This is a genomic window from Bradyrhizobium sp. AUGA SZCCT0431 (genome assembly GCF_018131065.1).
GTDB lineage: Bacteria > Pseudomonadota > Alphaproteobacteria > Rhizobiales > Xanthobacteraceae > Bradyrhizobium.
Window position 1 is genome coordinate 1 of the sequence record NZ_JAFCLR010000054.1, and the last position, 51,702, is coordinate 51,702.

General features: G+C 62.4%; 48 protein-coding genes, 2 tRNA genes and 2 pseudogenes. 27 read left to right on the top strand and 25 right to left on the bottom strand.

Annotation, left to right across the window (positions count from 1 at the left end):
* Window positions 1-773: 773 nt before the first annotated feature.
* The 4 genes from thrC to JQ567_RS34000 all read left to right on the top strand — a co-directional run bounded on the left by thrC (window position 774) and on the right by JQ567_RS34000 (window position 5,087).
* A complete protein-coding gene (thrC, locus tag JQ567_RS33985; protein ID WP_212442864.1) occupies window positions 774-2,192 on the top strand; it encodes a threonine synthase in 1,419 nt (472 codons plus the stop codon).
* Window positions 2,189-3,478, top strand: a complete 1,290-nt coding sequence (locus JQ567_RS33990) for a pitrilysin family protein (protein ID WP_212442865.1) — start codon at window positions 2,189-2,191, stop codon at window positions 3,476-3,478. The genes thrC and JQ567_RS33990 overlap by 4 nt, the downstream gene beginning before the upstream one ends.
* 124 nt (window positions 3,479-3,602) lie before the next feature.
* On the top strand, window positions 3,603-4,190 hold the full coding sequence (locus JQ567_RS33995) for a GNAT family N-acetyltransferase (protein WP_212386404.1): 588 nt from the start codon (window positions 3,603-3,605) through the stop codon (window positions 4,188-4,190).
* Window positions 4,191-4,436: 246 nt separating this feature from the next.
* A complete protein-coding gene (locus JQ567_RS34000; protein ID WP_212442866.1) occupies window positions 4,437-5,087 on the top strand; it encodes a hypothetical protein in 651 nt (216 codons plus the stop codon).
* Between the two features lie 52 nt (window positions 5,088-5,139).
* Here the strand turns inward: JQ567_RS34000 and JQ567_RS34005 are convergent, their stop codons facing one another.
* From JQ567_RS34005 to JQ567_RS34025, 5 genes are all read right to left on the bottom strand, one after another.
* Window positions 5,140-5,625: an ATP F0F1 synthase subunit B gene (locus JQ567_RS34005; RefSeq protein ID WP_212442867.1), complete on the bottom strand. Its 486-nt coding sequence runs from the start codon at window positions 5,623-5,625 to the stop codon at window positions 5,140-5,142.
* A gap of 3 nt (window positions 5,626-5,628) precedes the next feature.
* Entirely contained in the window at window positions 5,629-6,201 is a 573-nt protein-coding gene (locus tag JQ567_RS34010) for a F0F1 ATP synthase subunit B' (protein WP_212442868.1), read from the bottom strand.
* A gap of 57 nt (window positions 6,202-6,258) precedes the next feature.
* Window positions 6,259-6,489 carry a F0F1 ATP synthase subunit C gene (locus tag JQ567_RS34015; RefSeq protein ID WP_192735362.1) on the bottom strand — a complete coding sequence of 77 codons (231 nt, stop codon included), beginning with the start codon at window positions 6,487-6,489 and terminating at the stop codon, window positions 6,259-6,261.
* Between the two features lie 57 nt (window positions 6,490-6,546).
* On the bottom strand, window positions 6,547-7,296 hold the full coding sequence (locus JQ567_RS34020; RefSeq protein ID WP_192735361.1) for a F0F1 ATP synthase subunit A: 750 nt from the start codon (window positions 7,294-7,296) through the stop codon (window positions 6,547-6,549).
* A gap of 73 nt (window positions 7,297-7,369) precedes the next feature.
* Window positions 7,370-7,741, bottom strand: a complete 372-nt coding sequence (locus tag JQ567_RS34025; protein ID WP_212442869.1) for an AtpZ/AtpI family protein — start codon at window positions 7,739-7,741, stop codon at window positions 7,370-7,372.
* Window positions 7,742-8,080: 339 nt separating this feature from the next.
* Here JQ567_RS34025 and JQ567_RS34030 point away from each other — a divergent pair, with 339 nt between their 5' ends.
* The 3 genes from JQ567_RS34030 (at window position 8,081) to JQ567_RS34040 (ending at window position 9,962) form a co-directional block, all read left to right on the top strand.
* Window positions 8,081-8,716, top strand: coding sequence for a 2-hydroxychromene-2-carboxylate isomerase (locus tag JQ567_RS34030; RefSeq protein WP_212442870.1), 636 nt, complete (start codon window positions 8,081-8,083; stop codon window positions 8,714-8,716).
* A gap of 62 nt (window positions 8,717-8,778) precedes the next feature.
* Complete coding sequence (locus JQ567_RS34035; protein WP_212442871.1) at window positions 8,779-9,327, top strand: hypothetical protein; 549 nt, start codon at window positions 8,779-8,781, stop codon at window positions 9,325-9,327.
* Window positions 9,328-9,491: 164 nt separating this feature from the next.
* On the top strand, window positions 9,492-9,962 hold the full coding sequence (locus tag JQ567_RS34040) for a secondary thiamine-phosphate synthase enzyme YjbQ (RefSeq protein ID WP_212442872.1): 471 nt from the start codon (window positions 9,492-9,494) through the stop codon (window positions 9,960-9,962).
* 232 nt (window positions 9,963-10,194) lie between these two features.
* Here the strand turns inward: JQ567_RS34040 and JQ567_RS34045 are convergent, their stop codons facing one another.
* On the bottom strand, window positions 10,195-11,838 hold the full coding sequence (locus JQ567_RS34045) for an MFS transporter (protein ID WP_212442873.1): 1,644 nt from the start codon (window positions 11,836-11,838) through the stop codon (window positions 10,195-10,197).
* Between the two features lie 419 nt (window positions 11,839-12,257).
* Here JQ567_RS34045 and JQ567_RS39135 point away from each other — a divergent pair.
* Window positions 12,258-12,413 (top strand): annotated as a pseudogene (locus JQ567_RS39135) (MAPEG family protein); the annotation flags it as partial.
* A 138-nt stretch (window positions 12,414-12,551) separates the two neighbouring features.
* Here JQ567_RS39135 and nhaD read toward each other — a convergent pair.
* The 6 genes from nhaD to JQ567_RS34080 form a co-directional block, all read right to left on the bottom strand.
* Entirely contained in the window at window positions 12,552-13,832 is a 1,281-nt protein-coding gene (nhaD, locus tag JQ567_RS34055; RefSeq protein ID WP_212442874.1) for a sodium:proton antiporter NhaD, read from the bottom strand.
* Window positions 13,833-13,954: 122 nt separating this feature from the next.
* Window positions 13,955-14,323: a hypothetical protein gene (locus tag JQ567_RS34060; RefSeq protein WP_211997866.1), complete on the bottom strand. Its 369-nt coding sequence runs from the start codon at window positions 14,321-14,323 to the stop codon at window positions 13,955-13,957.
* Window positions 14,324-14,407: 84 nt separating this feature from the next.
* Window positions 14,408-14,731 (bottom strand): hypothetical protein, encoded by a 324-nt coding sequence (locus JQ567_RS34065; protein ID WP_212442875.1) that lies wholly within the window; start codon window positions 14,729-14,731, stop codon window positions 14,408-14,410.
* Window positions 14,728-15,174, bottom strand: coding sequence for a hypothetical protein (locus JQ567_RS34070; RefSeq protein WP_212442876.1), 447 nt, complete (start codon window positions 15,172-15,174; stop codon window positions 14,728-14,730). The genes JQ567_RS34065 and JQ567_RS34070 overlap by 4 nt, the downstream gene beginning before the upstream one ends.
* 50 nt (window positions 15,175-15,224) lie before the next feature.
* Window positions 15,225-17,204: a sodium:solute symporter family protein gene (locus JQ567_RS34075; RefSeq protein ID WP_212442877.1), complete on the bottom strand. Its 1,980-nt coding sequence runs from the start codon at window positions 17,202-17,204 to the stop codon at window positions 15,225-15,227.
* A gap of 13 nt (window positions 17,205-17,217) precedes the next feature.
* Window positions 17,218-17,496: a DUF4212 domain-containing protein gene (locus JQ567_RS34080; protein WP_212442878.1), complete on the bottom strand. Its 279-nt coding sequence runs from the start codon at window positions 17,494-17,496 to the stop codon at window positions 17,218-17,220.
* A gap of 294 nt (window positions 17,497-17,790) precedes the next feature.
* On the opposite strand from JQ567_RS34080, the gene JQ567_RS34085 reads away from it, so the two are divergent.
* From JQ567_RS34085 to JQ567_RS34095, 3 genes are all read left to right on the top strand, one after another.
* Window positions 17,791-18,399: a hypothetical protein gene (locus JQ567_RS34085; RefSeq protein ID WP_212442879.1), complete on the top strand. Its 609-nt coding sequence runs from the start codon at window positions 17,791-17,793 to the stop codon at window positions 18,397-18,399.
* Between the two features lie 203 nt (window positions 18,400-18,602).
* Window positions 18,603-19,277 carry a response regulator transcription factor gene (locus JQ567_RS34090; protein ID WP_212442880.1) on the top strand — a complete coding sequence of 225 codons (675 nt, stop codon included), beginning with the start codon at window positions 18,603-18,605 and terminating at the stop codon, window positions 19,275-19,277.
* Window positions 19,278-19,293: 16 nt separating this feature from the next.
* A complete protein-coding gene (locus JQ567_RS34095; protein WP_212442881.1) occupies window positions 19,294-19,968 on the top strand; it encodes an HAD family phosphatase in 675 nt (224 codons plus the stop codon).
* Between the two features lie 349 nt (window positions 19,969-20,317).
* Here JQ567_RS34095 and JQ567_RS34100 read toward each other — a convergent pair whose 3' ends face one another.
* From JQ567_RS34100 to JQ567_RS34140, 9 genes are all read right to left on the bottom strand, one after another.
* Window positions 20,318-23,827 carry a PAS domain-containing hybrid sensor histidine kinase/response regulator gene (locus JQ567_RS34100; RefSeq protein WP_212442882.1) on the bottom strand — a complete coding sequence of 1,170 codons (3,510 nt, stop codon included), beginning with the start codon at window positions 23,825-23,827 and terminating at the stop codon, window positions 20,318-20,320.
* 148 nt (window positions 23,828-23,975) lie between these two features.
* Window positions 23,976-25,205, bottom strand: a complete 1,230-nt coding sequence (gene hemA, locus JQ567_RS34105) for a 5-aminolevulinate synthase (protein WP_212442883.1) — start codon at window positions 25,203-25,205, stop codon at window positions 23,976-23,978.
* A gap of 221 nt (window positions 25,206-25,426) precedes the next feature.
* Complete coding sequence (locus JQ567_RS34110) at window positions 25,427-25,627, bottom strand: hypothetical protein (RefSeq protein WP_212442884.1); 201 nt, start codon at window positions 25,625-25,627, stop codon at window positions 25,427-25,429.
* A 26-nt stretch (window positions 25,628-25,653) separates the two neighbouring features.
* Entirely contained in the window at window positions 25,654-25,938 is a 285-nt protein-coding gene (locus JQ567_RS34115) for a hypothetical protein (RefSeq protein ID WP_212442885.1), read from the bottom strand.
* 70 nt (window positions 25,939-26,008) lie between these two features.
* Window positions 26,009-26,257 carry a hypothetical protein gene (locus JQ567_RS34120; protein WP_212442886.1) on the bottom strand — a complete coding sequence of 83 codons (249 nt, stop codon included), beginning with the start codon at window positions 26,255-26,257 and terminating at the stop codon, window positions 26,009-26,011.
* 129 nt (window positions 26,258-26,386) lie between these two features.
* Window positions 26,387-27,448, bottom strand: coding sequence for an MBL fold metallo-hydrolase (locus JQ567_RS34125; RefSeq protein ID WP_212442887.1), 1,062 nt, complete (start codon window positions 27,446-27,448; stop codon window positions 26,387-26,389).
* Between the two features lie 178 nt (window positions 27,449-27,626).
* Window positions 27,627-29,771 carry a methyl-accepting chemotaxis protein gene (locus JQ567_RS34130; protein ID WP_212442888.1) on the bottom strand — a complete coding sequence of 715 codons (2,145 nt, stop codon included), beginning with the start codon at window positions 29,769-29,771 and terminating at the stop codon, window positions 27,627-27,629.
* Window positions 29,772-29,996: 225 nt separating this feature from the next.
* Window positions 29,997-30,713, bottom strand: coding sequence for an outer membrane protein (locus JQ567_RS34135; protein ID WP_212442889.1), 717 nt, complete (start codon window positions 30,711-30,713; stop codon window positions 29,997-29,999).
* Window positions 30,714-30,955: 242 nt separating this feature from the next.
* The gene (locus JQ567_RS34140; RefSeq protein WP_212214606.1) at window positions 30,956-31,276 is read right to left on the bottom strand and encodes a hypothetical protein; all 321 of its coding nucleotides are present in this window, start codon (window positions 31,274-31,276) and stop codon (window positions 30,956-30,958) included.
* 102 nt (window positions 31,277-31,378) lie between these two features.
* Here JQ567_RS34140 and JQ567_RS34145 point away from each other — a divergent pair, with 102 nt between their 5' ends.
* On the top strand, window positions 31,379-31,615 hold the full coding sequence (locus JQ567_RS34145; RefSeq protein WP_212442890.1) for a hypothetical protein: 237 nt from the start codon (window positions 31,379-31,381) through the stop codon (window positions 31,613-31,615).
* 107 nt (window positions 31,616-31,722) lie between these two features.
* Here JQ567_RS34145 and JQ567_RS34150 read toward each other — a convergent pair whose 3' ends face one another.
* The 3 genes from JQ567_RS34150 to JQ567_RS34160 form a co-directional block, all read right to left on the bottom strand.
* Window positions 31,723-33,192 (bottom strand): GH1 family beta-glucosidase, encoded by a 1,470-nt coding sequence (locus JQ567_RS34150; RefSeq protein WP_212442891.1) that lies wholly within the window; start codon window positions 33,190-33,192, stop codon window positions 31,723-31,725.
* A gap of 57 nt (window positions 33,193-33,249) precedes the next feature.
* A complete protein-coding gene (locus JQ567_RS34155; protein ID WP_409363651.1) occupies window positions 33,250-34,221 on the bottom strand; it encodes a family 16 glycosylhydrolase in 972 nt (323 codons plus the stop codon).
* An 80-nt stretch (window positions 34,222-34,301) separates the two neighbouring features.
* Complete coding sequence (locus tag JQ567_RS34160; RefSeq protein ID WP_249165910.1) at window positions 34,302-34,655, bottom strand: hypothetical protein; 354 nt, start codon at window positions 34,653-34,655, stop codon at window positions 34,302-34,304.
* Window positions 34,656-35,304: 649 nt separating this feature from the next.
* Between JQ567_RS34160 and JQ567_RS34165 the strand changes: the two genes are divergently transcribed.
* Window positions 35,305-36,069, top strand: a complete 765-nt coding sequence (locus tag JQ567_RS34165; protein ID WP_212442892.1) for a Crp/Fnr family transcriptional regulator — start codon at window positions 35,305-35,307, stop codon at window positions 36,067-36,069.
* 242 nt (window positions 36,070-36,311) lie between these two features.
* Here the strand turns inward: JQ567_RS34165 and JQ567_RS34170 are convergent.
* A tRNA-Thr gene (locus JQ567_RS34170) sits at window positions 36,312-36,386 on the bottom strand.
* Between the two features lie 268 nt (window positions 36,387-36,654).
* On the opposite strand from JQ567_RS34170, the gene JQ567_RS34175 reads away from it, so the two are divergent.
* From JQ567_RS34175 to JQ567_RS38465, 14 genes and pseudogenes are all read left to right on the top strand, one after another.
* Window positions 36,655-36,906: a hypothetical protein gene (locus JQ567_RS34175; RefSeq protein ID WP_312017511.1), complete on the top strand. Its 252-nt coding sequence runs from the start codon at window positions 36,655-36,657 to the stop codon at window positions 36,904-36,906.
* 76 nt (window positions 36,907-36,982) lie between these two features.
* Entirely contained in the window at window positions 36,983-38,716 is a 1,734-nt protein-coding gene (locus tag JQ567_RS34180) for an FAD-dependent oxidoreductase (RefSeq protein ID WP_212442893.1), read from the top strand.
* Window positions 38,717-39,002: 286 nt separating this feature from the next.
* Window positions 39,003-39,509, top strand: coding sequence for a hypothetical protein (locus JQ567_RS34185; protein WP_212442894.1), 507 nt, complete (start codon window positions 39,003-39,005; stop codon window positions 39,507-39,509).
* 127 nt (window positions 39,510-39,636) lie between these two features.
* Entirely contained in the window at window positions 39,637-40,461 is an 825-nt protein-coding gene (locus tag JQ567_RS34190) for an alpha/beta fold hydrolase (protein ID WP_212442895.1), read from the top strand.
* Window positions 40,462-40,478: 17 nt separating this feature from the next.
* Window positions 40,479-41,137 (top strand): annotated as a pseudogene (locus JQ567_RS34195) (epimerase).
* A 176-nt stretch (window positions 41,138-41,313) separates the two neighbouring features.
* Window positions 41,314-42,603 carry a UDP-N-acetylglucosamine 1-carboxyvinyltransferase gene (gene murA / locus JQ567_RS34200; RefSeq protein ID WP_212412025.1) on the top strand — a complete coding sequence of 430 codons (1,290 nt, stop codon included), beginning with the start codon at window positions 41,314-41,316 and terminating at the stop codon, window positions 42,601-42,603.
* Window positions 42,604-42,698: 95 nt separating this feature from the next.
* Window positions 42,699-43,154, top strand: coding sequence for a DUF2948 family protein (locus JQ567_RS34205; RefSeq protein ID WP_212442896.1), 456 nt, complete (start codon window positions 42,699-42,701; stop codon window positions 43,152-43,154).
* A gap of 230 nt (window positions 43,155-43,384) precedes the next feature.
* On the top strand, window positions 43,385-44,680 hold the full coding sequence (gene hisD / locus JQ567_RS34210) for a histidinol dehydrogenase (protein ID WP_212442897.1): 1,296 nt from the start codon (window positions 43,385-43,387) through the stop codon (window positions 44,678-44,680).
* A complete protein-coding gene (locus JQ567_RS34215) occupies window positions 44,677-45,180 on the top strand; it encodes a UPF0262 family protein (protein WP_212442898.1) in 504 nt (167 codons plus the stop codon). The genes hisD and JQ567_RS34215 overlap by 4 nt, the downstream gene beginning before the upstream one ends.
* Window positions 45,181-45,306: 126 nt before the next feature.
* Window positions 45,307-45,774 (top strand): low molecular weight phosphatase family protein, encoded by a 468-nt coding sequence (locus JQ567_RS34220; RefSeq protein WP_212442899.1) that lies wholly within the window; start codon window positions 45,307-45,309, stop codon window positions 45,772-45,774.
* Window positions 45,775-46,045: 271 nt separating this feature from the next.
* Window positions 46,046-46,669, top strand: a complete 624-nt coding sequence (locus JQ567_RS34225; RefSeq protein WP_192735329.1) for a Maf-like protein — start codon at window positions 46,046-46,048, stop codon at window positions 46,667-46,669.
* Window positions 46,659-46,895, top strand: a complete 237-nt coding sequence (yacG, locus tag JQ567_RS34230) for a DNA gyrase inhibitor YacG (RefSeq protein WP_212442900.1) — start codon at window positions 46,659-46,661, stop codon at window positions 46,893-46,895. Before JQ567_RS34225 ends, yacG begins: the two co-directional genes overlap by 11 nt.
* Before the next feature lie 332 nt (window positions 46,896-47,227).
* Window positions 47,228-47,303, top strand: a tRNA-Phe gene (locus JQ567_RS34235).
* A gap of 421 nt (window positions 47,304-47,724) precedes the next feature.
* A complete protein-coding gene (locus JQ567_RS38465) occupies window positions 47,725-50,376 on the top strand; it encodes an EAL domain-containing protein (RefSeq protein WP_212442901.1) in 2,652 nt (883 codons plus the stop codon).
* Window positions 50,377-51,702: the final 1,326 nt, after the last annotated feature.

A 51,702-nucleotide genomic window follows, 5' to 3' on the forward strand; every position in this document is an offset into this window, starting at 1 on the left:
ATTGCGCAGGGAAGGCCGGGTGTTCTCCGCTGGACCTGTATGCTCGTGTGCATTTTGTTTTGTGCAAACCGCACGCGGGACCGCGGGTGCAGCGCGCACCCGGTCTTCCCTGCGCCCTCTCATTTCGGGGGCAAGGAATTTCCAGGTAAAGCTCGGGCGCAATGCGTCGCGAGAATGCGAACACACACCTCCAGAGGCGTTAGTGACAGAACCGAGAAACCGCGGCGTACTGGGTCCCCCGCTTTCGCGGAGGACGACAGTTGTGGACGTCATTGCGAGGAGCGAAGCGACGACCTGTCCGCCGTAGCTCGAAGAGCGAAGGCGGAAGCAATCCATTCTTTCTTTGTGCGGCGAGATGGATTGCTTCGCGGAGCCTGTCATCGGGCGCGCGTTCGCGCGACCCGGTGGCTCGCAATGACGACGGAATGGGCGTGCCACAACCCGGCTGTCATCGCCCGGCTTGGCCGGGCGACCCAGTATTCCAGAGGCGCCAGTGATTGAATCGAGAAGCCGCGGCGTACTGGGTCACCCGCCGGAGCCTGTCATCGGGCTCGCCGAAGGCGAGACCCCCGGTGGCGGGTGACGACAGCGACGGGTGAGGCGACGCCAGCCAAATCGCGCCAACGCCCTTACCCCGCACTCACCTTTTCGCCATTGCGGCATTTCACAAGGAGCGAAAACGCTTTAAGGTGCCGCGCGCTTTGTCGTTGGCGAAGGGTAATAATTCACAGATATCAAAGGGTTAGCGGAAGCTGGCGCCTTTGGAGGGCGGTTTGACGCGGTATATTTCGACGCGGGGGGAAGCTCCCACCTTGGGTTTTTGCGATGTGATGCTGACCGGGCTTGCCCGCGACGGCGGACTCTATGTGCCTGAAACCTGGCCGCAGCTTTCGCCCGAGACCATCGCCGGATTTTTCGGACGACCCTATTGGGAAGTCGCGGTCGAGGTGATCAGGCCGTTCGCCGGCGGCGAGATCTCCGACGCCGATCTCGGCCGCATGGCCAATGAAGCCTACGCCACCTTCCGCCATCCCGCGGTGGTGCCGTTGCGGCAGACCGGCGCGAGCCAGTTCGTCCTCGAACTTTTCCATGGTCCGACGCTGGCGTTCAAGGACGTCGCGATGCAGTTGATCTCGCGGCTGATGGATCACGTGCTGGCCAAGCGCGCGCAACGCACCACCATCGTCGTGGCGACCTCAGGCGATACCGGTGGTGCCGCGGTCGACGCCTTTGCCGGTCTCGACAATGTCGATCTGATCGTGCTGTTTCCGCATGGCCGGATTTCCGACGTGCAGCGGCGGATGATGACGACGACGGGCGCGGCCAACGTGCACGCGCTGGCGATCGAAGGCAATTTCGACGACTGCCAGGCGATCGTGAAGGAGATGTTCAATCATCACGGCTTTCGCGATGCGGTCTCGCTGTCGGGTGTCAATTCGATCAACTGGGCGCGGGTGGTTGCGCAGGTCGTTTATTATTTCACCTCGGCGGTGGCGCTCGGCGCGCCCGCGCGCACGGTCGATTTCACGGTGCCGACCGGGAATTTCGGCGATATCTTTGCCGGCTACGCCGCCAAGAAGATGGGGCTGCCGATCCGCTGGCTGCGCATTGCCTCCAACATCAACGACATCCTGCCGCGCACGCTGAAAACCGGCAACTACGAGGTGCGCGAGGTCCATGCGTCAGCGTCGCCCTCGATGGATATCCAGGTGTCCTCGAATTTCGAGCGGCTGCTGTTCGAGGCGAGCCGCCGCGATGCCGCCAGCGTGCGCCGGCTGATGGGCTCGCTGAAACAGTCCGAGCGTTTCGTGCTGCCGGACGCGACGCTGGCCGCGATCCGCGAGGAGTTCGACGCCGGGCGCGCCGACGAGACCGAGACGGCGGCGGCGATCCGCGCCGCCTGGCGCGAGGCCGGCGACCTCGTCGATCCCCATACCGCGGTGGCGCTGGCGGTGGCCGATCGCGACACCTCGGATTCGAAGATCCCCAATATCGTGCTGTCGACCGCCCATCCGGCCAAATTCCCCGATGCGGTCGAGGCCGCCTGCGGCGTGCGACCGCAATTGCCGGCCTGGCTCGACGGCCTGATGACCAAATCTGAACACATCACGGTGATGAAAAACGATTCAGCCGAAGTGGAGCGATTCGTGCGTTCGGTGAGCCGTGCCGCGAAGCAGGGAGTTACCGGATGAGCGTTGACGTCACCAAGCTAGCATCCGGCCTCACCGTCATTACCGACAGCATGCCCCATCTGGAGACCGCCGCACTTGGCGTGTGGGCCGGCGTCGGCGGCCGCGACGAGAAGCCCGACGAGCACGGCATCTCGCATCTGCTCGAACACATGGCATTCAAAGGCACCACGCGGCGCTCCTCGCGCGAGATCGTCGAAGAGATCGAAGCGGTTGGCGGCGACCTCAATGCGGGGACCTCGACCGAGACCACCGCCTATTACGCGCGGGTGCTGAAGGCCGACGTGCCGCTGGCGCTCGACGTGCTCTCCGACATCCTCGCCAATGCGTCCTTCGTGCCAGACGAACTCGAGCGCGAGAAGGGCGTCATCGCCCAGGAAATCGGCGCGGCGCAGGATACGCCCGATGACGTCGTGTTCGAGCATCTCAACGAGCTCTGCTATCCGGACCAGCCGATGGGGCGGTCGCTGCTCGGCACCACCAAGACGCTGAAGAAATTCGATCGCGACATGTTGCGCGGCTATCTCACCCGGCATTATCGCGGGCCGGACATGGTGGTGGCGGCGGCGGGCGCCGTCGATCACAAGCGCGTCGTCGAGGAAGTGACGCAGCGCTTTGCGAGCTTTGAAGCAACCCCGGCGCCGAAACCGCAGCCGGCGATGTTCGGCAAGGGCGGCTCGCGCGTCGTGCATCGCGACCTCGAACAGGCGCATATGACGCTGGCGCTCGAGGGCGTGCCGCAGACCGACCTGTCGCTGTTCTCGCTGCAGGTGTTCACCAACACGCTCGGCGGCGGGATGTCGTCGCGGCTGTTCCAGGAAGTGCGCGAGAAGCGCGGCCTGTGCTACTCGATCTACACCTTCCATGCGCCCTATAGCGACACCGGGTTTTTCGGCCTCTATACCGGCACCGATCCGAACGATGCGCCGGAAATGATGGAAGTGATCGTCGACGTCATCAATGACGCGGTGGAAACCCTGACCGAGGCCGAGATCGCCCGCGCCAAGGCGCAGATGAAGGCGGGGCTCCTGATGGCGCTGGAAAGCTGTTCCTCCCGCGCCGAGCAGCTGGCCCGCCATATGCTGGCTTACGGCCGGCCGCTGACGGCGGAAGAGCTGGTTGCCCGGATCGACGCGGTCAGCGTGGAATCGACCCGCAATGCCGCCCGGGGCCTGCTTTCGCGCAGCCGGCCGGCGGTCGTGGCGCTCGGCAGCGGCAGGGGTCTGGACACGGCGGTGACTTTTGCGGAAGGATTGACCAAGGTGAAGGCCAAGACCTTGTTACATTGAGACCGTGTTACATTAACAGCTTGCTACATTAGGACGTTGCTGCGCTGGAGCATGATCCGGAAAAGTGGGTACCGGTTTTCCGAAAAAGATCCAGACAGGTAAGAGGATGCTTGGGAGTTAGGGCATGGCCCTGTTTCGGTTGCCATCCAGCGGACCGGCCGCACTCATGCCGCGCGGCCACGGCCTGTTGCTGCGCGCCCCGCAAATGGCGGATTTCCTGCAATGGGCGCAATTGCGCGAATCGAGCCGGGCCTATCTGACGCCGTGGGAGCCGATCTGGCCGTCGGATGACCTCACCCGGGCCGGCTTCCGGCGGCGGCTGCGGCGCTATGCCGAGGATATCGCGGCCGACCGGTCCTATCCGTTCATCATTTTCCGCGAATCGGATGGCACCATGATCGGCGGCATCACGCTGGCCAATGTCCGCCGCGGCATCGTGCAGGCCGGCACCATCGGCTACTGGGTCGGCCAGCCCCATGCCCATCGCGGTTACATGACGACGGCGCTGCGGGTGCTGCTGCCGTCGCTGTTCGGCGAGCTCAATTTGCACCGTATCGAGGCGGCCTGCATTCCTACCAATACGCCCTCGATCCGGGTGCTCGAGAAATGCGGCTTTACCCGCGAGGGGCTGGCGCGGCGCTATCTGTGCATCAACGGTGTCTGGCAGGACCATCTGCTGTTCGGCATGCTGCATGAGGATTTCCGCGGCTAACCCATCATTTCAGGGCCTTTACGCGCCTCTAGGCGGCCTTGGGTTCGCCGCCATTGGCCTGCTATAAGGCCGCCGGAGCGTTTTCGAGCGAAGTGGATACCGGTTCGCATAGCAATCAAGTTTACGCAGATTGCGTAGACTTATCTGCGGTAGAAAACGCGTCAAAACAAGAATCCAGAGCGTCGGTTCTGATCCGATGCTCTGGGGAAGATAACTTCGAGATGACGTGGATGCCGGGGACGTCGCATGGGTAATGATCGGTTGTTCAGGGTAGCACTCGCGGCCACGGTCGTGGCCGGGCTCGGCTGCGGCCTCGCGCAGCCTGCGTCGGCGCAGTCGCTGACCGACCGCTTCAAGGGCCTGTTCGGCGGCAAGTCGGACGAGCCGGCACCGGCCCCAGGCGCCGCGCCGAAAGCTGAACAGGATATCGGCGACCTGACCTGTCCGGACGTGAGGGTCAGGGCCGGCGCGTCGACCTATGCCGTGGCCGCGCCCGGCAAGCAGCCGGTCGGCAACGATTTGCGCTTCCAGGCGACCATCGGCAAGACGGCTCGGGAATGCAGCCTCAATGGCGGCGTCATCACCGCGCGGATCGGGATTCAGGGGCGCGTCATTGCCGGTCCTGCCGGCGCGCCGTCGTCGGTGCAGGTTCCGCTTCGCGTCGCGGTGGTGCAGGGCGGGATCAGCGAAAAGACCATTGCCACCAAGGCCTATCAGACCACGGTCAACATGACCGAGACCGGCAGCGAACCCTTTACGCTGGTGGTCGAAGATCTAGTCTATCCGGTGCCTGCGCCCGGGACCAGCGACAACTACATCTTCTACATCGGCTTCGACCCGCAGGCCCTGAAGCCGGAGCGGCCGGCGCCGCGCAAGAAGGCGGCGCCCACGCAATAAAAAACCGGCGCGAAATGATCGCGCCGGCTTCCGTCTCTTGATTTGAAACCGCTCAGTTCAGCTTGGCGCGAACCTCGGCGATACCCTTGGCCATCAGGTCATCGGCCACCGAGCCCTTTACCGACTGCAACAGGATGGTCGACGCTGCGGCCACTGCGGCATTGGCCGCGGCGGAACGGACGTCGGCGAGCGCCTGCGCTTCGGCGAGGGCGATCTTGCTCTCGGCGGTCTTGGTGCGGCGGGCGACGAAGTCTTCCATCTTGGCCTTGGCTTCGACCGCGATCCGCTCGGCTTCGGCCTTGGCGTTGGAGATGATTTCCTCGGCCTCACGCTCGGCGCTGGTGCGCTTGGCCTTGTATTCCGCGAGCAATGCGGCGGCCTCGTCCTTCAGGCGGCGGGCGTCGTCGAGTTCGGCCTTGATGCGTTCGGCGCGATGGTCGAGCGCCTTGAGCACCGTGCGATGGATGCCGAGATAGGCAAACAGCGCCAGCAGGATGACGAACGCAACGGCAACCCAGGTTTCTGGCAGGGCGAACATCATCTATCCCTTCAACGAAGCATCGACGGCGCTGTTCACCGCGCCGCCGTCGGGCAGCACGCCGGTCAGCCGCTGCACGATCGCGCCGGCCGCATCCGCGGCAATGCCACGGACGTTGCTCATGGCGGTCTCGCGCGTTGCCGCGATGGTTTTCTCGGCCTGGGCAAGCTTGGCGGAGAGCTGGTCTTCCAGCGTCTTGCGCTCGGCTTCCGAGGCCGCGTTCAGCTTCTCGCGGGTCTCGGCGCCGATGGCCTGGGCGCGGGAGCGCGCCGAAGCCAGGTCGGCCTCATACGCTTTCAGCGCCGCGTCCGACTCGTCCTTCAGCTTCTGTGCTGCCGCCAGATCGCCTTCGATCGCATTCTGACGTGCATCGATCACGCCGCCGACGCGCGGCAGCGCAATGCGCGACACGATCAGGTAAAGCGCGACGAACGCGATGACCAGCGACACCAGCTGCGAAGCGAAGGTGCTCGACTCGAACGGAGGAAATCCTCCGCCGTGATGGCCACCATCGGCTTCGGTGTGGGCGCCGGTCTTCTGGCCCTTGGCGGGGGCGCCCTGACTCTTTTCAGCCACGGGGTACTCCTGTTGCTGTCATGCGCGCCGCCGGAGGGCGGCGCGGGAAGGTGCAGCTCAGAGCGGAACGAACAGCAGCAGCAGCGCGATCAGCAGCGAGAAAATGCCGAGCGCTTCGGTCACGGCGAAGCCGAAGATCAGGTTGCCGAACTGGCCCTGGGCTGCGGAAGGATTGCGCACCGCTGCGGCGAGGTAGTTCCCGAAGATGATGCCCACGCCGACGCCCGCGCCGCCCATGCCGATGCATGCGATGCCCGCGCCGATGAGTTTTGCTGCTGATGCTTCCATTTTCTTGAGCTCCTTAGAGGGATAGACGAAGTTGTGGGTGGGAATTCTCCGGACCGCTTAGTGTCCCGGATGAATGGCGTCGTTGAGGTAGATGCAGGTGAGGATCGCGAACACGTAGGCCTGCAGGAACGCGACCAGCAGTTCCAGCGCGGTCAAGGCGACGGTGAGCGCCAGCGGCAGGATGCCGCCGATCCAGCCGACCGCGCCCAGCGAGACGCCGAGCATCGCGACGAAGCCCGCGAATACCTTCAGCGCGATGTGCCCGGCCAGCATGTTGGCGAACAGACGCACGCTGTGCGAAACCGGCCGCAGGAAGAACGACAGGATTTCGATGAACATGACCAGCGGCAGGATGTAGATCGGAACGCCGGAGGGGACGAAAATCTTGAAGAACTTGAGGCCGTTCTTGTAGATGCCGTAGAACAGCACGGTGAAGAACACCAGGAACGCCAGCGCGGCGGTCACGATGATGTGGCTCGAAATCGTGAACGTGTAGGGAATGATGCCGACGAGGTTCGAGACGCAGATGAACATGAACAGCGTGAAGATCAGCGGGAAGAACTTCATGCCTTCCGAGCCGGCGGTGCTGCGAATGGTGCTGGCGACGAACTCGTAGGAGATTTCGGCGACCGACTGGAAGCGGCCGGGAACCAGCTGCCGCCCGCCACCGAGCATCAGCACCGCCGTCAGCGCCACCGCGATGAACATGTAGAGCGACGAGTTGGTGAAGGCGATCGTCTGATTGCCGATATGGCCGATCGTGAAGAGGGGCTCGATGTTGAACTGATGAATCGGGTCGATTTTCATCCGCGCGGGCCTTGGTCCGCCGGCCTAGCTTGCCGGCAATCGAATTTCAAATGTCGTGACTTCCCGTCGGCGCTCAGCGTCTGCCCGAGGCTACGCCCGCGTATCTCACCACGTTGACCACGCCGGCGACGAAGCCGAGCAGCAAAAACACGATGAAACCGAACGGCGATGTCGACAACAACCAGTCGAAACCCCAGCCAATCCCTGCCCCGACGGCAACGCCCGCAACCAACTCCGAGGAAAGGCGGAAACCAAGCGCCATCGCCGAAGCTCTGGCCGCCCTGTCGCCGCTTTCAGTACCGGGTTGATCAGTCTTGATTTTTCGGCTGTCACGAATTTCGGACAACCGGTGATCGAGACTTCCGAGCCTTGCGGAAAGCGCAGCTTCATCGGACGACGATTGATCGCGATTTCCACCTGCGTTGTCGCTTTTGTCTTCGGCCATGCCCAAGACATTAAACGATGCTGCGGTTGATGGAAATTACGCCCGTCACCCTTAAAAGCCGCGCGGACCATACTTACCGCGTCTAATCAAGTCAAGATTGCGCCGTAACCAGTTAGTGCATTGATTTAACTGGATTTATTTAGAGATATTCCACGACCCTGTGGACCCGTCATCGCAGTGCAGCAGCAAAAGCGTTTTGAAGCGAAGCAGAGGCCGGTTCGCGTCAGGAAAAGCCGTTCGGACAAAAGGCCCTGGCGCGGCAAGGGGCGATCTTGCGCCGATTCGGCTGACCTGTTGGGATGCCGTTTGCGCCTATCATCAGCCGTTCCCGGAGCCCGCATGCCGCGCCAGGTCGACTACTATTTCTCGTTTCAATCGCCGTGGGCCTATATCGGCCATGGGCCGTTTAGCGAGCTCGTAAGTGCCTATGATCTCAAGGTAAATCACAAGCCCGTGGTGCTGGTCGATCTGTTCTCGGAAACCGGCGGGTTGCCCCTGATGAAACGCCATCCGGTGCGGCAGCGCTACCGGATGGTCGAGCTGCAGCGCTGGCGCGACAAGCGCGGCCTGAAATTCCATCTGCAACCCGCGAATTGGCCGTTCAACGCACGGCTCGCCGACGGTGTCGTGATCGCGGCGATCGAGGCCGGGCTCGATCCCGATCGGTTTCTGCGGCGGGGCTTTGCCGGCGTGTGGGAGGATCAGCTCAATCTGGCCGATCCCGCGACGATTGCGCAACTGGCCGACGAATCCGGGCTGCCCGGCAAGCAATTGGTGGAGCGATCCGCCACTGATGCGATCAGCACGGCCTATGAGCAGAATCGCCAGGATGCGCTGGCCGCCGACGTGTTCGGCTCGCCGGTCTATGTGTTGGATGGCGAAGTGTTCTGGGGACAGGACCGGATAGAATTGCTGGGAGACGCGTTGAAGTCCGGCCGCGCGGCCTATAGCTCAAAGGTCCAGGGCGTCGTGTGATGCGCCTCTGTGTGTCCTGGCGGTTGAGGAAACCGGTACTGTCTTTAAGGCGGAGCAAGCCCATGAGCACAGCGTCGTCCTCCAGAATGTTTCTCTGCAGATTGTTTCTCTGCGTTGTTGCCGTGCTGGCGCTGGGTGTTGCCAGCGCCAGCGCCGCGCCTCCGAAGGCGATGCCGGATACGGAGAACGGCCGTTATGCGCTATCCTCGACGCCGGATGGCGTGCTGCGGCTCGATACCCGAACCGGCGCGATTTCGACCTGCAGCAATTCGGGCGCGGGCTGGGCCTGTTACGCGGTGCCCGATGAGCGTGCGGCGCTGGATGCGGAGATCGGCCGGCTGCAGGCCGACAATGAAAAGCTCAGGCAGGATCTTGCGTCGCGCGAACCGACCGTTGCCGGCAAGATCGAAGAGCCGATGCCGAAATCCGACTCGCTGAAGAAGAGCGAGCCCAAGAACGACCCCAAGATCGCCGAGGGCGAACGCAAGATCGAAATTCCACTGCCGAGCGATCGCGACATGGATCGCATGATGTCGTTCCTGGAGCGGGCCTGGCGGCGGTTGATCGAGATGGCCAACCGCGTGCAGAAGGACGTCAACGGCAGGATTTGAACACGTCGTCCCGGCGAAGGCCGGGACCCATAACCACAGGGCGTCGTTGTTCGAAGGGAGTCGTCGACCACTGCCTTTCATCAGGACGCCCGCGGCGTATGGGTCCCCCGATGCGCAATTGCGCATCTGAGCTCAAGGCCGGGACGACGAAGAGATGAGGCCTTATGACCCAACCCAAATCGCTGTCCCGCACGCCATCCTCCAGCGTCACCGCGACGAGCATCGTCTCCTCAATGCTGACTGTGCAAACCCCGGGAGCGGGCTTTACCGACCTCACGGCCGAGATCGCAAAATTCGTGCGCGAGGCCGGCGCGCGCGAAGGGGCGGTGACGCTGTTCATCCGTCACACCTCGGCGTCGCTGACGATCCAGGAAAATGCCGACCCGACGGTGCTCGACGATCTCTTGACGGCGCTGAACCGGGCCGCGCCCGAAAACGCCGGATGGCGCCACGACACCGAAGGCCCCGATGACATGCCCGCGCACATCAAGACCATGCTGACCGCGACCTCGCTGCAGGTCCCGGTGCTGCGCGGCGCGCTGGCGCTGGGAACATGGCAGGCGATTTATCTGATCGAGCACCGGGCGCGGCCGCATCGGCGCGAGATCGTGCTGCAGTTTATCGGCAGCGCCTGATGCGCGCCCGCCAGAGCTTCGGTCCTGATTGAATCAGAACCGAAGCTCCAGACTCCTGTTTTGACGCGTTTTCTACCGCAGATAAGTCTACGCAATCTGCGTAAACTTGATTGCTGTGCGAACCGGTATCCACTTCGCTCGAAAACGCTCTAAAAACAAAACCGGCCGCGGATCGCTCCGCGGCCGGTTCCTGTTGTGATCGTCCGGTGGCTGCCCGCCGGACGAAACCGGGTTACTTCGTGATGTCGACGTCCTTGGTTTCCGGCAGGAAGAAGAAGCCGACGACCGCGGTGATCGATGCGAAGATGATCGGGTACCAGAGACCGGCGTAGATATCGCCGGTCGAGGCCACGATCGCGAACGAGGTTGCGGGCAAGAGACCGCCGAACCAGCCGTTGCCGATGTGGTAGGGCAGCGACATCGAGGTGTAGCGGATCTTGGTCGGGAACAGTTCGACCAGCATCGCCGCGATCGGCCCGTACACCATGGTGACGAAGATCACCAGGATGAACAACAGCCCGATCACCGCCGCGACCCGCGGTTTGAAGATGTCGAACGGGTGCGCCATCTTCACGATCTGGGCGTCGCCGGCCTTCGGATAGCCTGCAGCCTGCACCGCGCCCAGCACCGCCGGGTTCGAGGTCTTGGCATCCGTGTAAGCCACATCCTTGCCGTTGACGACGACCTTCACGCCGGTGCCTTCGTAGCGGGTCGTATACTTGACCGACTGCTGAGCGAGATAGGCGCGAGCGGTGTCGCAAGGCGCGGTGAAGACGCGGGTGCCGACCGGGTTGAACAGGTCGCCGCAGGCCTTGGGATCGGCGACCACCTCGACCTTGACCGTCTCGATCGCCTTTTCCAGCGCCGGGTTGGCGTTGCTGGTGATCATCTTGAAGATTGGGAAGAAGGTCAGCGCCGCGATCAGGCAGCCCGCCAGAATGATCGGCTTGCGGCCGATCTTGTCGGACAGCGCGCCGAACACGATGAAGAAGCCGGTGCCGAACAGCAACGACCACGCGATCAGCAGGTTGGCGGTGTAACCGTCGACCTTGAGGATCGATTGCATGAAGAACAGCGCGTAGAACTGGCCCGTGTACCAGACCACGCCCTGGCCCATCACGCCGCCGATCAGCGCGATAATTACGATCTTGGCGTTGCTCCAGTTGGCGAAGGCTTCGGTCAGCGGAGCCTTGGAGCTCTTGCCCTCGTCCTTCATCTTCTGGAACACCGGCGATTCATTGAGCCGCAACCGGATCCAGACCGAGATGCCGAGCAGCACCACCGAGACCAGGAACGGAATGCGCCAACCCCATGCAGCGAAGTCAGGCTCGCCTAGCGCCGTACGGGTGAACAGGATCACCAGCAGCGACAGGAACAGGCCGAGCGTTGCCGTGGTCTGGATGAACGAGGTGTAGTAGCCGCGTTTGCCCATCGGGGAATGTTCGGCCACGTAGGTCGCCGCTCCGCCATATTCGCCGCCGAGCGCGAGGCCCTGCAACAGTCGCAAGCCGATCAGGATGATCGGCGCCGCGATGCCGATGGTCGCCGCATTGGGCAGGATGCCGACGATGAAAGTCGACAGGCCCATGATCAGAATGGTGACGAGGAAGGTGTATTTGCGGCCGACGATGTCGCCGACCCGGCCGAACACGATGGCGCCGAACGGGCGAACGATGAAGCCCGCGGCGAACGCCAGCAGCGCGAAGATGTCGCGGGTGGCCTGGTTGAACATCGGCTGGTTTGTTGCGGGATCAATGACGCCGAAGAATTGTGCGCCGATCACGCTGGCAAGCGAACCGAACAGGTAGAAATCATACCATTCGAAAACCGTGCCGAGTGACGAAGCCAGAATGACGAAACGTTCGTCCTTCGTCATTCCTCCGGTTCTAACTTTTTCCGTTGCCGCCATTGAAGACATTTCGATCGCTCCCGCTTTTTTCTTGAAACACGAACATGTGCGTTGCGTCTGTTCGACGCGCAATTAATTAGGCGCCTCACTACATGTTCAGGAACCGTGCCCCAATAGTACTTTCGGCTGGCGTCGATCCGTTGCGCCTACGGTTGGCCTGTCAGACGCGGCTGCTGCGGTTGGTATGATTGCGCCAGCGAATCGGCGAGGAGTGCTGATTTTACCGGGACAAATGACCTTCGCGTTCCAGGCCAGGGTCTTCGGAAATGCCCCAGCTCTCGCCCAAATTTTGCAAATCAGTTAGACAAAAGGCGGGACCCTTGCTGCGCGGGAATCCTGCCCGTTAGGGAGGCGATGTCCAACTAAAGTCCAATAATCGAGAAGATAAGCGCGATGACATACGCCCATCGGCCCTTGCTGCCCGCCTTGAACGGGCTCAGCGGAATTTTCTTGAGACGTTTCCCGTCTTTGTCGCAGCGGTACTGATGGTCCAACTGTTGGACCGGAGCGGAGTCATCAGCTCTGTAGGAGCTCTGCTTTAAATTGGATGGCGTGCGATCTTTCTTCCGCTGTATGCGTGGTGGGGCGTTTCCTGGCTGCGCACCTTCAGCTAGAACATCGCCACACTCGGCTTAGTCTTTGATCATGGCGCAACTTGCGCTTTGAACGAAGCCCTGCCTTCAATGCAGCAACTTGTATTGCACGATGTAGACGGCGGCGCCGCCCAAGTAGCCCAACAGGGCCAACCCGCTGATGCGTCGAACGTACCAGAAGAAGTGAATTTTTTCGAGACCCATCGCGGCGACGCCAGCCGCAGAGCCAATAATCAGGATTGAACCGCCGGTTCCTGCGCAATAGGCGATGAACTCCCAAAGGAAACTATCGGTCGGATATTGCGCGAGACTGTACATGCCCATGGAAGCGGCCACGAGCGGTACATTGTCCACGATGGCACTCAAGAGGCCGAGTAAGACGACAATCACATCCTGACGACCGACGGTTTGATCCAGCCACTTCGCCAGCATCTTCAGAACATGGGTATGCTCCAGGGTGGCCACCGCCAACAGAATGCCGATGAAGAAAACAATCGACGCCATGTCGATTCGCATGAGCGCATGGGCCAAGGTCAGCGGTTTCTTTTCGTCCGGCCCCTTGTCTCGATGGATCAGCTCGCCAACCACCCAGAGGATGCCAAGCGCAAAAAGTACTCCCATGAAGGGTGGCAAGTGAGTGATGGTCTTGAAGGCTGGCACTGCGATCAGGAGGCCCAGCCCTAAATAGAAAATCAAATAGCGCTCGAATGGATTGACCGGCCTTTCCGAACTCTCGCGGTTGTCCGGCGGCGCGATTACCGTCCCCTTGAGCAGATAGGTGACGACAAGCAGCGGCAGGAGCAGGTTGACCAGCGAGGGCAGGAACACTCCTTTGATAATGGGAAGGGGCGTAATCTGACCGCCGATCCAAAGCATGGTAGTTGTCACATCGCCGATTACCGACCATGCGCCACCGGCATTTGCAGCGATCACAATCATCGCCGCAAAGAACAAACGGTCGTTTTGGCTGCCCGAGAGTTTCTTCATCAGGGAAATCATGACAATTGTCGTCGTCAGATTGTCGAGCACGGCACTGAGGAAGAAAGTTACGAGGCAAACAATCCACATCAGGGTGGTTTGCTTCGTGGTGCGGATTTGCGAGGTGATGACCTCGAAACCATTGTGCGCGTCGATCACCTCGACGATCGTCATGGCTCCGATCAGGAAGAATACAATCTGAGCGGTCGAAGCGACTGACTCGTTTAGCTGGTTTCCGATTAGCGCATGATCGCCGCCAAACACCGCATACACGGTCCAGAGCAATCCGGCTCCGAGCAATGCTGAGGCACCCTTGTTGATTTTGATCGGATGTTCGAGCGCGATGGCCGCGTAGGCCACGATGAAAATGACAACGATGGCACCGAGCAAGATCGCCTCTCATGATTTTTTAGCTGCGGTTGGCACGATTACATCATGTCACCGGTCGAAGGACCGGATTGATTGCTGCGAAGACAATTAGCCGCACTGAGGGAGCCAGACGGAGGGCTGAACTAGAGTCCAATGACGGAGAAAAACAGCGCAATGCTCCACATCACAATTGAGATGATCGCGGTCCAGCTCGCGAACAGCAAATAGGTCTCGCGCATGACCGTCGAAATCGTCCTTTGAGCGAAGGCCTGGGGCGGACGTTTCTCCTTGGGAAGATAGAGCCACATCTCGGTCCGGCGGTGGTCCTTCGTTCGGGCTTCACGGGCCTTCAGAACGAGGACAAGTGTCATCGCCATGCTCAGAAACCCTCCCGCCTGAAAGGCAGAACGCGGCAGGAAGGATAGGCCGATCATGACGCAGAAAATAGCCAGCGACGCGAACCCGCATGCGCGCAGCACCGTTTCATAGGCAATACGGCGCATCTCTTCCATGATCCGCCACTCTCCGTCGTTGGCAAGCTCGTGTCGCTCAGCGTAGCGCCAAGATTTCGCGCCCTCAACCTCGGAGCTGCTCGGCTAAAGGCCGATTCGGAGGAAATTCCCGGCAGCGGGCAACGCCAGGAGCGCAGTTCCGGCAAGCCAGATCCAGAGCGAGGCATTGTTCGATTCCGGTGCGCCGGTGGCCCGTTCGTAAATTGCGGCCGGAATCCCGCCAAGGATGACTGTGGCGGTCGAAACCATCAGTGACGCGAACATCAGCGTCAATGACAGGCTGCCAAACAGCAGAGGACCGACGAGCGGCTGGACATAGAGCAACGCGAAAATCAGCCAGAGCTGGTTGAAGATGCCGTTGATCATTCCGAAGAACGCAATTCCGATGAAATAGAAATTGCGGTTCATGATGCCGCTCCGCCGAACCTGGGCGCGAGATTCAACACCAGCAACGTGTAGTGAAACAGCACGCGCAACCAGAACATCCAGACGAAGCCGAACAGCCACAGCACTGGGGGAGGGGTAACCTTCGGGGTTACGATCGCGAGGACGGCGATCACGGGATCGGTGATCCGGCAAAAGAATCGCCAGATATAGTTCGGCGAATCCGCGTCGACCATCAGGCCGAGCAGGAGCCGGCCGAGCATCGTGTACATCAACGCCGCCAGAATGAAGTTCGGCAGGTGAAAATACCAATAGCTGGCGAATGAAGTTGCCGTATCCAAAGTCCGATGCTCCCGCAGTGCTTCAGCAATCGACGAATCGAGATGTGTCACGGCACCACGATCGTGGTCAACAATGGCAAGTGGCGACTTTCCCGGCAAGCGATGTCGTGGCTTCATGGAAAGCAAAACGGGGCCCCGAAGGGCCCCGTTTGTCGAGATTGTGTGACGCAGCGCTCTTAAGTGGTTCTCTCTTCGAGCACCGTCCTGCCCCGCGGCTTGCGGATATCGTCGACATAGGCCTGCATTTCCGCCGACGGCTCCTTGCCGAGCTTGCTGACGATGTAAATGACCGCGAAGCCGAGCGGCGTTCCCAGCAAGCCGCAGGCGATGTTGTTGAGGTCGAACCAGCCGATCTTGTTCGCCATCGGGTGGGCCAGTGTCGGGAAACTCTCCATGGCATTGGGTAATGCCATGGCTTTGGCGATGTCGACCAGCGGCAGTCCCGTCAGCGGGTTGGTCAACGATGTCATGCCGAAATACGCCACGCCGGCGCCCGGGAAGTAGCGGGTGGTCACGAGGTAGAACAGGCACAGTCCGAAGCCGGCAATGATACCGCAGACCGCACCCGTCGCCGTGGTACGCTTCCACCAGACGCCCATCACGAGCGCCGGGAAGTTGCCGGCCATTGCCAGCGAGAACGCCCAGCCGACCATGGCCAGGATGTCGCCGGGTTTGGTGGCGGCAGTCGCGGCTGCGATCACGGCAACGACCACAAGAAGAGCGCGGGCCACGGTGAGCCGGCGCATGGTCGGCGCGTTGGGGTCGATCATCTTGTAGTAGACGTCGTGTGACAGCGCGTTTGCGATGGCGAGCAGCAGCCCGTCCGCGGTGGACAACGCGGCAGCGAGACCGCCGGCGGCGACGAGGCCCGAGATCACATACGGAAGTCCCGCGATCTCCGGCGTGGAGAGCACGATCACGTCCGTGTTGATGATGAAGTCCTGCAGCCTGACGACGCCGGGATGATCGGCAATCGCCTTGCAGGCTGCAACGATGGCGTCGATACTGGCCGCGTTCTTGCCGCAGATCTGGATCAGTCCGAGTTCACCCCAGTTGAACAACCATGGGCGGATGGCTGTCAGGTCCCGCCCGATGATGTTGGTGTAAACTTCCAGCTTCGAGAACGCCGCGTAGGCCGGCGCCGAGAAGTACAGCAGGAAGATGAACAGCAGCGACCATGCCACCGACTGGCGTGCCTCACGTACCGACGGGGTGGTGAAGTAGCGCATCAGGATATGCGGCAACGAAGCCGTTCCGACCATCATGCACATGATGATCGCGAAGAAGTTCAGCGGACTGTAGTTGATGAATGGTTGAATATGCGGCTTGAGGTTTGCCACCGTCGCAAGGCCGGTCGCCAGCATCTGCTGTTCTCGTGCCGTAATATCCACAATTGCCTGCCCGTAAGTCAGCTCCGGAATCGGAATCCCGTATTTCTTGGTGGACAGGATCACGATGGGGGTCAGATAAGCGATGATCAGCACGACGTATTGCGCGATCTGCGTCCAGGTCACCGCCCGCATACCGCCCAGCATCGCGCAGAGCAGAATGCCGACCAGGCCCGCAAACACCGCGAGCTCGAACTGCATTCCGAGGAATCGCGAGGCAATGAGGCCGGTGCCGTAGATCTGCGCCGTCACATAGGTGAAGGAGCAGGCGACGAGCACGATCACGCCGAGGAAGCGGGCGAAGTTGCCGCCATACCGGAACGACAGGAAGTCGGGCACCGTATAGGCGCCGAACTTGCGCAGATACGGCCCGATCAGGATCGATACCAGCACGAATCCGCCGGTCCATCCGAGCACCCATGCGAGGCCGTCGTAACCCAGCAGGAACAGGGTGCCGGCCATGCCGACGAAGGACGCCGCCGACATCCAGTCAGCGCCCGTCGCCATGCCGTTGTAGAAAGCCGGGACGCGCCGTCCGGCCACGTAATACTCCGAGACTTCAGCGGTTCGCGTCATCACGCCGATGATGGCGTAGACCGCGAGCGTGAAGAACACGAACAGGTAGCCCAGGATCTTGTTCGGAACACCCATCTGCTCCATCACCGCGAGCAAAAGGATGAACGCGATGAAGCCGCCGGTATAGGTGCCGTACATCTTGCCCAGATTCTTGATGAAGTCCGAGCTTTTGGCAGAAGCTTCTGTGGCCATGGTCTCTTCCCCCTCAATCTTCCTCGGCAAAGCCGTATTCGCGGTCAATCTTGTCCTGCTGTTTCGCGAACATGAACAGCATGACCACGAACACGATGAGGGACCCCTGCGCGGCCATATAGAAGCCGAGCGGGAAACCGAGGATCGGAATGATGATCTTGTTGAGGGGCACCACGAACATGTGGATGACGAAGCCGAAGAAGAACCAGACACCGAGATGCGTGAACATCAGGCGCGAGGTCTTTGCCCAGTGCGCCTCTTCCTTCTCTTTCATGCTTGTAGAGTCAGGCATCGTTGCAAATCCTCCCCAAAGCACCGGCGCATCAATGCACCGGATTAAATGATCGAGGGGAATGCAAATCCCTTCAGTGCGGCGCCCCCCTTGCCGCTTCTTCAACCGGTCTTGCGCCAGTCTGGAGTCATCTGACGCTAACACTACGAATGGTCAGGTCTTTATTATACTTTCGGCGGGTGTGAAATTGTTGCAGCTGCTAACAGAGATGCGCTGAGAACATTGGACTTGTCGTGAACCAGATGGGGTAAGCTGACGAAGCAGCCTGGGCCGATCGAACTGGATGAGACCGCGATGAAGCTGTTCGAAAAACTGTTTCGCCCCCGTCCGCCGATTCGCGATCGGGACGCGCTTGCGGACTTCATCGATGCGCAATCGGCCTTTATCGTGCAAAAGGGCATCTACGAATACTCGCGCGCCCGTGCAGGTCACTACGCCAAGGTGCTATTTGCCGAAGAGGGATTTGCGCAATCCGTCGAGCGCGCGCGCTGGAAAGCCTTTCCGCTGGGTCTTGCGATGGTAGGCGAAATGGTCGAGGGGGTGCTGGCTCATCACGCCGGGACCCAGCGCCGGGCCATTCTCGACCAATTGACGCTTGTGGTTCTCTCGGTTTTCGACCGCTATCCGGTTCCTCCGTCGATCGGCGAAGAAGCCTGGCTTGAGGCGCGTCGCGATCTCGCGCGCCGACTCGATCTGGTCGGCGGCCATGCGCCCAAGCGCGTGATGGACATTCCCGAGCCACTGGCGGAAAGCTATTTTTCGATGATGCCGATCCACGAAAAGCTGCGCGGACGGGATTTCCAGACAACGCGCAATTATCTCCGGGTCAGCCTTTGCAACATCCACGACGAATTGATTGATCGCCTTGACACGGTCGCTGTGGCCCATGCGCTGTTGAGATAAACCTGCTGCACGCGATCGTCGGCCTCATCGCAGGCGGACGGTTCCTGATTTGTGCGGCGCACAAATCGGCGGTTAACCGCGTCGCCGCATGGGGATATTGCCCGCTTGCATGAAGCCGCCGGGCAGGGGACAATTGTAAAACCGCTTGGCAGGCCTACAGAAAACGGTCACCGGCTTGCCGCAACGCTATTCGCAAGAAGTAAATGACTGCCTCCGCCAGCACCCATCTCGTCATCGCCGATGACCACCCGCTGTTCCGCGACGCCCTGCGGCAAGCGGTCGCGAGCGTCGTCAGCTCGGCCGTGATCAGCGAGGCGGGCTCGTTCGACGACCTCACGGCATTGCTGGAACGGGACTCCGACGTCGACCTGATCCTGCTCGATCTGACCATGCCGGGGATCTCGGGCTTCTCCGGCCTGATTTACCTGCGCGCACAATATCCGGCGATTCCGGTCGTGATCGTCTCCGCCAGCGACGACGCCGGAACCATCCGACGGTCGCTCGATTTCGGCGCCTCCGGTTTCATTCCCAAGCGCTTTGGGGTCGAGACGTTGCGCGACGCCATCATGAAGGTGATGGAAGGCGACGTCTGGGTTCCGCAGGACACCGACCTGTCTTCCGCCGCCGACCCGGACATGACGCGGCTGCGCGACCGGCTGGTGACGCTGACCCCGCAGCAGGTGAGGGTGCTGATGATGCTGTCGGAGGGGCTGCTCAACAAGCAGATCGCCTATGAACTCGGCGTCTCGGAAGCGACCATCAAGGCGCATGTCTCGGCGATCCTGCAGAAGCTCGGCGTCGAAAGCCGCACCCAGGCCGTGATCGCAGCCGCGAAAATCTCCGGCGGCCAGTGGCGCCAGGGCACGCCGACGGTGTAACGGCAAAGCAATCCGAATGCCGCCACTATCAGGGAAAGCGCTGCTGTTCGACATTGACGGCACGCTGGCCGACACCGATGCGCTTCATCTGGAAGCGTTCAATCAGGTCCTGGGTCCCCGCGGTCACACCTTTGATCACGCGCGCTTCAGCAAAGAGCTTCAGGGCTTCTCCAACGCCTCGATCAGCGCGCGGTTTCTCGCCGAGGAACCACCGACGCGCCAGACGGCGATCATCGGCGAGAAGGAGGCAACCTTCCGCAAGCTCGTTGCCGGGAAAGTCCAGCCATTGCCCGGCCTGATGGCGCTGCTTGCGCGCGCGGATCGCGCAAACATCCCCATGGTCGCGGTGACCAACGCGCCGCGGCTGAATGCCGAGATGTTGCTCTCCGGACTTGGGATCATGGATCGGTTCAAGGCGCTCGTCATCGGCGATGAACTTGCCCACGGCAAGCCGCATCCAATGCCATATCTGGAAGGCTTGCGCGCGGCGGGCGCCGCAGCCGCCCTGTCGATCGCATTCGAGGATTCCCGCTCCGGCGTTCAATCCGCCGCGGCGGCAGGCATCGCGACCGTTGGAATGCGGACGAGCCTCGGCCACGCCGACCTGATCGCGGCCGGCGCCGCCACGACGGCCGCGAACTTCGACGACCCCGCTTTGGTTCGGATGGTCGGGGCGACGATGAACTGGTGATGGTGGGAGACTGTATGGGAGGAGCGCAGCGATACCCATCCTACAGTCTCGTCTAGGACGGGCCGGTAACAGAGCGCTTCCTGAAGATAGCAACAGCGGCAAAGGCCCAACCAACGAGCCAGACTGCCAGGACCGCAAGCCAACCCTCCACAAACACGCCGCTTCTGGTTAATCCCTGCACGTTGCCGACCAGTAGCAACAGCGGCAGCAACAGAATCCCAAATGCCAACGAGCACCAATTCCAAGGGGCTCAGCCCCGCCAGAACGTCAGCCCGGCCGGCAGCATCGTCAGGAAGACCACGAAGAGCAGCCTGGGTAAGCCGCAAAACTCCAAGGACATGTCTCGCGCCTACTCCGCCGCCACCAGCTGCTGGGCGCGCCATTGGCCGAGTAGCGCCCGCAGCGATGCCGGTTTGACCGGCTTGTTCAGCACCGCGATATTTTCCTCGCGCGCGGCGGCCCGCACATTCGGACTGCGGTCCGCCGTGATCAGGATGGCCGGAATATTCTCGCCGAAACGGCGGCGGATCTCGCGGATCGCGGCGACGCCGTTGCCGCGGTCGAGGTGATAGTCGACCAGAAGGCCGGTGACGCTTCCGCCTGAGGTCTCGATCGCGGCGATCGCGGCCTCGGGGTCGGCCACCGCGATCACCTCGGCGTCCCACGCCGTGAGCAGCGTCTTCATGCCATCGAGGATCGCCGGATCGTTTTCGATGCAGACGATCAATGCGCCGCTCATCGGCGTTTTCGAGAGCGGCGTCGCGCTGGTGACCGCGGCGGTATAGTTGACCGCCTTGGCGACCGGCACCGTCACCGAGAAGACCGAGCCGCCGCCGGCATTGGCGCCCAGCGCGATGCCGTGGTTCAGCACCCGCGCCAGCCGCTCGACGATCGAGAGCCCGAGGCCGAGCCCGCGCGCGATCCGCGCGCCCTGTTCGAGGCGGTGGAACTCCTTGAAGATCTCGCCGCGCTTCTGCACGGGAATTCCGACGCCGGTATCAAAGATACCGATCTGCAGGGTTTTCCCGCGGCGGCGACAGCCGACCAGCACCCGCCCGCGCGGGGTATATTTGATGGCGTTGGATATGAAGTTCTGCAGCAGCCGGCGCAGCAGCGCGCGGTCGGATTCGACCGGCAGCGAGCACGGCACGAAGCTCAGCTTCAGCCCCTTGGCGCGGGCGATCGGGGCGAATTCGATTTCCAGCGACCGCATCAGGTCGGCCATCTTGAAGCTGGTGATCGAGGTGGTCATCGCGCCGGCGTCGAGCCGCGAGATGTCCAGGAGCGCGCCGAGGATTTCCTCGATCGCCTCCAGCGAGTCGTCGATGTTCTCGACCAGGCGCGAATCCTCGCCGCCGCTCTGGCGCTCGACCAGGCTCGTGACATAAAGCCGCGCCGCGTTCAGCGGCTGCAGGATGTCGTGGCTGGCGGCGGCGAGAAACCGCGTCTTCGAGATGTTGGCGTCCTCGGCGGTGCTCTTGGCCAGCGCCAGTTCGGAATTCAGCCGGGTGAGTTCCTCGGTGCGGTCCCGCACGCGCTTTTCCAGCGTCGCATTGGCGCGCTCCAGCGCTTCGGCCGCCTCGAAGCTCGGCGTGACGTCGGAGAAGGTGATCACGAGCCCGCCGCCCGGCATCCGGTTGGAGCGGACCTCGATCACCATGTGCCGGTCGGGCAGGCGCTCCAGATAGGGCTCGCCCTCGGTGGTGTAGGCGTTGAGCCGTTGCGCCAGCAGGGCGTCGCTGTTGCCGGAGCCGGGCGGGCTGACGGCATCCATGTATTCGAGGATCTCCTGCAAGGGAATCCCGAGCTGCACCAGATGCGGCGGCAGCGCGAGGATTTCGCCGAACTGCGCGTTCGAGCAGATCAGCTGCAGATCCGCGTCGAACACCGCAATACCCTGGCGCACATGGTTCAGCGCGGTCTGCAGGATCTCGCGGTTGAAATGCAGCGCGGCGTGGGAATCGTCGAGCAGTTTCAGCGCCGCCTTGGCGGAGACGGTGCGCTTGCGCAATAGCAGCGACATCACGAGGCGCGAGGAGGCCGCCCCGATCGAGGACGCGATCAGGCGTTCGGCGTGCTGCAGCAACTCGAAATCGGCGGGCGCGGCCGGATCGAGATGACCGGGATGGTCGGCGGTAAAACTCTCGAACGCCTGGCGGGCGCGGTCGGGGCCGAGATATTGCGCCACCGTGCTCTGGATGTCCTGCACCGTGACCGTGGTGCGCCAGCGCCGGAAGGTCGGCGTAATCGGCGTCAGCGTGCTCGGCACGAACAGGTCGGCCTGCAACCGTTCGATCGACGACGGCTGGCGCGCCATCGACATCGCGATGTAGGTCAGGATGTTGAGCGCGAGCGACCAGAGCACGCCATGCATCAGCGGCGGCAGATCGGCGCCGAACAGCGCCCGTGGGCGCAGCGCCTCGATGCCGAACGGCCCGTGCTGCAGGAATTGCATCCCCGCGGTGCTGGTCTCGAGGAAGCTCGGCAGAAACAGCGTGTAGCTCCATACCGCGACGCCGACCAGCATGCCGCCCATGGCGCCATGCGCGGTCGCCCGCCGCCAGAACAGTCCGCCGAAGAAGGCCGGCGCGAGCTGGGCGAGCGCCGCGAACGACAACAGCCCGATCGCCGCCAGTTGGGTGCTGCCGAGCGCGCGATAGTAGAAATAGGCCATCACCATGATGGCGAAGATCGCAAAGCGCCGCACCTTGAGCAGGAAGTCGCCGAAATCCTGCTGCCCCGGGTGCGTCCGCGGGCTCCGCTGCAGCACCAGCGGCAATACGATGTCGTTCGAAACCATGATCGAAAGTGCCACGCATTCCACGATCACCATCGCGGTCGCGGCCGACAGGCCACCGACGAAGATGCCGATGCTGAGCAGGTGCGCATTGCCCTCGATCGGCAACGCCAGCACATACATGTCGCTGTCGACGGCGCCGAACGGGAAGGTGACGAGGCCGGCGATCGCGATCGGGATCACGAACAGATTGATGGCGACCAGGTAAAGCGGAAACAGCCAGCGTGCGCGATTGACCTCGTCGATGCTGGAATTCTCGACCACGCTGACGTGAAACTGCCGCGGCAGCAGCATGATCGCGCAGAACGACAGCAGCGTCATGGTCAGGAAATTGCCGATTGAAGGCGAGTAGTTGATCGCGCGCATCGCTTCCGGCGTTTTCATCGCGCGTTCGAGCAGTTCGACCGGCGAGAACATCCAGAAGGTGACGAAGAGGCCGGCGGCGAGAAACGCCACCAGCTTGACGATGGATTCGGTGGCGATCGCCAGCATCAACCCGTGCTGGTGTTCGGTGGCGTCGGTCTGGCGGGTTCCGAACAGCACGGCGAACACGGCCATCGCCAGCGTCACTACCAGTGCGATGTCGCCGATCAGCGGGATCGAGGAGAACAGCTTGTCCTCGCTCAGGATCGTCTCCAGCGAGGAAGACATCGCCTTGAGCTGGAGCGCGATGTAGGGGACCGATCCGACAATCGCAATGACGGCCACGGTCGCGGCCACCGCCTGGCTCTTGCCGTAGCGGGCGGCGATGAAGTCGGCGATCGAGGTGATGTTCTGCGATTTGGCCAGCTGGATCACGCGGCGGAGCAGCGGCGTGCACAATCCGATCATCAGGATCGGGCCGAGATAGATCGCGAGGAATTCGACGCTGGTGCGGCTGGCGAAGCCGACCGAGCCGAAGAAGGTCCAGGAGGTGCAGTAGATCGCCAGCGACAGCGGATAGATCATCATGCTGGCGCGGCCGCGTTGGCTCGGCGACAGGCGGTCGCCATAGCTGGCGACGAAGAACAGCAGTCCGATATACGCGAATGCGGCGGCGATCACGCCCCAGTCGTGCAGCATTGCTGCCTGTCTCCCTTCCCGGCCTCTGTTCGGGCGCGTCGTGTTCAGCCGCGCCGGACCGGAACCGCCAGTATAAACGCATTGAGCCGGCAGCGCACCGCGCTACCGGCCCGATTTCCGGGGTTTCGAAGGAAGCGTCCTGGTAGGGTTACTCGGCCGCCAGCGATTTCTGCTTCAACGGCAGGCCGAGGCGCTCCCAGACCTGCAGCAACGCTTCGGCAAGGTGATCGATCAGGCTGTCATCATGGTAGGGCGAGGGCGTGATTCTCAAGCGCTCGGTTCCCTTGGCGACGGTCGGATAGTTGATCGGCTGGATGTAGATGCCGTGCTCTTCAAGCAGGATGTCGGACGCCTTCTTGCAGTTCTCGGGGTCGCCGACGAACAGCGGCACGATGTGGGTCTCGCTCGACATCACGGGCAGGCCCGCGGCGTCCAGGATCGCCTTGACGCGGGCGGCGCGGTCCTGGTGGCGCTCGCGCTCCCAGGTCGAGGTTTTCAGGTGGCGGATTGCCGCTGTCGCGGCCGAGCAGATCGCCGGCGGCAGCGCTGTGGTGAAGATGAAGCCCGGCGCGTAGGAGCGGACGGCATCGATGATGTCGGCCTTGCCGGCGATGTAGCCGCCGAGGCAACCGAAGGCTTTCGCCAGCGTGCCTTCGAGCACGTCGATGCGGTGCATGACGCCGTCACGCTCGGCGATGCCGCCGCCGCGCGGGCCGTACATGCCGACGGCGTGCACTTCGTCCACATAGGTCATCGCGCCGTATTTTTCGGCGAGATCGCAGATCTTGGCGAGCGGCGCGATGTCGCCGTCCATCGAATAAAGGCTTTCGCAGGCGATCAGCTTGGGCCGGTCGGGGCCTGCGGCAATCAACAGCTCTTCCAGATGCGCCATGTCGCTGTGGCGGAAGATCTGGCGATCGCAGCCGGCCTGGCGCACGCCTTCGATCATCGAATTGTGGTTGAGCGCGTCGGAGAGAATGAGGCAGTTCGGAATCAGCTTGGCGATGGTCGCGATGCCGGTCTGGTTCGAGACGTAGCCCGAGGTGAACAGCAGGGCGGCTTCCTTGCCGTGCAGATCGGCCAGTTCGGCCTCCAGCTGCACCAGCGGGTGATGGGTGCCGGCGATGTTGCGGGTGCCGCCGGCGCCGGTGCCCACTCTCGTGGCGGTCTCGACCATGGCGCCGACCACCTTCGGGTGCTGGCCCATGCCGAGATAGTCGTTGGAGCACCAGATCACGACGTTGCGCTGGCCCTTCGGCGAGTGCCAGACCGCATGCGGGAAGCGGCCCGCGATCCGCTCGAGGTCGGCGAAAACCCGGTAGCGCCGCTCGTCATGCAGGCGGTTGAGGGCGGCGGAGAAGAATTTGCTGTAATCCATCACAAGACCCGAAACGGAACCGGCCGGAGCGGCGTGGGCTCTTTTTAGAGCTTTTCCAGGTTTGGTGTCTATGTGAAATCCCACATTTCTGCGGGCCTCCGGGATGAACCCGAGGCAAGGCAAATCTTGATCTCGATCAACGCGCTAGCTGCGATTTACGGTCCCGGTATTTTGGCGGTGCGGGTGAAACCATGAGTAGCCAAAGAGCGCTGCCGACCCGGTTACGAGTCAAGTTCCCTGATGGCGCGATTGGCCGCGATCAGGGCGTCGTCTTCGGACTTGCTGTCCTCCGCCGTCACAAAGCCCCGGATCGCCGCGCCCCGTGTGATCGTCGGGGGCTGGACGATCGGCGTCATATTGGCCCGCCAAAGTCCGGGCTGCCGCTGAAAGGCAATGATTCGGTAGTCCGACACTTTGGCCATTGTCGTCCTTCTGCGTCGGCCGTGGCTCAGCAGCCGCGACAGATATTGTTCAGTTTGGAGGTGGTGCGGGCGTTCTCGGCGAGGAAGGGATCCTTGTATTCGGGTCGTGAGGCGTCGCTCTCGATCGCCCTGGGTTTTTCCTTGAATTTTTCGCTGGATATTTCCTTGGGCGTTGCGATTTTCGGAGGCTGCGCCGCGTCGTAGCAGGCGAGCCGTGCGCTGTTGCCTTCGACCGCGCGGCATTCCGGGCTTGCAGCGAACGCGTTCTGCGCGAAGGCGCACAGCGCCAGGACGGTAACAATTATTTTCATCTATTTTCCTTTGCGGGCGTAATTACCCGAGCGCAGAAGGTCACCTTCAGAAAGGTCACATTTCAGGAAGTCACATCGACGAATAGCGAACCGCGCTCTTCAGCGCGCCGTCGATCTCGTCAGCCAGTTCGGCCTCTCCGATCTCTTGAAGCGCCGCTGCCATATTCGATGCCTGCACCGCGCTCATCGAAAGCGGCTCGCTCGTCTCATAGCTGAACTTGATGCGCCAAATTCCGCCGGGGTTGCGATGCGGCTCGATCAGCAGCGCCGGAAGATCAGGCAGTCCGTTCTCAAACAGCAGGGCCGAGCGCGTCAACATGACGGCATCAAATCGGTGGCGCAGTTATGCAGGGATTGAGCGCGAAAGCGCGTCTGGAGCGACAGGAGGACTCGCATGCCCCGACCGTGCGCCCTTTTGGAGCCAATAGCTATGGATTAGTTGGGCGCGTCAGGTGGTCCGGAAATACAGCACGCCGTCGGTGACTTCAGAGGTCAGGCGGCCCTCGACCAGCATGTAGTTGACGTGGGCGATAAGTTCGCCGGCGGCAAAACCCATCTGGTGGGCGTCGAGCACGTGCTTGTGGAACACGACCGGCACCAGTTCCTTCGAGGTCTGCGGCACGGTCCGGCAGGCTTCGGCGATCAGGCGGCAGCGGTCCTCGTGATGATCGGCCAGCTGCTTGATCCGGGTCTTGAGGCCGTAGAACGGCACGCCGTGGCCGGGCAGAACCATCACGTCATAGGGCAGCGTGGTGGTCAGGCTCGCCAGCGAGGCCAGATATTCCCCGAGCGAGTTCTGGTTGGGCTCGACCGCCCAGACGCTGACATTGGGCGAGATCTTGCTCAGCACCTGGTCGGCGGACAGGAACAATTTGTCGGCGGCGCAATACAGCATCACCTGGTCGAGCGCGTGACCGCCGCCGGTAATCACCTTGAAGCGCCGCGTGCCGATGGAAATCTCGTCGCCGTGCGAGATGCGGCGGTAGGACGGCGGCAGGATCGAAACCTGCTTCAGATAATCCTGGCCACGGCTGAGCAGCGTGTCGGTCAGGCTCTCGTCCATGCCATGGCGGCGGAAGAACAGCCGCTGCGCGTTGCGGCGCTCCTCGGTGCCGCGGTTCTGGTGATAGACCGACTGCAGATATTCGACCTGCGACATCTGCAAGGGACAGTCGAAGCGGTCGGTGACCCAGCCTGCCAGACCGACGTGATCGGGATGCGAATGGGTCACGATCAGGCGGGAGATTTTCACGTGCCGGAGCGGGCCCTCGAACAGCGTGGTCCAGGCTTCGATGGTTTCCTCATTGCCGAACCCGGAATCGATCATCGCCCAGCCGTCGCCGTCGGCGAGCAGGTAGATGTTCACGTGATTGAGCCGGAACGGCAGCTTGAGCCGGACCCACAACACGCCCGGCAGCACCTCGACGACCTGATCCTGGCCGGGGTGATTTTCCCAGGGGTATCGCAGGGCCTCGGCGGAGGACTGAACGGGGTCGGTTTTCGAGTGCATCCCACCGACTTACCCGCACAATTGGTGCGGCGCTAGCCGAAAAAGCAGGTGCCCGGTGGGATAAAAGGCATGGGTATTTTGTTGTGCCGTCATTCCGGGGCGATGCGAAGCATCGAACCCGGAATCTCGAGATTTCGGGTCAGGTGCTAACGCACCATCCCGGAATGACGAACGCCAACTACGCCGCCCGGATATTTCCCAAAAACGCGTCGATTTCCGCGCGCAGCACGTCGGCTTCGCGACGGAGCGCGCCGGAGGCGGTCAAGACCTCGCTGGCGGCGGAGCCGGCTTCGGTCGAGGCGCTGGAGACGCCGACGATGTTGCTGGAGACCTCGCTGGTGCCGCCGGCGGCATGCGAAATGTTGCGCGCGATCTCGCGCGTCGCCGCGCCCTGCTCCTCGACCGCGGCCGCGATCGCTGTCGTGACGTCGTTGATCTCGCCGATCGTGGTAGAGATGCTGCGGATCGCTGACACCGCCGATGTCGTCACCGTCTGCATGCTGACGATCTGCTGACGGATCTCGTCGGTGGCCTTCGCGGTCTGGGTGGCGAGGCTCTTGACCTCGGAGGCGACCACGGCGAAGCCGCGGCCGGCTTCGCCGGCGCGGGCGGCCTCGATGGTGGCGTTCAGCGCCAGCAAATTGGTCTGCGAGGCGATGGTCTGGATCAGATCGACCACCACGCTGATGCGGGCAGCATTGTCGGCCAGCCCCTGCATGGTGGCGTCGGTGGCGCCGGCTTCCTCGACCGCCTTGCGGGCGATCTCCGCCGAGGTGACGACCTGGCGGCCGATTTCCTCGATCGACGACGACAGTTCCTCGGTGCCCGACGATACGGTCTGCACGTTGACCGAGGTCTCCTCGGCGGCGGAGGCCACCGCGCTCACCAGCGCGCTGGACTGATCGGCGGTCGCCGACATGCTCTGCGCGGTGGTCTGCATCGAGCCGGCCGCTTCCTGCAAACTATCCAGCGCCGTGCGCACCGTGGTTTCGAACTCGACGATGCGGGCTTCCATGCGGGTGGCGCGCTCGGCCTTGGCGATGCGATCCTGGTCCTGGTCGGCGGTGAGCGCCCGGCTCTGGATCATGCTTTCGCGGAACACGTGCAGCGAATTGGCCATCGCCGCGATCTCGTCCTTCTGGCTGGACTGATAGATCTCCGATTCGAGATCGCCGCTGGAGAGCAGCTGCATCGAACGCTGCAGATTGCCGATGCGCCGCAGAATGTTGCGGCCGACATAGAGCCAGACGAACAGCACCGATCCGATCAGGGTCGCCGCACCGAGCGCGAGCATGACCGTGGTCGCCAGCGAAATCTCCTTGCCCGCCTGCCGGGTCGAGGCGTCGGTCTCGCCGCGCACCCCGTCCACCAGTTGCTGCACGCTGATGCCGAGGCCGACATTGAGCTTGCGGGTTTCTTCCAGGATGGTCTGGCCGTAATCCGTGGCGTCCAGTTCTTTCTGGCGGACCTTGAAGACGCCGGTCTTGCCTTCGCCGAGCGCCAGCAGGGCTTTCGAGGCGTTGCTCAGTGCCGTCGTCAGGGAACCCTTGGGAAGCTGGTCGAGGTTCGATTTCAGGCGCTGCTGCGCAATGCGGGTTTGCTTCTCGATGGTTTCGAGCGTGTCGCTGCTCTCGGATGAAAGCGCGGCGATCATGTTGAACGCGGTCAGATTGCCGGCGGCGATGATGTCGCTGATCTGCTCGACCGTTTTCTCCGCCTTGGTGGCTTCGTCCTGGTTGAAGCTGGCGGCGCCGAAGATGCTGCTGAGCTGGGTCTGGGCGTCGACCATCGCGGGCGCGGCGGCCTTGACGAACGCGGCCTGGGCCGTGCGCAGCGCTTCATACAGTTTTTCGTGCTGGGCGCCGGTTTCCAGCCGTTCGCGTGCCGCGCCGCCGAGACTCTTGATCATGTCCTCGATGTTTTTCACCGTCTCGGTGAGGGCTGCGACGGTGTCCTTGTTGGCGCCGAGCTTGGTGATCTCGGCAAGCCTTTGCAGGGTGATGCGCTGGGTCTCCTGCATTTTTTTGGAGCGTTCGTTCAGCATCTCCTCGCTGCGGGAGGCAAGCAGACCCGGCCCCTGGCTGGCAAGGCTGGCGCTCTCCGCCGACAATTGCAGGCTGGCCGCAAGGCGTGGGATGTCCCTTCCGCTCAGTTCGACCATGGCCCCGCCGAGATGTCCGAGCACCAGGCCGGCACCGGCGCTGATCACGATCGCCATGCCGGCGATGACGGCGAAGGCGGCAAACAGGCTGCCTCTGACGCCGAATTTCGGAAAGCTGAAACCCTTGAGCCTGATCTTGCCGATGCCGAATCGTAACGCCATTTGCCGCCGCCCCGTCCCGCTATCCCTGGATGATTCCCCGCGCGGCAGTATCGTGGTACCCGGTTAACAAGTCGGGAAAATACGGACGCTTTTCGCGATTTTGAGTGCCGGCCCGCCATCGAACAATGTTTGAAACCGGGGAGCCGCTTCGCTCGAAAACGCTATGGCGCAAAATAAAAAGGCCGGCGTTCAAGCCGGCCTTTTCGCGCCTCCCTGTAGAAGCGATCAGTAGCGTGCGCCTGCGAAGTTGAACCGATAATTGACGCCAACCTTCAACGTATGCTCGTCGTTATGGAAGGTGCCAAACGGTGCCAGCGCGACCGGGGTCACGAAGCGGGTGGTGCCGAAATCGTAGTACTGGTACTCGCCCTTGGCCGACCAGTTCGGGGCGAACATGTATTCGACGCCGGCGCCGACGGTGTAGCCATTGCTGTGATTTTTATCGAGCGTGAACGCGACCGGAACGCCGGCAAAGGTCAGGGTGTCGCGATTGTCGGAATAGGCGTAGCCGCCTTTGACATAGAGCATGCCCGGGCCCCAGGTGTAGCCGATACGGGCGGTGATCGAAGCGATCGCGCGCTGATCATTGTTGTAGACGAAGCCGTTCGGGAACACCGAACTGAGGTTGTTCTGGCCGAGCCAGCTGTACTGGCCCTCGGCGCCGATGACCCAGTTCGGCGCGAACTGATAATCGGCACCGGCCTGCACGCCGCCGAGCAGGCGGGCGCTGTAGTCGCTCAGCACCAGACCGTTGAAAGTGTTGCTGCTCGAGAAGGCGCCGCCGACATGGGCGCCGAGATAGAAGCCGGTCCAGTTGTAGAGCGGCGCGGCGTAGGCCGGCGCCTTGTTGTAGTAGGGCCGTGCGCCCATGTCGGCGCCGAGCGCCGGGGACGCCGCGCCGAGGGCTGCGAGAGCGACGATAGCGAGCAGGAACTTCTTCATGGTCGTGGGTCTCCGGAAAAATCGTTGGGAGGCGCCAGATGCTGGGCGCCGTCCATGGCGTGCAGTTAGACAGCTTTTGAATAAAATGCTGTCACTTGCCGGGCACACCGATCGATTACCCAACCCATTGGAGAACAAACGTTTTTTGTGCTTAACGAAGCCTTATTTTCTGTACTTAACGGCGCCCTAATGCAAGTTAATGAAGGCTTAAAATCGGGTCCCTCGGGCGCGAAAGCTTTGCCTTAGGCAATGCGCCGCCGCACGTCGCCCCGCATCTGCTCGCGGAACGCCTGCCGCCGCGCCGGCCGGTCCTTTTCGGCGACGTCATGGCGGTCGAACACGTTGAACATTTCCAGGATCGGATAGCGGTCGCTGGCCATCGCCAGGATGCGCAGCAGTTCGGCGACGGGGCCGGTCGGGCCGGTGACTTCCCATTTCCGAATCGTGTTGGCGCCGTCTTCAGGCGGCAACCCGCAGAGCTTGGCCATGTCGGCCACGCCAAGGGGTTGGCCGATCGCCTCACCGAGGTCTTCGCGAAGTTTCTTCAGTTCCGGACCGGTCACGGGTTCTCCGTTTTAATGCGGGCTTCTGTGAAGTACGTCACACACCGGGGCCGGAGTGCAAGCTATACGCAGCGCCATCAGTTCCTCGAGGAGGAGGCAGTCATGCGCAGCTTGATCGAAAGCCTTACCCCCGACAGCCGCCGGATCTACTGGCGCTGGGTCGGTGGCATCTTCGGCCTTTATGTCGTCTTGATGGTCGGCGCCGCCAGCATGTTCATCAGCCACGAATCATCGCGGAACGTGCGGCATGAACCCGCCGTGACTGTGGCAATCAAAGGTGATCGCGCGCCGTCACACCAGGCTTCGATGCCGCAGCCGCAACTGGTGCGCTATCACTAGAGCGTTTTCCAGCGAAGTGGACACCGGTTCGCGTGAAGAAAACGCGTCAAACAAGAATCTAGAGCCCCGTTCCGATTCCATCGGAACGGAAAAGGCTCTAGGCGGCTTCAGGCGCCGATCGCGTTGCGCGTCACCACGTCGCGATAAAACGACGCACTGAGCTTCGGCGTCCGGCGCTGGGTTTCAAAATCGACGTGGATGAGCCCGAAGCGCTTTTCGTAGCCGTAGATCCATTCGAAATTGTCCATCAGGGTCCACAGGAAATAGCCGCGGACCGGCACGCCCTCGGCCACGGCGCGCTGCAGCTGCCGCAGATAATTGCGCAGGTACATGATGCGGTCGAGATCGTAAATCTTGCCGTCGGCATGCACCTTGTCCTCCGACGAGGTGCCGTTTTCGGTGATGTAGATCGTCTTGAGGTTCCAGACCTTGGCCGCGAGCCGCGGCGCCCAATAGATCGTTTCGGGACCGATACGCAGCCAGTCGGCACTCATGTGCGGAAACGAGGCGGGGAAGGGCAGCACCGACCAGCCCGGCTTCTTGTCGGATGCGGCGATGTAGAATTGCGGCGCGTAGATGTTGAGGCCGACGAAATCGTTGGGCGAGGCGATGATCTTCAATTCCTCGGCGGTGAATTTCGGCGCGTCCTTGCCGGCATATTCGAGGAAGCCGTCGGTGTATTTGCCCTCCAGCATCACGCCGAGCAGGCCCGAGTTCAGTTCGCGGGTCGCGATCTCGGCGGCGCGGACGTTTTCGGGCGTGTCGAACGCCGGCACGCAGGTCGCGATGTTCTCGGCCGGGCCGACCTTGGTGCCGGCGCGCCCGCGGGCGCGGATCGCCTGCACCGCAAGGCCGTGGCCCAATACGACGTTATGCCGTGCCTGGTTCAATTCCGCCGTCGGCAATTTGAGGCCGGGCGCGTCGATGCCCCATCCGTAGCCGAAATTCAGGAAACGTCCGGCTTCGTTCAGCGTGAAGATGTATTTGACGCGGTCGGTCAAACGCTCCGCGACATAGCCGGCGTAATCCGCGAACGCTTTCGAGGTGTCGGTGGACTGCCAGCCGCCGACGCGGTCCTGCAACGCCTGCGGCAAGTCCCAATGATACAGCGTCGCGTAGGGTTCGATGCCTTTGGCCAGGAGTTCGTCGAGCAGGCGGTTATAGAAATCGAGGCCCTTGGGATTGGGCTTGCCGGTGCCTTCCGGAAACACCCGCGGCCACGCGATCGAGAAGCGATAGTGCTTGACGCCGAGATCGCGCATCAGGCCGACGTCTTCCTTGTAGCGATGATAGTGCTCATTGGCGCGGTCGCCGGTGGTCTTGTCCTCGATCTTGCCCGGGGTGTGGGCGAAGGTGTCCCAGATCGAGCGGCCGCGGCCGTCCTCGTTGACCGCGCCCTCGATCTGATAGGCCGAAGTCGCGGTGCCCCAGCGAAAGTCTTTCGGGAAACGGGCAGGGGCGTGCGGGTCGGCGGCCGGCTTTGGCCTGGGCGCCGCATTCGCCGATGTCGCCGCCAGACCAAGCGCGGAGAAGCCCGCCAGCTTGGCAAATTGCCGGCGCGAGAATATCCCGGACATTACGTTCTCCGTCAGCTTCGGTGCTGCCGGCGTGCGCGTCCCGGCCGGTTGCAATGATCAGTATGTATCAATTTGATAGGCCGAAATCCGGTCGATTTCGAATTCCACGACATTGGGAGACAGGCCGTCGACGAATCCGACGCCTTCCATCGTTTTCGAGCCCATCGCAAGGTTGACGATCATGTACATCGGAGCGTCGAAGCCGACCGGGACCTTGATCTCCGACACCGGCTGGCGGTCGATGAAATAGATGACGCGATCGCGCTGCCAGAGCACACCGTAATTGTGGAATTCGTTCCTGGTATCGGCGACCGTGAAGTCGAACCCGCAGCGCTCGACCCGTCCGGTGGCCGGAATCCGCCAATGCGTGGTCATCACGATGTTGTCGTGCTGCTGTCCGCGGCCCTCCATCACGTCGATTTCCGGCGGCCAGCCGCCGTCATCGGCGAGCATCCAGAACGCCGGCCACACGCCGACCCCGGCCGGGATCTTGGAGCGCATTTCGAAATAGCCGTACTTCTGCGTGAACTTGCTCTGCGTGGTCAGGATGCCCGAGATGTATTCATTGTTGAACAGCAGGGACCTCAGGTCGGGCGGGGTCCTGCTTGCGATGATCGAGAGAATGCCGTTGCGGACCCGGAACGGATCGAGGCCGAGCGGCACCGTGCCCCGCCCGCCATACACCGAATCGACGTAGATCTGCTGTTCGCCATTATAGCTGGTCTTGCGCTTGAAATCGGAGCCTTCGCCGCCCCAGTAGCGCGACTGCGGCCAGGCGGCGCCACCTGCGTAGTGCGGCACCCACCGTGCCTCGACCAGCGGATGCACGTCGAAATCATCGTGGAAGGTCCGATGCAGCGACACCGGCACGCGCGGATCATCAGCTTCGATCTTGCGGCACTGATCGCCGAGCGCGCGGGTCGGCACCTGCAAGGTGAGCTCGGGTAGCGCAAGCGTGGGATCGCTTTGCGGATAAGCCGGCATGGCCGTGAAAAGACAGCCGATCAATGCGAGAGCGTGCGGCCTCAACCTGTTGATCCCCGGTTCGCGCGTGCGCTGACGTCGAAGGGTGAAAGACATAGCAGATCGCGGAATCGAAAAGGATGCGGCTATTTGATCGTCGCGTTCACCGTAATGACCGACGTGCCGGACGCCGTCGGCCCCTTGCCCGTTGCCTTGATCACGAAAGTGTCGCTGCCCTTGTATTTCGCCTTCGCCCTGTATTCGTAAGTGGATGCGTCGAGCTTCTTCAACTTGCCGCGTGCCGGCTTTTGCGAAATTTCAGAGCTGGTCACCGTGCCGCGTATCTTGATCGGAAACACGCAGCTTTCCCCGGACGCGATGTCAATGTCGCCGGTCGAGTTCTCGCCCCAATTCGCCAGCGTCGTTGATGCTGAACAGTCAGAAGCGGCCGGCGCCGAAGATGCCGGCGCTACGCTCGTGGCTGCAACGATCAGCGCCAAAGCAGCGACTTTAGACAACCGCATAGTCAACTTCCCCATTTTCGTGCGAACCCGTTCAAGGTCTCCCGGGTGAGGGCTATCATAATCCGGAATTGGACGCGCGCGTGGCGTGTGGAGCAGCCGAGCGATGTCGAATTGATGGGCATCGCGATGGGACTGTCGGCAAAGCGCGCAACAATCTCCGAGCCCCCCTGATCCTCGATCGTCGCTAGCCGATCGCGGCTCAAAACCGTTGTCGGCCACCACGCTGGTCGATCTGCTCAGGGGCATCGGATCAGCGATCGTTCGAAAGCTGATCGAGATGAGCCGGGGCAGAATAGAGGGAAAGCGCGCGCAGATATTTGAGCGCGGCGATGTCTCGTTTGAGGCGAGAGGCAATGCCAGGAATGGTGCTGCCAGACAGGATTGAACTGACGGTGTTTTTGGCTAATCCTTGCGGAACAAAGGTGGAACGTCTGCGGTTCCCCAAGGTTCGCCTCAGCTTTACTGGCATGGCGCGTTAAGGTACTCAGCAAGTATCGTATTCATGAATGCCGCTCAAAGCCGGCACGATGAAAGTGGAGTTGGTGTCGGCGCAGCGCAGAAGACATTCCTGCCAAAGACATTCCAGGAGAGCTGCGTGTTCTTCTGAGGGAGGGAGTCTCTCGTGATGGGACGTCCGGCGAGCGCCGGTAATCGTCTTCTCGCCGCGTTGCCGTTGGCAGACCTCGCGTTGCTCGCCCCTCATCTCCAGAAGGTGTCGCTTGAACAGGACGCCGTGGTGATACGAGCGGGGGATCGACGCGAAAATGTTTACTTTCCCCATAGCGGTGCCATCTCCTTCATGCTCGGCCTTCCGAACGGAGAAACGATCGCAACTGCGGTAATCGGATGCGAGGGAGCGATCGGCGCATTATCGGTGCTGGGACCTTCTTTCATGTCGTCCGTGACCGCGGTCGTGCGGGTGGGCGGTACCGCATCGCAAATCTCCGTGTCGCGGTTTCATGCAGCCTACATGAAGAGCGGCGCCATCAGACATGTGGTCGAGGCGCACACGAGGTCGATACTGATGCAGTTCCAGCACGTCTCAGCCTGCAACGGACTGCACTCGGTCGAGGCCCGCATGGCCCGGTGGCTGCTTCACCTGCACGATCGAACCGAGGACAACAACACCCTGCCATTAACGCAGGAGACGCTTTCGCAGTTGCTCGGGGTGCGACGAACGACCGTGACGCAGGTGATTGCCAAACTCCGCGCCTTAGGTGCCATCAAATCCGTTCGGCGAGGCTTGGTCGAAATCGACAGGGCGCGGCTCGAGGAAGCAACCTGTGAATGCTACGACATCATACGCGGTGCAACCGATCGGATCGTCCCGCATGAAGTCGTGGGATCGCACCCGCATTTTGCGTCGGCCGACAACCTCCACGGTGTATGATCGTTTTCAACCTTACATGACGTGGTCTTTGTACCGGTGCGGTGGCCGCTGATCCTTTGGCAGCTTGGCCCAGATCGCTTGAACATCGGCCGGGATACGCTTTCGGAAGTACCAGTTGTCGGAGCCGAGACGCTTAGTAGGACAGGCCATTCGTAGAACCATCGTGCAACACCTGTGTGTATCAGGCGCGGCGCGAAATGCTCAAGTCGTTCAGAAGCTTGCTGATGCTGATCGGGAAAAACTGGTGCTGCCAGACAGGATTGAACTGTCGACCTCTCCATTACCAATGGAGTGCTCTACCACTGAGCTACGGCAGCATGCCCGGTATTCAAGGAATCGGCCCAAAAGGCCCCTACAGGCGGCCGGTTCTTGCCACAAGGACCCCTCTGGCGCAAGCGCGCGGCGGGGCTGGAAAGGGCCCAAAATGGGCAAAAATTGGCATGGTCGCCGGGCTCATTGCTTCAAACCGGGCCAACTCGGGCCGATCGGTTCCATTTCCTAGCCCGGCGGCTTCAGACGCCGGCGCGGACGAATCATTGCGGAGTGTCGGCGAGGCGATTGCGCGGTGGCCGGGTGAATTCCAATATGATCGGGGAAAAGAAGCGCCACGACGGCGTAGGCAACAGGCCCAGGATGCAGGACGATCAGGACAAACGCGCGGGAACGGCCAAGCCGGTTGTGAAAGATTCGCGACAGCAGCGCTTGAAGCTGGCGCTGCGCGAAAATCTCAAGCGGCGGAAGTCGCAGGCGCGCGGGCGCAGCGATGAAGCTGCCGCACCTTCCGAAAACACCGATGCCTCCCTAGATAACGCAGGCGGAGTAAAGCCGGGCCAGTAGCGGACAGGAAATTTCCGGCCGCTCGCCGGGTGGCCAGCTCTCCGCAAAAAAGCTGAGTTCTTTTTTGGGTGGCGAGATGAGTGCAGACACCACGACAGCCGGTCCGGCGGCCGGCCAAGCTTCCTTCGCGTTTCCGCGCCACGAACAGACCTTTCCGACGCTGACTTCGTATGAGATCGAGCGCATGCGCCGGTTCGGCGAATTGCGCAGGTTTGGGCACGGCGAAGCGCTGTTCGAGACCGGCAAGCCCGGGCCCGGCATGTTCGTGGTGCTGTCGGGCCATGTCGCGATCACGCTGCGCGACGGCCTCGGCCATGTCACGCCCGTCATCGATCAGTGCGTTGGACAATTCGTGGCCGAGATCGGCCAGCTCTCCGGTCGCGTCGCGCTGGTCGACGGCCATGCCGAGGGCGATGTCGAGACGCTGCTGATTCCGCCGGACCGGTTGCGGGCGCTGCTGATGGCCGAAGCCGATCTCGGCGAGCGCATCATGCGCGCGCTGGTGCTGCGCCGGGTCAGCCTGATCCAGGGCGGCGTCGGCGGCCCGGTGCTGATCGGGCCGGCCTCGCTCGGCGACATGGCGCGCTTACAGAATTTTTTGACGCGCAACGGTCAGCCGCATCATTTGCTCGACCCCGAGAACGACAAGGACGCCGCCGATCTCGTCGAGCGGTACTCGGCCGCGCGCAGCGATTTGCCGCTGGTGGTGTGTCCCGACGGCACGGTGCTGCGCAATCCGTCAGAAACCTCGCTGGCGCTGGCGATGGGCATGATCACCAACCATGCGCATGACAAGCTCTACGATGTGGCCGTGGTCGGCAGCGGTCCGGCCGGGCTTGCCACCGCCGTCTATGCGGCGTCAGAAGGCTTGTCGGTCGCGGTGTTCGATTCGCGCGCCTTTGGCGGACAGGCCGGCGCCAGTGCGCGGATTGAGAACTATCTGGGATTCCCCACCGGCATTTCCGGCCAGGCGCTGGCCGGGCGGGCCTACAACCAGGCGCAAAAATTCGGCGCCGAGATGCTGATCCCGGTCTCCATCAGGTCGCTGGATTGCACGAAGCCCGATGGCCTGTTCGCGCTGGCGACCGAATGCGGGCAGTCGTTGAAAGCCAAATCGGTCGTGGTCGCGAGCGGCGCGCGCTACCGCCGGCCGGAAATCGAAAATCTCGACGCCTATGAGGGCCGCGGCGTCTGGTACTGGGCCTCGCCGATCGAGGCCAAGCTGTGCGTCGATCAGGACGTCGTGCTGGTCGGCGGCGGCAACTCCGCCGGGCAGGCCGCGGTGTTCTTGTCCGGCCATGCGCGGAAAGTCTACATGATCATCCGCGGCGGCGGCCTCGGCGCCAGCATGTCGCACTATCTCATCGAGCGCATCGAAGCGACTGACAATATCGAACTCATCTTCAACGCCGAGGTCGTTGGCCTCGAAGGCGAGGACGCCTCGCTGCGGCGCGTGCGCTGGCGCAGCCGTCTGGCGCCGGACGAGGTGCAGACCCTCGACATCCGCAATCTCTTTCTGTTCGTCGGCGCCGATCCCGCGACCGGCTGGCTCGAAGGCTGCGGCGTCAAGGTCGACCGCGCCGGTTTTGTTCTCACCGGCGTCCAAGGAAGCGTCCAAGCCGGCGTCCAAGGCGGCCAAAATGCCGATCGTCCGGTGCCGTTTTTGGAAACCACGGTGCCCGGCGTGTTCGCGGTCGGCGACGTCCGCTCCGGCTCGGTCAAGCGCGTCGGCGGCGCGATCGGCGAGGGCGCGCAAGTGGTGGCGGCATTGCACGGCTTTCTCGCCGACGGCTCGAAGCCGGCGCTCTGAGACAGACGATGAGGCGAGCAGGACTCGTAGCCCGGATGCAGCGAAGCGAAATCCGGGGACGGTCTTGGCGGTGGATGATCCGATCCCGGATTGCGCTTCGCTCCATCCGGGCTACGTAGCTGATGTCGTTTGCGACTCCTGCTAAACTTCGTGCTTCATGCGACTTTGGTCGATGCCTCGCGCGTTGCCGCACATGCCTGCGTTGCCGAAGCTGCAACGGACGCGTGTGGCAATTTGTTTTGCTGCGTCGTAACGTTCGGCGGGTTTCCAACGAAGGGGGCGCTTCATGATACTCGGTATGAGCACCGCGACATTTGTTCTTGTGCATGTCGTCATCAGTTTGATCGCAATCGTCTCAGGCCTCATCGTGATGTTCGGAATGCTCGGCTCGAAGCGGCAGCCGGGGCTTACCGCGATCTTCCTGCTGACCACGATCCTGACCAGCGCCACCGGCTTTGTGATTCCGCCGCTGCTGTTCGAAAAGATGTTGCCGTCGCATTTGTTCGGCCTGCTCTCGCTGGTGCTGCTGGCGATCGCCTGCTTCGCGCTCTATGTCATGAAACTGCGCGGCGCCTGGCGCTGGATCTACGCGCTGACCGCGCTGGTGGCGCTCTATCTCAATGTGTTCGTGCTGGTGGTCCAGTCATTCCTGAAGGTGCCGGCGCTGCACGCGCTGGCGCCGAGCGTGCCGCCGGCCGAGCCGCCCTTCGCGGTCGCGCAGGGCATCGTGCTGGTGTTCTTCGTGATCGTGATCGTCGGCGTGATCCGGCGCTACCGGCCGGCGTACGCCTGACGTTCGCGTCATTCCGGGGCGATGCGAAGCATCGAACCCGGAATCTCTTGCCGAATAACTTCTAGATTCCGGGTCCACGCTGACGCGTGTCCCGGAATGACGGCGTAACAAAAAGAGGAGCTTCCCCATGCCCATGGTCACAACAAAAGACGGCGTCGAGATCTTTTACAAGGACTGGGGCTCCGGTCAGCCCATCGTGTTCAGCCACGGCTGGCCGCTGTCATCGGACGACTGGGACGCGCAGATGCTGTTCTTTCTGGGCAACGGCTTTCGCGTCATCGCCCATGACCGCCGCGGCCATGGCCGCTCTGCCCAGGTCGGCGACGGCCACGACATGGATCATTATGCCGACGACCTCGCGGCGGTGACGGCGCATCTCGATCTGAAGAACGCGGTGCACGTCGGCCATTCCACCGGCGGCGGCGAGGTGGTGCATTACATTGCCCGCCACGGCGAGAGTCGGGTCGCAAAGGCCGCGATCCTCAGCGCGGTGCCGCCGCTGATGGTGAAGACGCCGGCCAATCCGGGCGGCCTGCCGAAGGACGTCTTCGACGGATTCCAGGCTTCGCTCGCCGCCGGCCGCTCGCAATTCTATCGCGACATCGCCGCCGGTCCGTTCTACGGCTACAACCGGCCCGGCGCCAAACCCTCCGAGGCCGTGATCGAGAATTGGTGGCGCCAGGGCATGATGGGCGGCGCCAAGGCGCATTACGACGGCATCGTCGCCTTCTCGCAGACCGATTTCACCGAGGACCTGAAGAAGATCAATGTGCCCGTGCTGGTCATGCATGGCGATGACGATCAGATCGTGCCCTATGCCGACTCGGCACCGTTGTCGGCCAAGCTGCTGAAGAACGGCATACTGAAAACCTACAAGGGCTTTCCGCACGGCATGCCGACCACGGAAGCGGCGACGATCAACGCGGACCTGCTCGCCTTCATCAAGGGATGAGCCAAGCTCACCCTGACATGAAGGTAATTCTTTTCGGCGCCACCGGCATGGTCGGGCAGGGCGTGCTGCGCGAATGCCTGGTTGATACCGGCGTCGAGCGCGTGCTGGTGGTGGGGCGCAGCCCGAGGGGCATCAGCACGCCAAGCTGCGTGAAGTCCTGCATAAGGACTTCACGAACTTCTCCGCAATCGAGTCCGACCTCACCGGATACGACGCCTGTTTCTTCTGCCTCGGCGTCTCTTCGGTCGGCATGGACGCCGAGCGCTACCGGCATCTGACCTATGACGTCACGCTGGCTGCGGCGAACACGCTGGTTCGGCTCAACCCGAACATGGTGTTCACCTACGTGACCGGCCGCAGCACGGATTCAACCGAACAGGGCCCGGTGCGCTGGGCGCGCGTCAAAGGCAAGACCGAGAACGATCTGCTCAAGCTGCCGTTCAAGGCCGCCTACATGTTCCGGCCCGCCGGCATTCAGCCGCTGCACGGCGTGCGCTCGAAGACATCATGGGTCAACGCGATCTATGTCGTCGCCGCACCACTGTTGTCCTATCTGGCCCGCACCTCGCCGAAGTTCATGACAACAAGCGAAAAGCTCGGCCGCGCCATGATCAAGGTCGCGCGCGAGGGCTATCCCAGGCCGGTGCTGGAGAGCGAGGATATCAATAGCATTTAGTCGCGGCGTCATTCCGGGGCGATGCGCAGCATCGAACCCGGAATCTCGAGATTCCGGGCTCGTGCTGCGCACGCCCCGGAATGACGGCAAGACCCATCAAATAGCCGCAAATTTCAAGGCTTTTGCTATCGGGGGTCCAAAACCCCCATACTTTGTGCATAAAAAAGGGGGGTGGCATGGACCGCATTCGGATTGTCGGCGGAAGCCCGCTCAACGGCACCATCGCGATTTCGGGCGCGAAGAATGCCGCGCTTCCGCTGATGATCGCGGGGCTGCTGACCGAGGAAACCCTTGTTCTCGACAACGTGCCGCGGCTTGCCGATGTCGCGCAGCTGCAGCGCATCCTCGGCAATCACGGCGTCGATATCATGTCCGCGGGCAAGCGGCCCGGCGACCGCGAATACCAAGGCCAGACCCTGCATATTTCGGCGGCTGATATCATCGACACGACAGCGCCTTACGAGCTGGTGTCACGGATGCGCGCCAGTTTTTGGGTGATCGCGCCGCTGCTGGCGCGGATGCACGAGGCGAAGGTCTCGCTGCCGGGCGGCTGCGCGATCGGCACGCGGCCGGTTGACCTGCTGATCATGGCGCTGGAGAAACTCGGCGCCGAGATCACCATCGACGCCGGCTATGTGGTCGCCAAAGCGCCCGGCGGACTGCGCGGCGCGTCGATCGATTTCCCCAAGGTGACGGTCAGCGGCACCCACGTCGCGCTGATGGCGGCGACGCTGGCCAGGGGCACGACCATCATCGACAATGCGGCCTGCGAGCCCGAGATAACAGACGTCGCCGATTGCCTGAACAAGATGGGCGCGCGGATCACCGGCGCCGGCACGCCGCGCATCGTCGTCGAGGGTGTGGAAAAACTGCACGGCGCGCGGCATACCGTGCTGCCCGACCGCATCGAGGCCGGCACCTATGCTATGGCGGTGGCGATGACCGGCGGCGAGGTGCAACTGGCGGGCGCACGGCCGGAGCTGCTGCAATCGGCGCTCGACGTGCTGACCGAGGCGGGCGCCGTCATCACCGTCAACAAGGATGGTATAAAAGTTTCCCGCAACGGTGCGGGGATCAAGCCGGTCAACGTGTCGACCGCGCCGTTCCCGGGCTTCCCGACCGATCTGCAGGCGCAACTGATGGCGCTGATGGCCTGCGCCGGCGGCTCCTCGCAGATCACCGAAACCATTTTCGAAAACCGCTTCATGCATGTGCAGGAGCTGGCGCGGTTCGGCGCGAAAATTTCGCTCGACGGCGAAACCGCCACCATCGACGGCACCGCGAGCTTGCGCGGCGCGCCGGTCATGGCGACCGATCTGCGCGCGTCGGTGTCGCTGGTCATCGCCGGCCTTGCCGCCGAAGGCGAAACCATGGTCAACCGGATCTATCATCTCGACCGCGGTTTTGAGCGGCTGGAGGAAAAACTGTCGGCCTGCGGCGCCTCGATCCAGCGTATCAGCGACTGACCTGTATCCCGCAAAAGCATGTCCACGGACTTGATCCGGGGATGGGAACCGGTTTTGCGACTAGGCTACGCACAAATTAAAGGTAAAGTTGGCGCATGGGTTCGCCTGAACAGCTCAAGCTGATCGCGCTCGATTCCGATGATCTCTCGGTGATCTCGGCGCATGTCCAGGATGCCCGTGTGCAGGCTTCCGACATCGTCTGGCGACAGGACGAAAAGCGCCTGGTGGTCGGCATGTTCAGGCTCGACTGGGAGCAGACGCTGTCCGGCGGCACCACCCCGCGGCGGACGATCGCAGCATTGCGCTTCGACCGGGTGCTGGCCTGCAAGTCGCGCAATATCGATCTGGATGCGCCGGACGCCGTGCTGGAACTGGTCGGGATCGAATTCCACCCCGGCGAGGCCCCCGGCGGCAGCGCCTTGCTGCTGTTCAGCCATGGCGGGGCGCTGCGGCTGGACGTCGAATGCCTGGAATGCGAGCTGACCGACCTCGGCGCCGACGATCTCGGCAGCAGCGATATCGGCATCGCGCCGTCGGGGCAGGAAGTGTGAAAGCACCCCTCTATCGTCGTCCCGGCGAAGGCCGGGACCCATAACCACCGATGTTCGCTGCCACGCCGGGCTGTGGCTCCAGCCTTCTCAATCACAAACGATGGTGGTTATGGGTCCCGGCTCGCGCTTCGCTTGGCCGGGACGACGGGATTTTGGGCCTCCCAAGGGTTGACGGCCCTTGGCCGCCGCGCCATTGAGCATAGGCCCGCAAGCCTCCACAGAAAGCCACCATGCCCATTCGCCTGGACAGAAGCAGCGCCGATTTCGACCAGCGCTTTGGCGCCTTTCTCGGCGCCAAGCGCGAAGCATCCGCCGATGTCGAGCGGGCGACCCGCGCCATCGTCGATGACGTGGCCGCGCGCGGCGACGCCGCCCTGCTCGAGGCGACCCGCAAATTCGACCGGCTGGATATCGCAGCCTCCGGGCTGCGCGTTACCGCCGCCGAGATCGAGGCCGCGACCAAAGCCTGCGACAGCGCCACGTTGGATGCGCTGAAATTCGCGCGCGACCGGATCGAGATGTTCCATCGCCGCCAACTGCCCAAGGACGAGCGCTTCACCGATGCGCTGGGCGTCGAGCTCGGCTGGCGCTGGAGCGCGATCGACGCGGTCGGCCTCTATGTGCCCGGCGGCACGGCGGCGTATCCGTCCTCGGTGCTGATGAATGCGGTGCCGGCCGCGGTGGCCGGTGTGCCGCGCGTGGTGATGGTGGTGCCGTCGCCGGACGGCAAGCTCAATCCGCTGGTGCTGGCGGCAGCTGAGCTCGGCGGCGTCTCGGAAATCTATCGCGTCGGCGGCGCGCAGGCCGTGGCCGCGCTCGCCTACGGCACCGCCACGATCGCGCCGGTCGCAAAAATCGTCGGCCCCGGCAACGCCTATGTCGCCGCGGCCAAGCGGCAGGTGTTCGGCAAGGTCGGCATCGACATGATCGCCGGCCCCTCCGAAGTGCTCGTCATCGCCGACGACACCGGCAATGCCGGCTGGATCGCGGCTGATCTTTTGGCGCAGGCCGAGCACGATGCCAGCGCGCAGTCGATCCTGATCACCGACAGCGAACGTCTCGCCGCCGAAGTCGAGCAGGCGGTGGAAGCGCAGCTCGTCACCCTGCCGCGCGCGGAAATCGCCCGCGCCTCGTGGAAGGATTTCGGCGCCATCATCATGGTGAAAAAACTCGACGACGCCGTGGAGCTGGCGAACGCCATCGCGGCCGAGCATCTCGAGATCATGACCGCGGACGCCGAAGCATTGTCGGTAAAAGTCCGCAACGCCGGCGCGATCTTCTTAGGGTCCCATACGCCCGAGGCGATCGGCGACTATGTCGGCGGCTCCAACCACGTGCTGCCGACCGCGCGCTCGGCGCGGTTCTCGTCGGGCTTGGGCGTGCTAGACTTCATGAAGCGCACCTCGATTCTCAAATGCGGGCCGGACCAGTTGCGCGCGCTCGGACCCGCCGCGATGACCCTGGGCAAGGCCGAAGGTCTGGATGCCCATTCACGCTCGATCGGATTGCGTCTCAACCTGTCATGACCAAGCCGCCCGCAGACGAGGATCCGCAGAACCGCATTGTCGCGGTGACGCTGGACGAAGAATCGATCGGGCGTTCCGGGCCTGACATCGAGCACGAGCGCGCGATCGCGATCTACGACCTGATCGAGCAGAACCTGTTCGCGCCTGACGGGGCCGACAGCGGCCCGTTCACGCTGCACCTTGCGATCACCGGCAACCGGCTGATGTTCGACATCCGCCGCGAGGACGGCACGCCTGTGGTGGCGCATCTGCTGTCGCTGACGCCGTTCCGGCGGATCGTGAAGGATTATTTCATGATCTGCGACAGCTATTACCAGGCGATCCGGACCGCGACCACCGACAAGATCGAGGCCATCGACATGGGCCGCCGCGGCATCCATGACGAGGGCTCGCGCACGCTGCAGGAGCGGCTGAAGGGCAAGGTGCGGGTCGATTTCGAAACCGCGCGGCGGCTGTTCACGCTGATTTGCGTCTTGCACTGGAAGGGGCAGGACGCATGACCCCGACCCGAAGGGCCACGTTAGTGCAAAGTGCGAAGCGGTTTTCGGATCAGGTCATGCGTCAAATAGAGCGCGTGATCCGGTCTTCGGAGAAGGTCCCGCTCCAAACCAGAGAAGACTGACCGCATGGACGCGCCGCCCCGCGCGCGCAATCCGCAGGCCGTGTTGTTCTCATGCGGCCTGAACAGCGTGCGTTCGCCGATGGCCGAAAGCCTGCTGCAGCAGATGTTCCCGCAGGCGCTCTATGTGAAATCCGCCGGCGTCAGGAAGGGCGAGCTCGATCCGTTCGCGGTCGCCGTGATGGCCGAACTCGGCCAGGATATTTCCGGTCACAAGCCGCAGACGTTCGAGGAGCTCGAGGATTGGGAGGGGCTCAATTTCGACCTCATCATCACGCTGTCGCCCGAGGCGCATCACAAGGCGCTGGCGCTGACGCACACGCTGGCCGCCGACGTCGAATACTGGCCGACGCCGGATCCGACCGACACCGAAGGCAGCCGCGAGCAGAAGCTGCAAGCCTATCGCGACGTCTGCGACGGCCTCTTGCTGCGCATTCGCCGGCGATTTTCGAAGGTGGGCGCGGCGAGCGAGTGAGGGCACCCACGGTGTCGTTCCGGCGAAGGCTCAGATGCGCAATTGCGCATCTGGGAACCCATACGCCGCGGCCGTGCACTTTGAGGCAATGGCCGTCGCAATAACTCATTTCAACGACAACAGCCTGTGGTTATGGGTCCCGGCCTTCGCCGGGACGACGCGGATAGTGACATGCGAACAACCACTTGCCACCCGGTTGTGAAAACCACGCCCTTCCGATAGGTTCCGCGCGCATTCGCCCCCTCGATTCCTCTGCCTCCCAAAAATCAGCATGCTTGGCCGTCCCAAATTCGTTCTTGCCTCCGGTTCGCCGCGACGGCTCAGCCTGCTCAACCAGGCCGGCATCGAGCCCGACGCGTTGCGCCCGGCTGACGTCGACGAGACCCCGAAGCGGGGCGAGCTGCCGCGCGCCTGCGCCAATCGACTGGCGCGCGCCAAGGCCGATGCCGCGCTGAAATCCGTGCAGCTCGATGACGAGCTGCGCGGTTCCTTCATCCTCGCCGCCGACACCGTGGTCGCGGTTGGCCGCCGCATCCTGCCGAAGGCCAACCTGGTCGACGAAGCCTCGCAATGCCTGCGGCTGCTGTCGGGCCGCAACCATCGCGTCTACACGGCGATCTGCCTGGTGACGCCGAAGGAAGCCTTTCGCCAGCGCCTGATCGAGACCCGGGTGCGCTTCAAGCGGCTCAACGAGGATGACATCCAGGCCTATATCGGCTCCGGCGAATGGCGCGGCAAAGCCGGCGGCTATGCGGTGCAGGGCATCGCCGGATCGTTCGTGGTCAAAATGGTCGGCTCCTACACCAACATCGTCGGCCTGCCGCTCTATGAAACGGTCACGCTGCTCGGCGGCGAAGGTTTTCCGATCCGCTTCGGCTGGTTGAATGCCAGCTGACCCGCCCAAAGATGCCGGCCAGGCCGGATCGGGCGTGTCGAAACCGGCATCGAAGCCTTCATCGAAGCCTTCATCGAAGCCTTGCCCAGAATGCGGCAAGCCCGCCGAAAACCCCAAAACCCTGCCGTTCTGCTCCCCGCGCTGCCGCGACGTCGACCTGAACCGCTGGCTCTCCGGCCGCTACGTCATCCCCGGCAAGGAGAATGAAGGAGAAGACGAGGAGTAGGGGCGGGGCATGTCGGTTTACCTCGCTCTGTCGGCACCCTCGATGCACCTCTCCCGCGTGCGGGGGAGGTCGACGCGCTCGAAGAGCGCGGCGGGTGGGGGCTCTCCCCACGAGTCGTATCGCGGAGAGAGCCCCCACCCCAGCCCTCCCCCGCAAGCGGGAGAGGGAGCCGAGTCCCTTCGCGGCGACACCAAATATCGCTTAATTCCCAACAATTTGGCGGATAACTCACAAGCGGGCGGCGCCCGGCGAAGCCAAAGGCGAAGCCGGGTGGACACGGCCCTCTCGCCCCACTATAAACCGCCCGCTCCGGGCCGTTTTCGCCCCGCAGTGCCCAGGTAGCTCAGTTGGTAGAGCATGCGACTGAAAATCGCAGTGTCGGTGGTTCGATCCCGCCCCTGGGCACCATTAACCTCAGTAACGCCGCATCCTGAAGAAGCCGCCGAGTAAAGGCTTGTCCCGGCGTAGCCTGTTTGGGCGAAGCCGGATGGTTCGATCCCGCCCCTGGGCACCATTTCGCTCAGTAACGCCGCATCCCGAAGAAGTCGCCGAGCAGCGGCTCGCCGCGGCGTAGCCGTCAGGCGAAGCGCAGGATCGCAGCTATCTCCGTGATGTTACGGGGGTTTTGACAAAACATTAAGCCTGCGCGAACACCAAAACTTAAGGCTGCCGACGCTACGTTCGAGGATTGCAAGATCTCGGCGGTGCCCGGCCGCGGCCATGCGGACCTCGGGCGGTTCAGGCGAAGATAGTCGATGTCATATTTGAAGGCGTTGCTATGCTCTGAGAGCGCAACCGTGGGTTTACGGCTCGCGCGGGATTGCGTGCTGTGATTCACGCCCGCAGATTGGTCCGCAAAGCTGCAAAGGCAATCCTGCGAAATGCCCCGCTGCAAATCGCGCTGTTCTTTTTGCCGCTTGTGTGGATCGGCTACTTCGCGATCACGTCTTCGGAACGGACGGAGGCGCTGCAACAGGCGCGGGCGCACGGAAACAGTGTCGCTCAGCTGTTTGAGGAAAATACCGAGCGGATATTCGAACGGGTAGATCAGTCACTGCTGGTCGTGCGTGCGCTTTACGCACAGGACCCGGCCGCGTTCAGCCTGAAATTCTGGGCCGGTAAGGCGCAGATGGCGAGCGGCGACGTGGTGCAGTTCTCGCTGATCGGACCGAACGGCTATTTGTTCGATACCACGACCGGCTACTCCGGCCCGCCGCTCTATCTCGGGGACCGGGAGCACTTCGTCAAGGTGATGGAGCTGGCCGAAGATCGGCTCTATGTCGCAAAGCCGGTGTTGGGGCGGGCGTCGAACAAATGGACCATCCAGATCGCAAGAAAGCTGTTCGACCACGGGAAGGGTCCGGCGGGCGTCGTCGTAGGCTCGATCAGTGTGGACCTGGTCGGCAGGTTCTACGACACCGCAAAGCTCGGTATCGGAGGCACCCTTGTTCTCAGAAATGCCGACTACATCGTGCTCGCCGCGCGGGGAATAGACCAGGGCACGGTGCTGGGACAGCGCAATCCCGGCCACGTTGAAGGCGAGTTACGGGACAGTTCCTATAGCCAATACTGGAACCGGAGCGGGAGCGAAGGTCGCTCGAACCGGAGCAACAGGTTGGTCACCGCGCGCCGATCGCGCGTTTTTCCGCTGATCTTTACCGCCGGCATTTCGGAGCAGGAGATCTATTCGCGCTCTCAAGCCAGGCAGCAAATCTATCTCGGCGGCGCGCTTCTGCTCACTTTCATCATCCTGATGGCGACCGCGCTGCACTGGCGAAGACAGAAGGCGCTCGACGCGGCACAGCGCGAATTGCGCGACTCCCTGAGCAAATTCGAGGACGCGCTGCGAAACCTTCCGCAGGGGTTGAGCATGTTTGATGGCCAGGATCGCCTGATCGCGTTCAACCGACAATGGCTCGATGCCTATGAACTCTCGCCGGACAACGTTCGGGTCGGCATGAACTTCCGCGAGGTGTTTGCAAACCAGGAGGCCGTGCGTGATCTCGACGCCTATCTGGTTGACCTCAAGGACCGGCTCGCCAAATCGGAACACACTTCGAACACGGTGCAGTTTCCGGACGGGCGCGTCATCCATATTTCCTATGGACGGCGCGAGAGCGGTGGCTGGGTTGCGACGCATGAAGACATCACCGAACGCAAGGCTTCCGAGGACCGGATCGAGAAGCTGGCTCACTATGACAGCCTGACCGGCCTTGCGAATCGTAACCTGTTCAAGGGGTCCCTTGACGAAGCGCTGGACAAGTATCTTCTGCACCATACGCCGTTCGCCGTGCTCCTGCTGGATCTCGACAAGTTCAAGTCCGTCAACGATGCGCTCGGCCACCACTGCGGCGATGCGCTTCTCAGGCAGGTCGCTGGTCGAATCAAGGCGCAGGCCCGGGACGTCGATGTGGCGGCCCGGATCGGCGGTGACGAGTTTGCGCTGATCGTGGTACCGGGGCCGTCCGCGCTGCAGGACGACGCCGCAACACTCGCCGCGCGCCTGGTCCAGGCCATTGCCGAACCCTATGAAATAGACGGCCACCCGGTCGTGATCGGATGCAGCATCGGTGTCGCCGTGGTGCCCGAGCATGGCACGCGCATCGATGAAATTCTTCGCAATGCCGATCTTGCGCTCTACAAGTCGAAGAATGCCGGTCGAAACTGTTTCCATCTCTACTCGCCAGAGCTCAAGGCCGAAGCCGACCAGCGCGACATCCTTGAAATCGAGCTTCGCGAGGCGATCTGGCGCGAAGAGATTGATGTCTTCTATCAGCCCATCTTCGAGCTCTCTACGGGCCGCGCGACGTCGGTCGAGGCCCTGGCGCGCTGGCGCCACAAGACCAGAGGCCTGATCCCTCCCGCTGAATTCATTCCGGTTGCGGAACGGGGGGGACTGATCGGCGAGCTCGGCAATCTGGTGCTCGCCAAGGCGTGCCGCCATGCCGTGATGCTGCCGGATGATATCAAGGTTGCCGTCAACCTCTCTGCTCTGCAATTTGCGGGCGGCACTCTCGTCGATTCCGTAATGGCCGCGTTGGCAGACAGCGGACTTGCCGAGACACGGCTGGAGCTCGAGATCACCGAGAGCGTCTTTCTGGCCGACAGCCAGGAAAATCTCAAGACGCTCGAACGCCTGAAGCGGCTTGGTGTTTCCATCGCGCTCGACGATTTCGGCGTCGGCTTTTCGTCATTGTCCTATCTGACCGCTTTTCCGTTCGACAAGGTCAAGATCGACAAGTCCTTCGTCGACAGGATCTCTCGCGCCGAGACCGTTGCCGTCCTCGGATCGATCGTTCAGCTTGCGAAGACGTTGAACCTTTCGATCGTCGCCGAAGGCGTCGAGACCTACGAACAGGTCGAAAAGATCCGCTCGATTGGAATTGCCCTGGGCCAGGGATATCTCTTCAGCAAGCCCGTGCCGTTCAGCGAACTATTGCTGCAAGTCCTTCCCGAGAGCGAGCGGCAGGCCGTAGCCTGACAGGTCGGTGGGACCTTGTGCCCGCTCGGTTCACCAAAGTTGGCACCTGGCGAAGCTCTACTTCACCGACGTGACCTACCCGATTTACTGCCCCGTCGAAGGCTTCTTCGTCGAGAGCGTCACGAACGAGCCGCACGGCGGCGGCAACCAGATATCCTTGTCTCGAAGACCAAGGTCAAAATGTTCGATAAGGAGTGTCTTCACCCGAAACACCGTCCTTCACTTCTTCCTTTGTGCTACAGGACAAAAGGGCCATGCTGGGCAGTTCGCACCTGGCCCATTGTAGGCACACGCGCCCATGTTTCGGCAGTTGCGACCCTGAGCATCACAGCGATTTTTGTAGCAAGTGACTAGGCCGCTTCCATAACACCGCAGGCAATCCAGCGCTAAGGACTGGCTGGAAACTAACATTGCTCCGGCAAGAACGATTACTAGCGAAATTATTCTCATGGACGTCGCCCCGTTAAATTGAACCGCGAAAATGATGCAACCCCGTCAGAGTACTCGATTCGAGCACGCGTAGGGCGGATTTAAGCCGAAGGCGTAATCCGCCGCCTTCGATTCAATGCTAATCCAGCCTGCGCTCCGCCGAATACGGCAGCGAAGATCGCTTACGGTGACAGTGCACTAAACACCCCGCCCATTAAGTGCACTGTCCCGTAACCGCCGAATACGGCAACTAAGGGCGGCGGATTACGCCTTCGGCTCCAATCCTACGAGCTGTGGCGTGCCGATAATCATTGACCTGGCGGCAAGGGACGGGAGCACTCAAACTGCCGCCCAAAACGATCGAGGCAGTAGCGAGGACCGCGGGGCCTCGAATCAAACTCATCCTGTCCTTGACCTCCTTTATAAACATCCATGCGATAACCCCTTGAGGTACAGTCGACGCCACCTCCTTCTGGTATTCCCCTCGTATCAACGAACCTAGCGGTCACCACTACGTATAGCCTGCCGTACTGCGATCGCTCCCTTGGCGTGCTGCCCTGCAGATACCAGATGCCCCCTTCTAAGTAGACATGCCAGGTGTCATTTTGTGCGTCCCCGCGTAGCTCTGGGTGGAAATGCCAGCCGCAGAACATCTCATTCGGGCCAGGGCTCATCGCTTGTCTTGTTTCGTACCGATCGTCATTCCTTCCAACTCTCTCGGCTTTGTTCAGGACGTACTGTTGATAGCGCACATATTGATCGGCGACCCCCAGCACGCATCCAGATTGTCCTCCAAGAAACATGCACTCGAAAAGAGAAGGTGAACCTCCTCCGAAAGAGTGGACACCTGTAGTAGGCTGCGAGAGCCAGGAGGTGTCATATGGAAGGACGTCCACG

Bases quoted from the DNA above. Each gene is read 5' to 3' on its own strand.
- JQ567_RS33990 (WP_212442865.1), top strand. From the start codon at position 2,189: ATGAGCGTTGACGTCACCAAGCTAGCATCCGGCCTCACCGTCATTACC.
- JQ567_RS33995 (WP_212386404.1), top strand. From the start codon at position 3,603: ATGGCCCTGTTTCGGTTGCCATCCAGCGGACCGGCCGCACTCATGCCG.
- JQ567_RS34000 (WP_212442866.1), top strand. From the start codon at position 4,437: ATGGGTAATGATCGGTTGTTCAGGGTAGCACTCGCGGCCACGGTCGTG.
- JQ567_RS34005 (WP_212442867.1), bottom strand. From the start codon at position 5,625: ATGTTCGCCCTGCCAGAAACCTGGGTTGCCGTTGCGTTCGTCATCCTG.
- JQ567_RS34015 (WP_192735362.1), bottom strand. From the start codon at position 6,489: ATGGAAGCATCAGCAGCAAAACTCATCGGCGCGGGCATCGCATGCATC.
- JQ567_RS34020 (WP_192735361.1), bottom strand. From the start codon at position 7,296: ATGAAAATCGACCCGATTCATCAGTTCAACATCGAGCCCCTCTTCACG.
- JQ567_RS34025 (WP_212442869.1), bottom strand. From the start codon at position 7,741: ATGGCCGAAGACAAAAGCGACAACGCAGGTGGAAATCGCGATCAATCG.
- JQ567_RS34030 (WP_212442870.1), top strand. From the start codon at position 8,081: ATGCCGCGCCAGGTCGACTACTATTTCTCGTTTCAATCGCCGTGGGCC.
- JQ567_RS34035 (WP_212442871.1), top strand. From the start codon at position 8,779: ATGAGCACAGCGTCGTCCTCCAGAATGTTTCTCTGCAGATTGTTTCTC.
- JQ567_RS34040 (WP_212442872.1), top strand. From the start codon at position 9,492: ATGACCCAACCCAAATCGCTGTCCCGCACGCCATCCTCCAGCGTCACC.
- JQ567_RS34045 (WP_212442873.1), bottom strand. From the start codon at position 11,838: ATGACGAAGGACGAACGTTTCGTCATTCTGGCTTCGTCACTCGGCACG.
- JQ567_RS34060 (WP_211997866.1), bottom strand. From the start codon at position 14,323: ATGGAAGAGATGCGCCGTATTGCCTATGAAACGGTGCTGCGCGCATGC.
- JQ567_RS34065 (WP_212442875.1), bottom strand. From the start codon at position 14,731: ATGAACCGCAATTTCTATTTCATCGGAATTGCGTTCTTCGGAATGATC.
- JQ567_RS34075 (WP_212442877.1), bottom strand. From the start codon at position 17,204: ATGGCCACAGAAGCTTCTGCCAAAAGCTCGGACTTCATCAAGAATCTG.
- JQ567_RS34080 (WP_212442878.1), bottom strand. From the start codon at position 17,496: ATGCCTGACTCTACAAGCATGAAAGAGAAGGAAGAGGCGCACTGGGCA.
- JQ567_RS34085 (WP_212442879.1), top strand. From the start codon at position 17,791: ATGAAGCTGTTCGAAAAACTGTTTCGCCCCCGTCCGCCGATTCGCGAT.
- JQ567_RS34090 (WP_212442880.1), top strand. From the start codon at position 18,603: ATGACTGCCTCCGCCAGCACCCATCTCGTCATCGCCGATGACCACCCG.
- JQ567_RS34095 (WP_212442881.1), top strand. From the start codon at position 19,294: ATGCCGCCACTATCAGGGAAAGCGCTGCTGTTCGACATTGACGGCACG.
- JQ567_RS34100 (WP_212442882.1), bottom strand. From the start codon at position 23,827: ATGCTGCACGACTGGGGCGTGATCGCCGCCGCATTCGCGTATATCGGA.
- hemA (WP_212442883.1), bottom strand. From the start codon at position 25,205: ATGGATTACAGCAAATTCTTCTCCGCCGCCCTCAACCGCCTGCATGAC.
- JQ567_RS34110 (WP_212442884.1), bottom strand. From the start codon at position 25,627: ATGGCCAAAGTGTCGGACTACCGAATCATTGCCTTTCAGCGGCAGCCC.
- JQ567_RS34115 (WP_212442885.1), bottom strand. From the start codon at position 25,938: ATGAAAATAATTGTTACCGTCCTGGCGCTGTGCGCCTTCGCGCAGAAC.
- JQ567_RS34120 (WP_212442886.1), bottom strand. From the start codon at position 26,257: ATGTTGACGCGCTCGGCCCTGCTGTTTGAGAACGGACTGCCTGATCTT.
- JQ567_RS34125 (WP_212442887.1), bottom strand. From the start codon at position 27,448: ATGCACTCGAAAACCGACCCCGTTCAGTCCTCCGCCGAGGCCCTGCGA.
- JQ567_RS34130 (WP_212442888.1), bottom strand. From the start codon at position 29,771: ATGGCGTTACGATTCGGCATCGGCAAGATCAGGCTCAAGGGTTTCAGC.
- JQ567_RS34135 (WP_212442889.1), bottom strand. From the start codon at position 30,713: ATGAAGAAGTTCCTGCTCGCTATCGTCGCTCTCGCAGCCCTCGGCGCG.
- JQ567_RS34145 (WP_212442890.1), top strand. From the start codon at position 31,379: ATGCGCAGCTTGATCGAAAGCCTTACCCCCGACAGCCGCCGGATCTAC.
- JQ567_RS34150 (WP_212442891.1), bottom strand. From the start codon at position 33,192: ATGTCCGGGATATTCTCGCGCCGGCAATTTGCCAAGCTGGCGGGCTTC.
- JQ567_RS34165 (WP_212442892.1), top strand. From the start codon at position 35,305: ATGGGACGTCCGGCGAGCGCCGGTAATCGTCTTCTCGCCGCGTTGCCG.
- JQ567_RS34175 (WP_312017511.1), top strand. From the start codon at position 36,655: ATGATCGGGGAAAAGAAGCGCCACGACGGCGTAGGCAACAGGCCCAGG.
- JQ567_RS34180 (WP_212442893.1), top strand. From the start codon at position 36,983: ATGAGTGCAGACACCACGACAGCCGGTCCGGCGGCCGGCCAAGCTTCC.
- JQ567_RS34185 (WP_212442894.1), top strand. From the start codon at position 39,003: ATGATACTCGGTATGAGCACCGCGACATTTGTTCTTGTGCATGTCGTC.
- JQ567_RS34190 (WP_212442895.1), top strand. From the start codon at position 39,637: ATGCCCATGGTCACAACAAAAGACGGCGTCGAGATCTTTTACAAGGAC.
- murA (WP_212412025.1), top strand. From the start codon at position 41,314: ATGGACCGCATTCGGATTGTCGGCGGAAGCCCGCTCAACGGCACCATC.
- JQ567_RS34205 (WP_212442896.1), top strand. From the start codon at position 42,699: ATGGGTTCGCCTGAACAGCTCAAGCTGATCGCGCTCGATTCCGATGAT.
- hisD (WP_212442897.1), top strand. From the start codon at position 43,385: ATGCCCATTCGCCTGGACAGAAGCAGCGCCGATTTCGACCAGCGCTTT.
- JQ567_RS34215 (WP_212442898.1), top strand. From the start codon at position 44,677: ATGACCAAGCCGCCCGCAGACGAGGATCCGCAGAACCGCATTGTCGCG.
- JQ567_RS34220 (WP_212442899.1), top strand. From the start codon at position 45,307: ATGGACGCGCCGCCCCGCGCGCGCAATCCGCAGGCCGTGTTGTTCTCA.
- JQ567_RS34225 (WP_192735329.1), top strand. From the start codon at position 46,046: ATGCTTGGCCGTCCCAAATTCGTTCTTGCCTCCGGTTCGCCGCGACGG.
- yacG (WP_212442900.1), top strand. From the start codon at position 46,659: ATGCCAGCTGACCCGCCCAAAGATGCCGGCCAGGCCGGATCGGGCGTG.